Genomic DNA, 56,047 nt, shown 5'->3' on the forward strand with positions numbered 1-56,047 from the left:
CTGTTGGGCAAACCCGGAACCCCGCCCGGACCGACCGGGCCGGGCAGGCCGGGCACGCGCTGCTGCGCCGGCTGTTCGTTGGCGTCGGTGAGCTGGACCGTCCAGGCCCGCTGCTCGCCGGTGTCGACCTCGAAGTAGCCGGTACGGTCGTAGCCGCGCGCCAGGCAATCTTCGGTGCCGCGGATGGTGAATTCCTTGTCACGCGAGCACATGAAGGCCTGGCCCGACCACTCGCCGCCGCGGTCATAGTCGATGGCGTAGATGTAGTAATAGCGGGCGACCAGCGTGCCCCGCAGCAGGGTCTCGCAGGAGCGGGAGGAGATGTTCCACCAGCCCTCGGTGGTCCAGCCTTCGGCGTCCTTGTAGCCGAGCGCAATGCCGACCCGGCTCGAGGTGTTGTTGCAGAGGCGGAAATCGGCGGAGGCCGGGCTGGTCCAGAGGCACAGCAGGCCAACCACCAGCACCGGGACCAACCGGGCAAGCAGGCGGAACGGGGAGCGGGGAGATTCGGCGATCATTGTCGCGGAAGCTATATCAGATCGTTGACGATTTGGCGTAGGGCGGGGAACGCCCCAGGGCCGGGTTTGGGTCCGTTTGCGCCGCGATATGGCAAAATCTGTGACAGGACCCCACCTGATCCCGTAAGGGTGACCGCCATCGGGCTCGGAGCCCAAGTCAAGGATCAGGTCAGGGTCTAAGGAATCCAGTTATGGCAATCGACGACAAAACCAGAACGGAGCTCGAGGCAGCCGCCTTCCGGCGCCTGGTCGATCATCTGCGCAACCGGACCGATGTCCAGAACATCGACCTGATGAATCTGGCGGGCTTCTGCCGCAACTGCCTGTCCAACTGGCTCAAGGACGCCGCCGACGCCCAAGGCGTCGCCCTGAGCAAGGACGAGAGCCGGGAGGCCGTCTACGGCATGCCCTACGAGACCTGGAAGTCGAAATACCAGGGCGCGGCCACGCCCGAGCAACTCGAGGCGATGAAGAAGGTCCATCCCCACGGGCACTGACGGCCCCTGCGCATCACCTGAGTCGCACCACACAACAGCTTTCTTCGACCCGCCGCAGGAAGGTGTGGGCGCGCTGTGGACGAGCGCGATGCTGCCTTGAACGCAGGGAGTACCAACCCTAAGGGTCTATCAGCACGCGCGGTGAGGATGCCGGCGTCACCTCGTTTTGCCAGTTCCATTGGGAGTACCAAGATGGCCACCTCCGCCGCCGTCCGCGACGACGAGCCCGCGACGAAATTTGCCAAGGACCAGCTCAAGTCCATCATCGAGCGCATCGAGCGGCTGGAGGAAGAGAAGAAGGCGATCTCCGACGACATCCGCGACGTCTATGCCGAGAGCAAGGGCAACGGCTACGACGTCAAGGCGCTGCGCACCATCGTGCGCCTGCGCAAGCAGGACCCGAATGAGCGCGCCGAGGCCGAGACCATTCTCGAGACCTACATGCAGGCGCTGGGGATGCTCTGAGGGGCTGCCCGCCGCATCGCGAACCAACGCCTAGCCGGTTGGCTCTATCCGGGCTACAGCTCATCGCGTTGCACTTCGTTTGTGAACGGAGACATCGTGACTGCGCCGCCGCTGCCGCGTGAGGTGAAGGTTGCCTTCGACGCCTATCCGGCGCCGATCCGCCGGCGGCTGCTCCAGGTGCGCAGGCTCATCTTCGCGACGGCCAAAGCGCACGACGCCGTTGGCCGGCTCACCGAGACCTTGAAATGGGGCGAGCCGGCCTACCTCACCGAGGACACGGGAAGCGGCAGCACGATCAGGCTCGGGCGGGGGAAGAACTCCGAGGCGCATGCGGCGGTCCTGTTCAATTGCAAGACCACGCTGGTTGAAACCTTTCGCGAGCGGTTTCCGGATGAGTTCGAGTACCGGCAGAACAGGGAGCTGCTGCTCGAGGTGTCGGGTGCCTTGCCGAAACGGCCCCTGGCGATCTGCCTGTCGCTCGCGCTGACGTATCACCTCGATCGCAAGGCCAAACGATAGAGCGGGCTCAAACCTCGCCCTGTCCGCTGCCGCCAGTACAGGCTGTAGTTGCTGCGCGCCCCGGCATGGACCTGTCCTTGTGCGGCACCAAGGCTGCCGCGGTGGTTGGCACTTGCCGTGCAGCCAGCTTGGGCAAAATCCGCAGGTCTGCTAGACTGCTCGGAGAAGGGACCGAGCAATGGACGTGCCTGGACCAGAGCGCAGGCTCGCCGCGGTCCTCGCCGCTGACATGGTCGGCTTTAGTCGGCTCATGGAGGTCGACGAGGCCGGTACCCTCGCGCGCCTCAAGACCCATCGAATCGAGCTCATCGATCCGGCCATTGCCAAGAATCGCGGCCGCATCATCAAGACGACGGGCGATGGCTTGCTCGTCGAATTCCACAGCGTCGTCGACGCGGTGCTGTGTGCCGCCGAGGTTCAGCGCAGGATGGGGCGGCGCAATGCCGATGTCTCGCCGCCGCGATGGATACAGTTTCGGATCGGGATCAATCTCGGCGACGTGATCGTCGACCAGAACGATATTTTCGGTGACGGCGTCAATGTCGCTGCGCGCCTGGAGGCGCTGGCCGAACCGGGAGGGATCTGCATTTCGGGCGCGGTGCGCGACCAGCTCGGGCAGCGCCTCGACGGCGTTGAATTCGAGGATCTCGGCGAACAGAGCGTCAAGAACATCGTGCGTCCGATCCATGTCTTCCGGATTCGGCTGGATGAGTTGGGTACCTCGGCCGGTTCGGAGAGCGCCATAACGGCGAAGGTTGCTTCGAAGAAACCGTCCATCGCCGTGCTGCCGTTCGCAAACATGAGCGGCGATCCGGAGCAGGAGTTTTTTGCGGACGGAATGACCGAAGACATCATTACCGAGCTGTCGCGCTTCCACGACCTGCTCGTCATCTCCCGCAACTCGACCTTCGTTTACAAAGGCAAGGCGGTCAAAGTGCAGGAGGTCGGCCGCGAATTCGGCGTCGACTACGTGATCGAGGGCAGCGTGCGAAAGGTCGGCGGTCGCGTCCGGGTCACCGTGCAATTGATCGATGCCGAGACCGACCGGCACATCTGGGCCGAACGCTATGATGGCGGGCTCGAGGACATCTTCGCCATTCAGGACGAGATGACCCGAGCCATCGTCGCGACATTGCCCGGCCGCGTCGAGGCCGCCACCCATGACAGGGCCAAGCGCAAGCCGACCGACAATATGGCGGCCTATGAATGCGTGCTGGCGGCAAAGGTGCTGCACCACCGCTCCAATCGCGAGGACAATGCGCAGGCGCAGCTTCTGCTCGATCGGGCGCTGGCCCTCGACGCGAACTATGCGCACGCCCACGCCTGGAAGGCCTGCGTGCTGGGTCAGACCTGGGTTTACGGCTGGTGCGCGGATCGCGACGCCACGTTCCAGCAGGTCGCCGCGGAGCTGGAGATCGCGCTCGCGCTCGATGACAATGACAGCGACGTCCACCGCATCCTCGCGGCGCTCAATCTGAACCGCGAGGACCATGACAGGGCCGCCTACCATCAGGAGCGGGCGCTCGCGCTCAATCCGAACTACGACCTCGTCGTCGTGCAACAGGGCGAATTGCTGACCTGGCTGGGTCGGCCAGAGGAAGGTATCGACTGGATCAAGAAGGCGATGCGGCTCAACCCGTACCATCCGGAACGCTTCTGGAGCCATCTCGGCCGGGCCTATTATTGTGCCGAAAAATACGCCGAAGCTGCTGAATCCTTTTCACGGATATCCCGGCCCGATCACACCCATCATGCCTTCCTGGCGGCGATCTTCGCGCAGATGGGCAATGCGGTCGCCGCCGGCGCGCATGCGGCTGAAGTTCTCAAACGCGAGCCGGGATTTTCGGTGGCCACCTATCTCGTCACCCAGCACTACAGGCGCGAAGGCGACCGTCAGCGTCACGAGGCGGGGCTGCTCAAGGCGGGGTTGCCGGCCTGACTGGTCTTCTGCAAGCCGATAAGGCTTTTCAGCGCAGCGCGGCGGTGCGCATGACGAAGGACATCATCTCGAGCTTCGCGGTCGCGCTGCCCGAGAAGCTGTCGCAGGACAGGCCCTGCATCGGATCGTCGACAAAACTCATCGCGATCACGGCCTGCGGCTTGACGAAATAGGTGCGCATCGCCGCCATATCGAGTTCGCCCATCAGCGTGACCGACATCGCCCGGCTGGCGCTCGGCGACAGCATCACGATCTTGAGCCAGATGCTCTCGCCCTTCGCCGCGGAGAGCCGGGTCGCGGTCGCGATCCTGCCGTCGATGCTCTTGCCGACCACCGTGTTGATCTCGGTCGCCTGCGCAAGGTTGCGCGTTGCGGGACGGGCGGAGCGCGGGAGCGGCGCGGAGGCGGCGACGACGTTGGCGCGGTCGACCGGGGAGGCGGAGGCCGGTGCGTAGGCCAGCGCCTGATAGGCCGCGCTGGAGACGCTCGCGGTCGGCTGCAGGTCGGTGGTGGCGGCGAGCGCCTGGCGCGCCTTCAGCGCCGCGATCTGGGCCGGCGTCGCCTGCTGCGGCGTGGCCGGGACATCATCCCAGAAGCCGCGGGCATTGATGATGTCGGCGGGGGTCTCGAGCTTGCCGGTCGCCGGCTTGTCAGCCACCGGTGCGGGCTTCGGCTTGGGCGGCGCAACGAGCTGCGCATCGGCCGAGGCGAGCTGGAGCGTTGCGGCGATCTGCGGCTTGGCGCGAGGCGTCGGCACCGGTTCGGCGGGCTTGGCTGCGGCAGCGACGACGGTCGGTGCGGTCGGCTTTGCGCTCGGGGCAGGCGCGCCCTCGTCATCCTCGTCGCTGCCGGCGGCCGGGGCCGCGGACTTGCTCTTAAACAGGGCAGCGAAGAAGTTCGGCTTGCTGCCGGAATCGTCGCCGTTGCCGCGCCGCTCGATCTCGGCCTTGGCGAGCTCATAGCCCTTCAGCGGCACGCCGTCGGTCGGCAGATGCACCGTGCGGCCGTCCGGGAAGACGCGGGCGAGCTGGTCATGCGTCATGCGCGGCCAGTGCCGGATGCTGCCAGTGTCCAGATGCACGAAGGGTGAGCCGGAGGTCGGATAGAAGCCGACGCCGCCGCGCTGCAGGCGCAGGCCGGCGAACCGGATCTGCTCCAGCGGTACGCCCGGAATGTAGAAGTCCATCGCATGCCCCAGCATGTGCTGGCTGAAGCGCGCCACACCGGAGGAGCGGCGGCGGAGCATGGCGTTGGTGGCGGGGGAGCGGTAGGAGGAGATGATCTGGATCGGCTGCTTGCCGTCGACGTCGCGATAGACTTCCCAGAGGATGTCGAACAGGCGACGGTCCATCACCGTCTCGTCCTGGGTGCGCCAGTCGCGCAGGAAGTGGTTGAGCTGCTTCAGCGCGGCTTCGTCGTAGCGCCCGTCGCGCTTGAAGGTGACGGTGAGGTCTTCGCCGGAATGGGTGTGGTGGAAGGAGAGCGTCTTGGTTTCGTTCAGCGCGGCGGCGTCATGAACCGAACCGGCGGCAGCAAGCAGCAACACGGACGCGAGGCCGATCCGGGATCCGGCCTTCACGCCCGCATGGGACAACGACAGCACTGCGAATTGGCGTGCGAGACCAGTCAGCACGTATGAGCCCACCCAGTCGACGAGCGTTCAAATGGACTCTCCCGCCAACCCCGCTAGCGCGCGAAAGAGGATGAACGCTTTCTTAAAGCGAGAAGGTTAATTTGAGGTTGACCTTCCCGCCCCCAAACCAAGTCAGAATACGATCCTAAGCGGCTGAGTGTGGCGAAAAAACGCCCGCTTCCCGGGCCGAGGCGGAGAATAGTTAACGTTAAGCGACCCCATCCAGGGACGGGGTCGCTGATTTCATTGAATAATTTCTGGAAAAAAAACGGCGCCGAGCCGGGTTCAGCGGGTGAACACCCGCTGTTGCGGCGGCCGGCGGCCGACCGGAGCCGGCGGCGGAGTGGGGGCCCCGAACAGCCGCTCGAAGAAGTTCGGACCGGACGAGCCGAAGCCGCCGCCGTTGTTGGCCACCGCCACGCCCGAGGGCAGGGTCGTCGCCGGGCGCGAATAGCTCGGCTGGGAGTGCGCAACGACGTTCTCGAGGTCCTTGCCGCGGCTGTTCTTCAGGATGTTGATCATGGTCGCGTCGCGGCCATAGACGTCCTTGCGGAATTGCAGCTTGCCGGCATCGTCCACGAACGCAGTCTGGTAGGTGATGTTGACCGGGATCGGCGTCGGGAATTTCAGGTCGATCTCGCTCTTGCCGTACATGCTGCGCACGCGCTCCGGCGTGTACTTCTCGTTCGGCATCGCGATGTTGAGCAGCACGGAGGCGTACTGATCCGGGTTCTGCACGCGCATGCAGCCGTGACTGAACGCGCGATCTTCCCTCGCGAACAGGTTCTTGTCCGGGGTGTCGTGCTGATAGACCAGGAACTTGTTGGGGAAGTTGAAGCGGATGCGGCCGAGCGCGTTGGCTTCACCGGGCGGCTGCGAGATGTGCACCGAGCCGTCGCGGTTCTGTTCGAGCTTGAGGCCCATGCGCTGGAGCACGGTCGGGTCCTGCTGAAGCGCCGGCAGATATTCGTTGTAGACGATCGACGGCGGCACGTTCCAGGTCGGGTTGACCGTGATGTACTTCATGGTCTCGGTGAGCAGCGGCGTCGCATGCGTGCCCGGCTTGCCGGTGACGACACGGGTGGTCCAGACCTGCTGGCCGCGCTGCATCACCTTCAGCGTGTAGTCGGGAATGTTGAGAATGACATAAGCATCGCCCAGCGAGGGCACGCCGAGGTCGCGCGGCAGCCAGCGCCAGCGCTCCATGTTGACCAGCACGACGTCGATCTGCTTGTCGCGCTTCGGCGTGTTGATCGCCTTGACCGTCTTGTCGTCGAGGATGCCGGTTGCCTTCATCTCGGCGCTGCTCTGGAATTTGCGCACGGCTTCGGCGACGGTCGCGTCATAGCGGGTGTCGCTGGCGTTCTCGGCGAGGCCGAGCTTGGCGCGGAGCTGCGGCACGCGCGGATCTTCCACGACGATTTCAGCCTGCTTCTTGCTGGCCGGGGTGTATTTCAGCGCCGGGCCGTCGGCGATCTCGATCACGGGACCGCTGCCCTGACCGCGCAGCTCCGCGAGCTTGGCCTTCAGCTCCTTGTAGAGCTTCTGGGGCGGGTTGTAGCTGTCGAGCGCAGCCGACGCGTCGGCGGCGGTCGTGACCTTGGCGAGCACCTCGTTCGGATCGACCGGATGCTCGGGATAGAGGATGTCACCGCTGACCTGCGACCAGTGCATGCGGCCGCTCTGCGCCTGGCGCGCATAGTCGAACATGCTGGCGGTCAGCTTGAGCTCGGCATCGGCGAGTGCATCGGGCGTCGTCGCGGCGGCGAAATCCGGCACCGGATAGTCGGCCGGATTGAGACCGTCGGAAGCGGCGTCCTTCAGCCGCGCGATCACGCCCTTGGCAGCGGTGGTGAGGCTGCCGCCCTGGGTCCAGACCGGCGCGAAGTCGCGTGCCCCGTAAAACTTCTCGATGGCGGCGCGCTCGTTCTTGCGGTCGAAATGGCGCGAGGTCTTGGCGCCGATGATGTCCTTGAGCCTGTCGGCGACCGGCTGGTCGGCGGCGGGAACGTTGCTCGCGGCCTTCACCGGCTCGGCGGCCGGAGCCGCTGCAGCGGCAGGTGTCGCAGGCGCGGCCGGGGTCGACGTCGCAGTGTCGGCCTTGGCGGGTTCTGTCTTCGCAGGATCCGTCTTCGAAGGTTCTGTCTTTGAAGGTTCTGTCTTGGCCGTCTCGCTCTTCGGCGCCTCCGGGGCGGGCGTGGTGGCGACGTCGGAAGGTTTGGTCTCGACCTTGTCGGGCGCCGGTGCGGTTGCGGCCTTCACGGGCTCCTTCGCGGAGTCCTGAACCGTGGCGGTGGTGTCGAGCTTGATGTCGGATGCGGTCGGGGGCGGGACGTTGGCGGGCTCGGGGCGCGGGATCGCGGCTTCGATCGCGAGCTCCGCGGCGCTGCTGCGCGCCTGATCCTGCGCCAGGGCCGAACTGGCAGACACCGTGAGGAAGGTCGCTGCGACCGTCATCAAGACACGGTCAAAGCCTGCACGGTGGTTCAAACAGTCTCGCATTGTGTCACACCCCTCGGGTGAACTGCCCCTCGTGGAACAGCTTTGTTATCGTCTCAAAACTTCGGCTAAACCGCGCCGGGCTCTCGAAAGTTGCACGCCTGCACGCAACGATTCATACGCAGACGATATACAGGCCCCGATTTTGCAGCCAGCGCTACCCGGGACAACTCACGACAAACTGACTTCAAGGGAGCCTCTTGGCAACGGATTGTGCGCTTGCCCCACGCGCTTTTCCCTATGTCTGTCACTTCCAAGACACGGTTCACGTCGCGGCTGAATTTTGTCGTAATGCGAAGGGCTTGCGGCCACATCGCAGCATCGCACAAACCGCCGTTCACATGCGGCTCAGTGCGTCTCCTCGCCGCTTTTCCCGCCATGGCCGGGAACCCCCGCTTCGTCGAGTTTGCGGTAGAGCGTGGACCGGCCGATTTTGAGGCGGCGGGCCACCTCCGACATCTGGCCGCGATAATGCGAGATCGCGAATCGGATGATCTCGTTCTCCATGTCCTCGAGCGAGCGGACATCACCGGTCGCGGTCAGCATGGGGAGGGTTCCCGCAGCTGGGAGTGGCGCGATCGGTATTTCATTACCCGACACCACGGAGGGCGCTGCAATCGGCTCGAGCATCAGTGGCGCAGTCGGAATCTCCGCTTCCGGATGGGGCTGCGAGGCGAGCAGGGGGAAATCGCCAAGTCCGAGCTGGTCGCCGTCGCTCATCACCACCGCGCGGTAGACCGCGTTTTCGAGCTGGCGGATGTTGCCGGGCCAGTCGAGCTGGGCGAGGTGCGCCACCGCGTCACCGCTGATGCCGGTAATGGAGCGATTCTCCTCGGCGGCAAAGCGCGCCAGGAAATGCCGGAGCAGATGCGGAATGTCCTCGCGCCGGGCCCGCAGCGAAGGGATCGTCAGCGGCAGCACGTGCAGGCGATAGAACAGATCTTCCCGGAAGTGACCCTGCTTCACCCGCTCCAGCAGCTTGCGGTTGGTCGCGGAGATGATGCGCACGTCGACCTTCACGGGCTTGCGGCCGCCTACCGCCTCGACGGCGCCTTCCTGGAGCGCGCGCAGCAGCTTGACCTGCGCGGTCAGCGGCAGCTCGCTGACCTCGTCCAGGAACAGCGTGCCGCCATGGGCCTCGACGAACTTGCCCATGTGCCGCTCGGTGGCACCGGTGAAGGCGCCCTTCTCGTGACCGAACAGGATGGACTCGACGAGGTTGTCGGGGATCGCGCCGCAATTGACCGCAACAAAGGGTTTGGCCTTGCGCTCGCCGCTGCCATGGATGGCGCGCGCGAACATCTCCTTGCCGACGCCGGACTCGCCCTCGATCAGCACGGGAATCGAGGAGTTCGCCGCCTTCTGCGCGGCGCGCATCACGCCAGTCATCGCCTCGGCGCGGGTGATGATGTCGGAGAAGGTCAGCCGGCCTTCGCGGCTGTGACGGATGCGCTGCAGTTCGCCCTTGAGCGCAGAGGCGTTGAGCGCGTTGCGCAGCGAGACCTGAAGTCGCTCCACACCGACCGGCTTGACGACGAAATCGGCCGCGCCCGCGCGCATCGCGGAAATGACGTTGTCGATGCCGCCATGGGCGGTCTGCACGATGACGGGGACGCTGAGGCCGGCTTCGCGGATCTTTGCCAGGACGCCCATGCCATCGAGGCCGGGCATCACGAGATCGAGGATGACGGCGTCGATCGCCGGGGCGTCGGGACCGGTGAGGGCAGCGATCGCAGCGTCGCCGGAATCCACGACGATCGTTTCATAGCCGCATTTCTGCACCATGTTCTCGACCAGCCGGCGGGCTACTGCGTCGTCGTCGGCGATCAAAATACTGGCAGCCATGGTGTTCCCCGCACGCTACTACTATCTGTCTCGAATCGGGGCACTCTGGCCGAAGCCGATTAACGCACTCTTAAACCTTGATGCCCCCGCCCGCCGTCGCGACCGTTGAACACAGGTTTCCCACACAATGAATTCGCGCTCCAGGACTGCTCTCAAAACGTCTGCTCTCAAAACGTCTGCTCTCCGCAAGCCAGCCACCCAAAAGTCCGCCGCCAAGAAATCCGCCAAGGCAAAGCCCTCCAAACCTTCGCTCGCAAAGCCTGCGAGCAAGACCGGCAAGCTTCCGGAGTGGAACCTCGTCGATCTCTATTCCGCGATCGATGCACCGGAAGTGGCGCGGGATCTCGAAAAGATGGATGCCGATTGCGTCGCGTTCGAGACGGACTACAGAGGCAAGCTCGCCACAGGGACAGCAAACGAAGATGGCGGAAAATGGCTCGCGGAGGCAGTGCGACGCTATGAGGCGATCGACGATCTCGCCGGCCGTCTCGGCTCCTACGCCGGTCTCGTGCATGCCGGCGACAGCGTTGATCCCAAGATTTCAAAGTTTTACGGCGACGTGTCCGAGCGCCTGACGGCAGCGTCCACCCATCTTCTGTTCTTCGCGCTCGAGCTCAATCGTATCGATGACGATATTTTGAACCGCGCGATGCAGGTCGCCGAGCTCGCGCATTATCGTCCCTGGATCGAGGACCTGCGCAAGGAGAAGCCGTACCAGCTCGACGACAAGCTCGAGCAGCTTTTCCTGGAAAAGGCGCAGACCGGCTATTCCGCCTTCAACCGGCTGTTCGACCAGACCATCTCCAGCCTGCGCTTCAAGGTCGGCTCCAAGGAGCTGGCGATCGAGCCGACGCTCAATCTGTTGCAGGACCGCGACGGCTCAAAGCGCAAGAGCGCAGCCGAGGCGCTGGCGAAAACCTTCAAGGCCAATGAGCGCACCTTTGCGCTGATCACCAATACGCTCGCCAAGGACAAGGACATCTCCGACCGCTGGCGCGGGTTCAAGGATGTTGCGGATTCACGCCATCTGAACAACCGCGTCGAACGCGAGGTGGTGGATGCGCTGGTCGCCTCGGTGCGCGCGGCCTATCCCAAATTGTCGCATCGCTACTACGCGCTGAAGGCGAAGTGGTTCGGCAAGAAGCGACTGGCTTATTGGGACCGCAACGCGCCGCTGCCCTTTGCCGCAACCGACACCATCGCATGGCCCGATGCACGGAGCATGGTGCTGACGGCCTATCGCGGCTTCTCGCCAAAGATGGCCGATATCGCCGAGCGCTTCTTCACCGACCGCTGGATCGACGCACCGGTGCGTCCGGGCAAGGCGCCGGGCGCGTTCTCGCATCCGACCACGCCCTCGGCGCATCCTTACGTGCTGATGAACTACCAGGGCAAGCCGCGCGACGTCATGACGCTCGCCCATGAGCTCGGCCATGGCGTGCACCAGGTGCTGGCGGCCAAGAACGGCGCGCTGATGGCGCCGACGCCGCTGACGCTGGCGGAGACCGCGAGCGTGTTCGGCGAGATGCTGACCTTCCGGCGGTTGCTGGCGCAGACCAAGAGCGCAAAGCAGCGGCAGGCGCTGCTCGCCGGCAAGGTCGAGGACATGATCAACACCGTGGTCCGGCAGATCGCGTTCTACTCGTTCGAGCGCGCGGTCCACACCGAGCGCAAGAACGGCGAACTCACCGCGACGCGGCTCGGCGAGATCTGGCTGTCGGTGCAGGGCGAGAGCCTGGGGCCCGCGATCGAGATCAAGGCGGGCTACGAGAGCTACTGGATGTACATCCCGCACTTCATCCACTCGCCGTTCTACGTCTACGCCTATGCCTTCGGCGATTGTCTGGTGAACTCGCTCTATGCCGTCTACGAGAATGCGGCCGAGGGCTTTGCCGAACGCTATCTCGACATGCTCGCCGCCGGCGGCACCAAGCACTATTCCGAGCTGCTGCGGCCGTTCGGACTGGACGCCAAGGACCCGAAGTTCTGGGACGGCGGGCTCAGCGTCATCGCCGGGATGATCGACGAGCTCGAGGCGATGGGCTGAGGCACCGCGTGCTTCAGCCCGACTGGCTTGCGCCGCGGCCGAGACTGTTCGGCTCAGCCGCAGGTTGATTCACGTCGACGAAGCCGAGCATCGCGCCGAAACGGTCCGTCGCCGGGGTGTCGAAGCCGACCGCGCCCTTGTTCCAGCCGGCGCATTTCCCCGCGACGTTCGAGACCGGGCTCGAGATCCTGCTCGCGGGCATTGAACGTTCGGCCCAGCGGCGAGACTAACCCTGTAGATACTCGATATATATTGTTCAACTCTCGATTGTCGATTGACCTTTGCCGTTCGGGAGGCCCGCATGCCCGATCAGGGACAGGTTCCGCCACCTGGCGCGCGGAACGCCGCAGCCTTCGACGAGGAAACGCCCTGGTGCGAGAAGCATCAGCAGATCGTCCGCGACGAGATTGCGGCGATCAACACGCGCCGCGGGAAGACGCGGCAACTCGATCCCGAGAGCATGGAAGCCTGCCAGATGCTCGACGTCGTCGGGCTCGCCCTCTCCGGTGGCGGCATCCGTTCCTCGGCCACGTGTCTCGGCGTGCTCCAGGCGCTGAACCACCATGATCTGATCGGACGGATCGATTACCTCTCCACCGTATCGGGCGGCGGCTACATCGGCGCTTCGCTCAGCACGACCATGACCGTGACGGGGCGCTTCGTGTTCGGCCAGCGCCCGGCGGGGGGAACTCCGACCGCCAACGAGATCAGCGATACGCCGTCGGTCGGACATATCAGGAATTATTCCAACTACCTGATCCCGGCCGGCTTCCGCGATGTCCTGACCGGGATTGCGATCGTGGCGCGCGGCCTGATCGCCAATATCGGATTGACGCTGCCGGTCGTGCTGCTGCTCGCGGCCGTCACCATCTGGTCGACGCCGCTGAGGAGCTGCCTGACCGTCGCAAATATCTTCGGTGTCGACCTTACCGACGGCGCCTTGCCGCAGTGTGAACTGCACCATTTCGGCTGGATCGCGGACCGCTACGGCTTCACGGCCATCGGTGCGATCGTCGCGCTGGTGCTGCTTGCCTGCGGCGGCTTTGCCTATTGGATCTCCCGCGCGGAGCGGGGGATCGGCCCGACCATCTTCCTCACCTATGCCGCGGGCATCGCGTTCCTGCTCGGCATCGCGTGTGACTTCGCGCGTGTCCTTCAGATCACGCATTTCGCGCTGACGCTGGCAACCGCGATTATCGGTGTCGGCCTGTTCTTCGGCTGGGCGCTCAAGCAGTCACTCGCGAGCCCCGAAAAACGCCAGGAGTTTCGCTCGCACTGGCCGACCGCCGGCGCGACCTTCCTGATGCTGCTTGCCGCGATCGCGTTCTTCGAGTTTCAGCCGTTCATGCTGTCGCAGATGTTCGATGTCGTCGACAGCAGCGCGATCGGCGGGCCGGTCGGCAGCATCGCGGTCACCTGGATCAAGTCGCTCGCCGCGATTGCCGCGCCGATCGGCGTATTCGTGACTGCGTTCAGGCAGCAATTCGCCGAGCTCCTGAAGGGCAACAGCGTATCCTCGCAATGGGGCTCGACGGTGCTCGCGATCGTCGCCAAGGTCGCGTTGTGGATTGCCGGGTTGGCCCTGCCGCTGATTATCTGGGTTGCCTATCTCTATCTGTCCTACTGGGGCATCGCCAACGATCCGATCGAAAGATGCCAGGCGCCTCTGACCGTCCTTGCGCAGAGGGACTGCCTCGCCGCCACCAGATCGACTGTGCCCGCATCGGGCAACCTGTCGGGCAAGGTCCAGTTCGATGCCGCCGCCGGCACCTTCTCGGCCGAGATCGCGCCAACGGCCGCCACAACGACCGCGACGATGGACTGGTTGACGCCGATATCTCACGTTCCGGCCTGGCTCAGATTCGCCGCCAGCAACGTCGCAAGACAGTTCCATTGGTCGGATGCAGGCTCCGGATACGCGCACAGCCTGCCCGTGGTGATCCTGTATACGCTCGTCGGCATGCTGCTGTTTGCGATCTCCTGGTCGTTGACGCCGAACGCGAACTCGCTTCACCGGCTGTACCGCGATCGGCTGAGCAAGGCTTTCCTGTTCGATCCCGGCCGTTCCGCAGACGGCAATATCGCGCGCGCCGAGGCAAGCCTGGACCAGGGACGCGATTTCAAGCCGCTCGATCGCATGAAGTTGAGCGAGCTCTACGCGGTCGCGAATGACGACGCCATGCGGCCTGCCGCGCCGAGACTGATGGCGCCCTATCATCTCATCAACACGGCGCTCAACATCCAGGGGTCGGACTTCGCCAACAGGCGCGGTCGCAATGCCGACTTCTTCGTCTTCTCCCCGCTCTATGTCGGCAGCGAGGCGACGCGCTACGCCAAGACCCCGGCGGTCGAGCGCCTGGAGCAGACCCTCGACCTCGCCACCGCCATGGCGATCTCCGGCGCGGCGGCGTCGTCGAACATGGGCTCGAACTCGATCAAGGCGCTGACGCCGACGCTCGCGCTGCTGAACGTGCGGCTCGGCTACTGGCTGAGCAACCCGCGCTATGTCGAGTCCACCGTCCGGCCGCAGCGCCGCTCCACGCCGCTGTTCCTGTGGTCGGAAATCTCCGGCCGTCTCTACGAGAACAGCGACGGCGTCTATCTCACCGATGGCGGCCACATCGAAAATCTCGGCGTCTACGAGCTGTTGCGCCGGCGCTGCAAGGTGATCATCGCGGTCGACGCGGAAGCCGACGCGCAGATGAATTTCTCCTCGCTGATGAAACTCCAGCGCTATGCCCGCATCGACCTCGGCGTCCGGATCGATCTGCCCTGGACCCCGATCCGCGACCGCACGCGCGCCATCATGGCCGAGAATGCCGACGGGAAGGCCGCACCGTCAGCCCCCGAAAATCCGGTCGAGGCCCACAAGGACCACGTTCATGTGGCGATCGGCATCATCGACTATGGCGGCGATGACAGGGGCTATCTCGTCTATATCAAGTCCTCGCTCTCCAGCGACGAGAACGACTACATCCGCGACTATGCGCGGCGTAACGATACATTCCCCCACGAGACCACCGGCGATCAGTTCTTCTCGGAGGAGCAGTTCGAGGTCTACCGCGCCCTCGGGTTTCACATGACCCATGGCTTCCTGGCCGGCGACCATCCCGCGGTGGTCGGTCCCGGCACGGCACCGCGCACGGCCCGGTTCACCGAGGCCGGCGAGGAGGCGATCGACGCGGTCCGCGGGGCGCTCGGCCTTGCGGTGCCGCGGCGGCGGACCGCGAGCGTCACTGCCACGATGATCGATCAGGGCTGAGCTGCGCGAGCGGCGGTATCCCGGCAATCGGAATTCCAAATCGGCCGATTTGCGGGAAAACCCAGCATCCGTGCCGTTGCCCTGCCCGAAGGTTTGCGGTATCCCAGCCCAAGAATTCGACTTTCGACTGGGGACATTACATGGCTGACCATAGCGAAGTGGCGTACACCACCGCCGACGGCAACGACTACGTTGCCCACGAGCAGACCTATGAGGGCTTCATCAAGCTGGTGAAGTACGGCACGGCCTCGGTCGCGCTCATCGTGATCCTGATGGCGATCTTCCTGACCTGATCTATCGGCAGCTGCACGCGTCAGCGGCAGCGGCTGCCCACAAAATTTGCATCCAAGCCGGTCCCAAAACCGGTATCGAACGCTGCGGGAGTAACGCTTAGTTTGCGCGCGCGCTGTCCCGCGCCGCCGGAGGACCTATGAAGATCGCCGTTGCCAAGGAAATCGATCCGTTCGAGCCGCGGGTCGCCGCTTCGCCTGATACGGTGAAGAAGTTCAAGGCGCTTGGCGCCGAGATTGTCGTCGAGCCGGGTGCCGGCATCAAGTCGGGTCTACCTGATTCCGAGTTCACGGCGGCCGGCGCGACCGTCAGCGCGGATGCGCTGAAGGATGCCGACATCATCATCAAGGTGAAGCGCCCCGAGGCGTCGGAACTCGGGCAGTACAAGCGCGGCGCGCTCGTCATCGCCATCATGGATCCCTATGGCAACGAGGCCGCGCTGAAGACGATGGCCGATGCCGGCGTCGCCGCCTTCGCGATGGAATTGATGCCGCGCATCACCCGCGCGCAGGTGATGGACGTGCTGTCCTCGCAGGCGAACCTCGCCGGCTACCGCGCCGTGATCGAGGGTGCCGAAGCCTTCGGCCGGGCCTTCCCGATGATGATGACGGCGGCAGGCACGGTGCCCGCGGCCAAGGTGTTCGTGATGGGCGTCGGCGTCGCCGGCCTCCAGGCGATCGCGACCGCACGCCGTCTCGGCGCCGTGGTCACCGCGACCGACGTGCGCCCCGCGACGAAAGAGCAGGTGGAATCGCTCGGCGCGAAATTCCTCGCCGTCGAGGACGAGGAATTCAAGAACGCGCAGACCGCCGGCGGCTACGCCAAGGAAATGTCGAAAGAGTACCAGGCCAAGCAGGCCGCGCTCACCGCCGAGCACATCAAGAAGCAGGACATCGTGATCACGACGGCGCTGATTCCGGGCCGGCCGGCGCCGAAGCTGGTCAGTGCCGACATGGTCAAGTCGATGAAGCCGGGTTCCGTGCTGGTCGACCTCGCCGTCGAGCGCGGCGGCAACGTCGAGGGCGCCAAGGCCGGCGAGGTCGTCGACCTCGATGGCATCAAGATCGTCGGCTACACCAACGTCGCCGGCCGCGTCGCGGCCTCGGCTTCCAGCCTCTACGCGCGCAACCTGTTCTCCTTCATCGAGACCATGGTCGACAAGAAAGAGCAGAAGCTCGCCGTGAACTGGGACGACGAGCTCGTCAAGGCCACGGCGCTGACCAGGGACGGCGCCGTGATCCACCCGAACTTCCAGCCGAAGGCTTAAGGAGATCCGCCATGGAGCATGCTGCACAGGTCGTCGACCCCTTCATCTTCCGGCTGTCGATCTTCGTCCTCGCCGTCTTCGTCGGCTATTTCGTGGTGTGGTCGGTGACGCCCGCGCTGCACACGCCGCTGATGAGCGTCACCAACGCGATCTCCTCGGTGATCGTGGTCGGCGCGCTGCTCGCCGGCGGCGTCGCGAATGTCTCGAGCGGCTCGGGCTGGGCACGCGCCTTCGGCTTCGTCGCGCTGATCTTCGCCTGCGTGAACATTTTTGGCGGCTTCCTTGTCACCCAGCGCATGCTGGCGATGTACAAGAAGAAGTCGAAGTAAGCGGCCACCTCGGGCTGAAGGGATCAATGGGGACCTGAGATGAGCGCCAACCTCTCTGCATTTCTGTATCTCGTGGCGGGAGTGCTGTTCATCCTGTCGCTGCGCGGGTTGTCGAGCCCGGCTTCGTCGCGCCAGGGCAATCTGTTCGGCATGATCGGCATGGCGATCGCCGTCGCCACGACGCTTGCCAACCATCCGCCGGCGGACGGTCTCGCCTGGGTGCTCGTCATCGTCGGCATCGCGATCGGTGCCGCGATCGGCGCGGTGATCGCCCGCCGCGTGCCGATGACCTCGATGCCGGAACTGGTCGCCGCCTTCCACTCGCTGGTCGGCATGGCCGCGGTGCTGGTCGCCGCCGGCGCGTTCTACGCGCCTGAAGCCTTCGACATCGGCACCCCCGGCAACATCCATCCGCAGAGCCTGGTCGAGATGTCGCTCGGCGTCGCCATCGGCGCGCTGACCTTCACCGGCTCGGTGATCGCGTTCCTGAAGCTGTCCGCGCGCATGAGCGGCGCGCCGATCATCCTGCCGTTCCGCCACGGCATCAACATCGCGCTCGCATTGGCGCTGGTGTTCTTCATCGTCCGCCTCGTGCTGACCGGCGGCGCGTTCGACTTCTGGATGATCGTCATCCTGGCGCTGGCGCTCGGCGTGCTCATGATCATCCCGATCGGCGGCGCCGACATGCCGGTCGTGATCTCGATGCTGAACTCCTATTCGGGCTGGGCCGCGGCCGGCATCGGCTTCACGCTCGGCAATTCCGCGCTGATCATCACCGGCGCGCTGGTCGGCTCCTCGGGCGCGATCCTGTCCTACATCATGTGCCACGCGATGAACCGGTCGTTCATCTCGGTCATCCTCGGCGGCTTCGGCGGCGAGACCGCGGCCGCCGGCGGCGGCACGGGCGAGCAGAAGCCGGCCAAGCTGGGCTCGGCCGACGATGCCGCCTTCATCATGAAGAACGCCTCCAAGGTCATCATCGTGCCCGGCTACGGCATGGCGGTGGCGCAGGCCCAGCACGCGCTGCGCGAGATGGCGGACATGCTGAAGAAGGAAGGCGTCGAGGTGAAATACGCCATTCACCCGGTCGCTGGCCGCATGCCCGGCCACATGAACGTGCTGCTCGCCGAAGCCAACGTGCCCTATGACGAGGTGTTCGAGCTCGAGGACATCAACTCCGAGTTCGCGCAGGCCGACATCGCCTTCGTGATCGGCGCCAACGACGTCACCAACCCGGCGGCGGAAGAGGACAAGTCCTCGCCGATCTACGGCATGCCCGTTCTCCAGGTCTGGAAGGCCGGCACCGTGATGTTCATCAAGCGCTCGCTCGCCTCCGGCTATGCCGGCATCGACAATCCGCTGTTCTATCGCGACAACACCATGATGCTGCTCGGCGACGCCAAGAAGGTCACCGAGAACATCGTCAAGGCGATGTAAAAGGCGAGAAGGAAGCGGACCGTGGCCATCAACAGGGAATGGCACCGGTCCCATCGCATGCCACCGAAGGCGACACGCGCGCAACGTGTCGCATGGCACGCCGCCCATGCGGCGGCGTGCGGCTGCCGCGACATTCCGGCGAGCATCCGGCCTGATGTCATGAAATTGCTGCGGAGCCGTCGCAAGCCGTGAGCCGGAAACCGGCCGCGTATCATGACCATCTTCAAGTGGATCGCCATCCTGCTCGTGACCGTCTATTGCACCGGTCTCGTCGTGCTGTATGTCAGGCAGCGCGAGATGCTGTTTCCGATCCCGCCCGTCGGTCGCACCGCGCCGGATGCCGCAGGATTTCCCGAGGCGGAGGAGCATGTCCTGACGACGTCGGACGGCGAGAAGGTCATCGTCTGGCACGTGCCGGCGAAGCCGGGCCGTCCGGTGATCCTGTTTTTTCCGGGCAATGGTGATTTTCTCGCCGGCCGCGTCAGCCGCTTCAAGGCGATGACGGCCGACGGCACCGGTCTCGTCGCGCTGTCCTATCGCGGCTATGCCGGCTCGAGCGGCGCGCCGAGCGAGGAGGGCCTGCTGCGCGATGCCGCGGCCGCCTATGCTTTCACGACCGCGCGCTATGGGGCGGAACGGATCGTCGCCTGGGGCTTTTCGCTCGGGACAGGCGCGGCGGTTGCGCTCGCCTCGGAGCATCGTGTTGGAAAACTCATCCTGGAAGCTCCCTATGCGTCGACGGTCGACATTGCAGCGGCATCGTTCTGGTTCGTTCCGGTGCGGCTACTGATGCGCGATCCGTTTCATTCCGACGAGCGGATCACGCGCGTCACGGTGCCGCTGTTGGTGATGCATGGCACCGATGACCTTGTCATTTCGATCGTGTTCGGGGAACGTCTGTTCGCGCTCGCGCATGAACCGAAGCAGTTCGTTCGCTTCGCGGGCGGCGGACACGACAATCTCGATGCCTTTGGTGCGATCGAGGCGGCGAGGCGCTTCATTGGATCCTAACCGGCTTGTCACATGGCTCCGGAGCCTAGCCCTCGCCGCGATCCTCACGCTATTGCCACAGCACGCATGGGCCGCGACCGGGCTCGACGGTGCCGCGATGCGCTGGCCCTATGCGCTGCCCTTTGCCGGCCTCTTGCTGTCGATTGCGCTGGGGCCGCTGCTGTTTCCAAAATTCTGGCACCATCATTACGGCAAGGTCGCTGCAGCCTGGTCGCTGCTGGCACTCGCCTCGCTCGTCGGTTTCGGCGGCATCATGGCGACGCTGGCGGCGCTGGTCCATGCCATGCTCGCCGAATATCTCGGCTTCATCGTGCTGCTGTTCTCGCTCTATGTCGTGGCCGGTGGCATTCTCGTCACGGGCGACATCAAGGCGACGCCGGCGGCCAATGCCGGCATCCTCGCGCTCGGCACCTTGATGGCGAGCGTCGTCGGCACCACGGGTGCCGCGATGATCCTGATCCGTCCTTTGATCCGCGCCAACCGGCTGCGGCGCCACAACGCCCATGTCGTCATCTTCTTCATCATCCTGGTCGCCAATGTCGGCGGCGCGCTGAGCCCGCTCGGCGATCCCCCGCTGTTCGTCGGCTTCCTGCATGGCGTCGACTTCTTCTGGACCACGCGGACCATCTGGTTACAGACCACGATCGTTGCCGGGCTGCTGCTCGCGATCTTCGTCGTCATCGATGCCTGGCGCTTCCGCAGCGAGCCGCCTCCTGGCGATGCCGGCCCCGCCAGGCCGGTCCGCGTCCGCGGCCTTGTCAATTTGGTGCTGATCGCCGCCATCGTCGCGAGCCTGCTCGCCTCGGCGATGTGGAAGCCGGGCATTGCCTTCGACATCCTCGGCACCAGGTTGGAGCTGGAAGACATCGTGCGCAACGTGGCGCTGCTGGCCATTGCGGCGCTTTCGGTGTGGCTGACGCCCGACGAGCACAGGCAGGCCAATGGCTTCACCTGGGAGCCGATCCGCGAAGTGGCAAAGCTGTTCGCGGGCATCTTTGTCGCCATCATCCCGGTCATTGCGATGCTGTCGGCCGGCCATCACGGCGCGTTCGCGTGGCTGCTGTCGGCGGTGACGGCACCGGACGGCGCGCCGCGCGAGGTCGCCTATTTCTGGTTCACCGGATTGATGTCGGCGTTTCTCGACAACGCGCCGACCTATCTCTTGTTCTTCGAACTCGCCGGCGGCGACCCGCAGGTGCTGATGCATCAGCTCTCGGGCACGCTCGCCTCCATCTCCATGGGCGCCGTCTACATGGGAGCGCTCACCTATATCGGCAACGCGCCGAACTTCATGGTGAGCAGCATCGCCAGCGAGAACGGCATCGAGATGCCGAGCTTCTTCGGCTATCTCCTGCGCGCGGGCGGGGTCCTGATCCCGCTGTTTCTGCTGCTGACCGTGCTGCCGGTCGCACCGATCCTGCACTGGCATTGAATCTGCCGGCCGATTTGCTACTGCTCGCATGCACAATTGGAGCGGGTGGATGAGCGCGCATAGTCCGATGCCACGGTCGGCCTGGATCTTTCCGGCGCTGGCCGTGCTGTTGTTCGCGGCCGTCAGCGTGACGGACTACGTGTTCACGCTGTCGCTGGGCGGGCTCGTCTTCGCCATCGTGCTTCTGGTCATCCTGTTCGGCACGGTGTTTGCCGCCGTTCATCATGCCGAGGTGATCGCGGAGCGGGTCGGTGAGCCCTATGGCACGCTGGTGCTGACGCTCTCGGTGACCATCATCGAGGTGGCGCTGATCACCACGATCATGCTGGGCGAGAAGCCCGCGCCGGAGCTGGCGCGCGACACCGTGTTCGCCGTCGTCATGATCGTCTGCAACGGCCTCGTCGGCCTCTGCGTCTTCATCGGCGGCCTGCGCTACCGCGAGCAGGGCTTCCAGCTCTCGGGCGCGAACGTCTATCTCAGCGTGCTGTTTGCGCTTGCGACCATCACGCTGATCATGCCGAACTACACGACCACGACGCCGGGACCGGTGTTTTCGGCGGCCCAGCTCGGCTTCGTCGACGTGGTCACGCTCGCGCTCTACGGGGTGTTCCTCTACACCCAGACCGTCCTGCACAAGGATTACTTCGTCCACGAGAGCCCGAGTAACGAGGGTGGGGCGGTGCATCTGTCTGGCAGGGTGTTCCTGCTCAGCGTCGTGCTGCTTCTGATCTCGCTCCTGGCGGTGGTGCTGCTGGCGAAAAAGTTCTCGCTCGTCGTCGACGCAGTCGCGGCCAAGATCGGCGCGCCGCCGGCCTTCGCGGGCCTGCTCGTGGCGCTCCTGATCCTGCTCCCGGAGGGCGTGGCGGCGATTTCGGCGGCGCGCAAGAATGATCTCCAGAAGAGCATCAACCTCGCCCTCGGCTCGTCACTGGCAACCATCGGGCTGACGATTCCGGCGGTAGGGGTTGCTACCTATGCGCTCGACAAGGAGCTCGAACTCGGCCTCAATCCGCAGGGGAGCGTCCTTTTGCTCCTGACCTTCTTCCTGAGCATGCTGACCTTCGGCACAGGCAGGACCAACGTGCTGTTCGGACTGGTCCATATGGTGGTATTTGCCGTCTACGTGTTCATGGTTTTCGTGCCCTGAAGCGCGACCGCGCGTCAGGTTGGTGTTCAAGGGGGTCCCGATGCTTGCCGCCAAGTCCGAGGTTCAGGTCGACAACGAGGAGGTCCGGGTGACGGAATGGCGCCTTCCGCCGGGCGGTGCCACCGGGCACCACACCCACGGCATGGACTACGTCATTGTTCCCGTGGTGGCGGGGGAGATGACCATCGTGGCGCCCGGCGGCGAGCGGTCCAAGGCGCAGCTTGCGGCCGGGAAATCCTACTTTCGCAAGGCCGGTGTCCAACACGACGTGCTTAACGAAACCTCAACCGAGATCGTGTTCCTTGAGATCGAGCTGAAGCCGTAAGGCTTACCCTTTGCCATCGATCCGTCGCAGTTGATCCCTTACAATGCCCTAAAGTTCCCGCATCAGATCGCGCGGGGAGTGGCCGAGAAATGCTGAAATACCTCGCTAAAATCTCGATGGATATTTTCCCCTCGGTGCTCGCGACGATCATCGGGGCCTACATCGTTAACCACTACATCAACGCCAAGCCGGCGGCCGATACTCCCGCGGCCGTGGTCGCGCCCGCCCAGGCTGGCAGCGACGGCAAGCCCACGGACACCGCCAACCTTCCCGCGCCCGGCGTCAAGGCCAAGGGCGTCTCTGAGAAGAGCGCTTCCGAGAAGAGCGTGACGGACAAGGCGGCGGCCGAGAAGCCTGCCGACCATCAGCCGGCTGCTGAGACCAAGGCCGCGGACGTGGCTCCCGCCGAGACCAGCCCGCGCGGCCGCACGTCGGCGCGCGAGAAGGCGGTCGCCAAGTCTAATCCGGCGGCCTCTAATCCGGCGGCCACCGCTCCGGCTGCCGCGACTCCCGCCACCGCCCCGGTGGTGGAGGCCAATTCGGCGCCGGCCGCGACCCCCGACGCCAACGATCTCGCGCGCGCCGCCATCGAGCGTCTGCGCAAGTCGCCTGAGGGGAAGGCCGCCGAGGCCAGATCTTCCGAAACCAAGCCGGCCGAGAGGCCGGTGGAGCCTGCGGTGCGGGAAGCCGCCCGCACCCCGGAGGCCCCGCGTGTCATCTCGACGGAGTCGTCCACGGTCCGCCCGTTGCCGCCGCCGATCACGGTGTCCACGCCGTCATCCGAGGCCTATGGCAATGGCAGCTCGTCGCCGGCCAACCCGCCCTACACGGCCTCGGTCGACAACGACCCGAATCGGATGACGCCGCCGGCTGATATTCCGGTGCCGGTGATCGCGCCGCCGCTCGATCTGCGCGCCGACGCCGGTGCGCCCATGCGGCGGCCGAAGACCAATGTCGCCGACGAGATGCTGTCGGGCGTCAAGTCGATGTTCCACGCCGTTCTGCCGAAGAGCAGCACCCCCGACTAAGACGATATTTGAGCCGCGCCGTCAGCCGCCGACGCGGGCGAGGCCGCTGCGGGCGGCATCGTCGCGTGGGCGAAGGGCGACCGCCTTGTTGTAGGATGCCGCCGCCTTGGCCCTGTCGCCCAGCCGCTCATAGGCCTGTCCCCGCGTAGTCCAGACCTGGACATTGTGTGGATCGGCCTCGGAGGCCTCATCCAGATCGGCTGCGGCCTCCTTGACCTTGCCGAGCGCGAGATAGCTGGTGGCGCGGCCCAGCAACGGCTCGACCTTCTGCGGGTTGAGCCCGCTTGCAGCGCTGAAATCGGCGATCGCGAAATCGTGCTGGTTGTTGCCCTGATGGATCAGGGCACGGCCATAGAGCGCCTGTGCATTGTAGGGATCGAGCGCGACCGCGCGATTGAACTCGTCGAGCGCTGCGGCGGTCTCGCCTGACTTCGCCAGGGACTGGGCCTTTGCGGTGTGGGCCTGGGCTTCGGTGACGTTGCCGGCGCTGACCGCGCTCTCGGCGGTTGAGGCCGTCTTGGGCGCCTCCTGCGGCTTGTCCTTCTCCGGCGTCAGCGACCCCAGATCGAAGGAGCAGCCGCACAGTGCAATCCCCATCAACGCCAGTGCGATTGGCTGCTGCCAGATCCGGCATCGCCGCGCCAAGCCGCGCTCGGGGAAAGGGGAGGCCATCTACGGTTCGCTCGCGCTGGAGCATGATCCGGAAGCGTGCCGCCGCTTTCCCTCGCGACCAACGCGGAATGCGCTTGCGCGGAGATCATGCTCAAACAACAAACCAAAGCGCGATGACGCTTCAACCGACTTCATCGCGCTTTAGTGCCGCATCGGTAGTGCCCGTCCCAGAAAAGGCACCGCTCACAAAACAATAACGCGGGCCCGGGGCCCGCGTCATCGAAAACTGAAGTCCGGCTAGTTCGGCAAATCAGCGCGGTCCGCGCGGACCTGCACCCGGGCCGCCACGGCCACCACGCTCACCGCCGGGACCTGCGCCGAACACCGGCTTCGGCTTCATCGGCAGCAGGCCTTCACGCTGCAGCTTCTTGCGGGCCAGCTTGCGCGCGCGGCGCACGGCTTCGGCCTTTTCGCGGGCCTTCTTCTCGGAGGGCTTCTCGTAATGGCCGCGGAGCTTCATCTCGCGGAAAATCCCCTCACGCTGCATCTTCTTCTTCAGCGCCTTGAGGGCTTGATCGACATTGTTATCGCGAACGAGAACCTGCACGCGGCATCCTCTTCAGTGGATCGGATTTGAATTCTGGTAAGTCAAAGGGGATGGCAAAAAGCCCGGCGCCCTTAACCTTGAGCGCGCGGATGTACCAGACAAAACCCGCTCTGTCCACCGGCCAAGCGCGTTTTCGGGCCAAGTTCAGCCATTAAATGCGGCGAAAATACCTCTGTGCGGTCCCAATTTGGGTGGTTTGGCGCCAAAAGGCGGGCCGTTTTCCGGAGGTTGATCCGGACTGAAATCAGGGGAGACATTACATGGACATGAAGAAATGCGCTGCCGAGGCCATCGGTACGTTCTGGCTCACATTCGCAGGTTGCGGAAGCGCGGTGATCGCAGCCGGTTTTCCGCAGGTCGGCATCGGCCTGGTTGGCGTGTCCCTGGCCTTCGGGCTCAGCGTGGTGACCATGGCCTATGCGATCGGCCACATCTCGGGTTGCCATCTCAATCCGGCCGTGACGATCGGCCTTGCAGCCGGCGGCCGCTTTCCGGCCGGCCAGATCCTGCCCTACGTGATCGCGCAGGTGGCCGGCGCGATCGTGGCCGCCTGGCTGCTCTATGTCATCGCGAGCGGGGCGCCCGGATTCGATGTCACCAAGGGCTTCGCATCCAACGGCTATGATGCGCATTCGCCCGGCCAGTACAGCATGATGGTGTGCTTCCTGACCGAGGTGGTGATGACCATGATGTTCCTCTTCATCATCATGGGCGCCACCCATGGTCGTGCACCGGCGGGCTTCGCGCCGCTCGCGATCGGGCTTGCGCTCGTGATGATCCATCTCGTCAGCATTCCCGTCACCAACACCTCGGTGAACCCGGCGCGCAGCACCGGCCCCGCGCTGTTCGTCGGCGGCTGGGCGATGGCGCAGCTCTGGATGTTCTGGGTCGCACCACTGATCGGCGGCGCGCTGGGCGGTGTGATCTATCGCTGGCTCAGCGAGGAGCCCACCGGCGTCGTCGCGGGCGCGAAGACGGCCTAGCTGTTTCGAGCGAAGCGGAAACCGTTCGCGTCAAGAAAACGCGTCAAAGCAAAAAAGCGGGATCGCAGCCTTTGCGGCGGTCCCCTCACTTGTCCTTCGCCGGCCGGACTTCGGTGACGTGGCCCATCTTGCGGCCGGGGCGCGGCGTGCCCTTGCCGTAGATGTGCACCGTGGCCCCGGGGACGGTCAGCCAATTGTCGTAGTCTTTGATCTCGTCGCCGATCAGGTTGGTCATGGTGACGATTTCGCCATGGCGCACCGGCTTGCCGAGCGGCCAGCCGGCAATGGCGCGGATGTGCTGCTCGAACTGCGAGACGGATGCGCCATCCAGCGTCCAGTGCCCGGAATTGTGCACGCGCGGGGCGATCTCGTTGACCAGCACCTTCGGCCCGGTGCCATTGGCGAGCACGAACATCTCGACCGCGAGCACGCCGACATAGTCGAGCGCGCTCGCAATCTTGCCGGCGATGCTGCGCGCGTCCTCGGCGAGTGCGTCCGCGATCGGTGCGGGCGCGCGGGATACCTTCAGGATGTGATCGCGGTGCTCGTTCTCGGTGACGTCGAAGCATTCGACCTGGCCCGCGGCCGAGCGTGCGGCGATCACGGAGATCTCGCGCTCGAACGGCACGAAGGCTTCCAGGATCGCCTGCTTGGTGCCGAGACTGGTCCAGACCTTGGCGATGTCGTCGCCCTCGCGGATGATGGCCTGGCCCTTGCCGTCATAGCCGAAGCGGCGGGTCTTCAGCACGGCGGGAAGGCCGATTCTGAGAATCGCTTCGCGCAGCGAGGAGACGGAGGTGACGTCGGCATAGGCCGCAGTGCCGATGCCGAGCCGCGTGATGAAATCCTTCTCGGCGAGCCGGTCCTGGGTGGTCTCGAGGATCTTGCGGTTGGGCAGGACCGGGCGGCGGGCATCCAGCACCATTGCGGCCGCCGCCGGCACGTTCTCGAATTCGTAGGTGATGACGTCAACGTCGCCCGCGAACAGCTCGAGCGCCTCGACGTCCGCATATTCGGCGCAGGTCGCATTCAGCACCACGTCGAAAGCCGGCGAGTCCGGGTCCGGCGAAAACACCTGGCAACGCAGGCCGAGCCGCGCCGCCGCCATCGCCAGCATCCGCCCCAATTGTCCGCCGCCGAGGATTCCGATGGTGTCGCCGGGCTTCAGCTTCACCTGCCTGCTGTCAGTCACGCCTTGTCCTCCGGGCGCTCGGCAACCGCGTCGGTCTGCGCCTTGCGCCAGGCGGCGAGGCGGCCTGACAAGGCCGGGTCGGACAGCGCCAGCACGGAAGCTGCAAGCAGCGCCGCATTGATCGCGCCGGCCTTGCCGATGGCGAGGGTGCCGACCGGGATGCCCGCGGGCATCTGAACGATCGAATAGAGCGAATCGAGGCCCTTGAGCGTCTTCGATTCGACGGGCACGCCGAACACCGGCAGCTCGGTCAGCGCCGCCGCCATGCCGGGCAAATGGGCAGCGCCGCCGGCGCCGGCGATGATGACCTTGTATCCGGCCGCCTTGGCGCCCTTGGCGAAGGCAAACAGGCGGTCGGGGGTGCGGTGCGCCGAAACGATGCGGGTGTCGGCGGCGACGCCGAGCGCGGCAAGCGTATCGGCGGCATGCCGCATCGTGTCCCAATCCGACTGGCTTCCCATGATGATGGCGATCGGCGCGGTCATGACGTCAATTGTGCTCGGGAAAACAGAAACATAGGCCAGATTAACGGTTCCGGCCGGCGGCTCGCAAGGCGGTGGCAAGGAGAAGGGAATGCACTATCCTGTCTTGGTGAATCCCCGCAAGCCTTCATTGAGCAGGATGCCCATGAAGAAATCAAAAAGGGCGAGCGCTGCGAAGGCCAAAAAGGGCCGGAAGACCAGCGTCGGCCGTTCCAGACCTGCCTCCAGACGCCCGGCTGGGCCGGCGCAGCGCGTCGCGTCGGGCGGCGACAGCGCCACGGACTCCTCCAGGGCGACCATCCGTGGCTTGCGGAGCAAGCTCAAGGCGGCGGAGCGACGGGTCGCGGAACTCGAGGCGGCCGCCGACACCGATTTCCTGCTCGAGATTCCGAACCGGCGCGGTTTCGAGCGCGAGCTCACGCGCGCCATCGCCTACATGAAGCGCTACAGCGCCAGCGGCGCGCTGATCGTGCTCGACGTCGATCGGCTGAAGCCGATCAACGATTCCTTCGGACACGCCGCCGGCGACGAGGTGCTCAAGGCGATTGCCTCGACGCTGACGCGGCGGGTCCGCGCCTCGGACGTGGTCGGCCGGCTCGGCGGCGACGAGTTCGCGCTGCTGCTGTGGAATCTCAGCGAGACCGATGCCAAGGCCAAGGCCGCGCTCTTCGAGCAGGCGATCGACGAATTGTCCTTCACCTTTCGCGACCAGCACGTGACTGCCGGCGCTTCCGCCGGCGTCGCGCTGCTGGGGGCGCATTCCGATGCAGGCCGCGCCCTGGAGGAGGCCGATGCCGCCATGTATGTGCGCAAGGCGCACCGGCGCCATGAGCCGCAGATCGGGCTGGTCAGCAGCTAGAGCATGATCCGGAAAAGTGTGCAGCGGTTTTCCCTCGCGACAAACGCGGAACGCGTTTGCGCGGAGATCATGCTCAAACAATAATCCCTTACAGCGTGGCCAGATCGTCCGGCACGTTGCCGAATTTGCGCAGCAGCCGGGCGTCGCCGAATTCGCCGGTCATGGGATCGCCGCTGCGGCTGAAGGCGACCGCGCCGATATGGCCGGCCCCGCGCGCCAGCATCTCGGCACGCCGCAACGCGGCCGACGAGGTCTGGCATTCCTCCGCGGTACCCGCGACAGGCGAGCCGTCGGCATCGATCAGAAAGGGCATTGCAACGTAGTAGGTCACATCGGACATGGCGTTGCTCCAGCTGGAGCATGATCCGGACTCGTAGGGCCGCGTAGCACAAGGTGCGAACCGGCTTTCTGATAGGATCATGCTAAAAACCCAGCGCGATCGCGTCGCGCCTTGGAACTCAAGCGGCGCTGCTCTTGCTCCGCATCTTGCCGCGCGAGGTCTCCGGAATGCAGCCGGCTGATATCGCCGCCTGCAACTCCTCGAGCTCCGCCTCCAGATACTCGTTGGCCATGATCAGCGCCTTGATGGTGCTGCGCAGATTGCCGTCGCACATCGCGATCGCCTGATCGCAGGCCTGTTCATAATGGCTGTTGTCGAAAAGGGCGGTGGTCGACATCTGCGTTGTCCTCAGCTTGTCCTTGGGCAGGTCCGGGGGCGTTGGGGTGCCCGAATGTTCCTATTTTGTTCTTTTTGAGTCAAGCGGATTCAAAGCAGGTCCTGGCCAAGGGCCGGCGCCTGAATCAGGCGATGATGTCGGGCGTGATCTGGTCTTCGATGAACGCGATACGGTCGCGCAACAACAGTTTGCGCTTCTTCAACCGTTGTAACCGCAACAGGTCGGGGGCGGGCGATTGATGCAGTGCATCGATCGCCGCATCGAGATCTCGGTGTTCCTGCTGCAACCGGGCGAGCTCGGCTTCGAGTTCGCGCGCGTCTTCATGGGTCATGTCTGCGGTGGCCGAAAAACCGATAGGCTGAGATCAAGGCTGTGGATGCCCTGTGGAAATTATCGTCCTTGCGCGGCGTGACCGCAAGCGATCTGCGGCAATCGCCCACCGATCTCCCGCAACATATTTCTGCAAATCGCCGCGGCGCTGCGCAAGCGCATTGATATCATGGATTTTTCCTGCGCGGTTCCGTACTCACGCTTCGTTACATATGAATTTTCAAAAATGAAGGAGTGACGACGGATACCCATCGACAGAACGAATCGGTGATGTAGAGTTGCGCGTCCGGATCGAATCCTGAGGTTCAACCCTACCGAGGAGGTTTCGAATGACAATTCAGGCACATCTTGTTGAATTGGAACGGAAGCACAAACTTCTCGAGAACGAATTGCACGAAGCTCTCGTGCACCTTTCAACAGACGACCTGCAAATTGTTGAGTTGAAGCGACGGAAGTTGATGGTCAAGGACCAGATCGAGCGTCTGAAGCAGTCGGGCGACACGCTCCACTAGTAACCCCCGTAACAGTGTAGAGTTGATCTTACCCTTTCACGCAGGGATGAGGGCCTTTGCGCTCGTCCCTGCTGCAAGGTGCCGTGCAATCATGTTGCACGGAGCACAGGCTCCTGCGAGCCTACAATCCTGCGAGCTCGGCGACGTGATCTGCGATCGCGAGCGACGACGTCAGTCCCGGCGATTCAATACCGAACAGGTTGATCAGGCCTGCGACGCCGTGATCGCGCGGGCCCTGCATCAGAAAATCCTGCGTGGCCACCGCCGGCGGCACGATCTTCGGACGAATGCCTGAATAGCTCGGCATCAACGCGCCGTCCGGCAGCGTCGGCCAGTATCGGCGGATCGCCGGATAGAAGCGCTCGGCGCGTGACGGGTCGACCTCGTAATTGATCGTCTCGATCCACTCGACGTCGGGGCCGAAACGCGCCTGGCCTGCCATGTCCAGCGTCAGATGCACGCCGAGGCCGCCGGGCTCGGGCACCGGATAGATCAGGCGCGAGAACGGCGCCTTGGCGCTGCAGCTGAAGTAATTTCCCTTGGCGAGATAGGCCGGCGGAATCCGGTCGACGGGCATGCCGTCGATGTGGCGCGCCACGGTCGTTGCCGAAAGTCCGGCGGCGTTGACCAGGAGATCACATTGCAGCGTCGTCGGCGCTTCGCCGCCGGCCTCGATCTCGATCACGCCGCTGGCCGCCTTGGCGCGGATCAGCGGAGTGTGAAACGCGAAGGCCGTGCCGGCTTCCTCGGCCTCGCCACGCAGCGAGAGCATGTAGGCATGGCTGTCGATGATGCCGGTGGAAGGCGAGAGCAGCGCGGCGTCGCAGGCGAGCGCCGGCTCCAGCGCGCGTGCGGCTTCGCCCGAAAGCAGCTGCATGTCGAGCACGCCATTGGCCTCGGCATGCGCCTTGATCGATTGCAGCTTCTCGGTTTCCTTCGCATTGGTCGCGACGATCAGCTTGCCGCAATTCTTGTGCGGGATGCCGCGCTCGGAGCAGTAGCGATAGAGCGCGTGCTTGCCGCTGACGCACATGCGCGCCATCCAGCTGCCGGCGCGGTAGTAGATGCCGGCATGGATCACCTCGCTGTTGCGCGAGGAGGTGATGGTGCCGATGGCCTCGGCTTCCTCGAGCACGATGACCTCGCGCCCGGTCTGCGCGAGCCTTCGAGCCACCGCGAGCCCGACAACGCCGGCTCCAATGACGACGCAGTCGACCCTATCCATGGTTGAGCGAGCGGTATGCCAAAATCTTCGGCGGCATCAGGCCGGGGGACGACGGCGCGGGGCCGTTTGCCGTTAAGGAAGCATTTATCATGTCAGGGCAATTGCCGTATTTCACGTCACATTTTTCTGTTGCGCGTACAGGCGTTTACCCGATCCAAACCCGTGAAGCCAGACAATCCGACGTTGAAATCGCGGGTGGCTGATGGCTGACAAGAACTGGCACGAGGGCGGCACGCTTCCGATTGCTGTGCAGGCCGTCCTGTGCCTGGCCGGCACGGTCGCGCCTGCGCGTGCCTTTGCGCTGTCGGACAGCCTGGACCCGCCAAGCTATCTCGGCCAGCTTGATCCCAGTGTGATCTGGGAAGCCCTGATCGCAGGCATCGTCTTCTGTGCTTTCCTCGCCGCGATCGCGCTGTGGATCCATTCCTCGCTGCGCCGGACCAGGCGTTTGCAGCTGCGGCGCAATGCCTTCGTCTCCTCCGCCATGAACAATCTCAACCAGGGCGTGGTGATGACGGATGCGCTGCGGCGCGTCATCTTCTGCAACGACCGCTATCTGGAGATCTACGGTCTGACGCGGTCGGATATCCGGGCCGACATGAACGGCCACGAGCTGCTCGAGCTGCGACGCAAGCGCGGCGTGCTCGGCGCCGTGTCGGACCAGGAGTTCTACGAGAAGGCGGCAAGCCCCAACGGTTTGATCACCGAATTGCCGGACGGGCGGGCCATCCTGGTGAAATATTTCGTGCTGCCGAACGGCGGCTCGGTGGCGACACATCTCGACGTCAGCGAGCAGCGCAGGCTGTCGGGTCAGCTCGCCTCCACCAAGCAGTTCCTGGAAACGGTGCTGGACAACGTGCCGGCCTGCGTGGCCGCCAAGAACATCGAGGACGGCTGCTACATCTTCGCCAACAGCGCCTATGAACGCTTCTGGGGCTTCTCGCGCGACTATGTCGTCGGCAAGAATGCGCGCCAGCTGTTTGCGCCGGTCTCGGCGGCCCGCATCGAGGCGACCGACGGGGCGGCGCTCAATTCGCCGGACGGCCAGTTCCGCAACGAGTTCGAGGTCGAGCGTGGCGGGGAGCGGCGCATGGTCGCCTCGATCCGGATCGCGGTCCGCAATGAAAGCAACCGGCCCGGATTCCTGCTGCTGGTGTTCGAGGACATCACCGACCGCCGCTCGCTGTCGCAGGAGCTGGAGAGCACCAAGAAATTCCTCGAGCTCGTGGTCGACAACATCCCGGTGGCGCTGATCGTGGAGCAGGTCAAGGACGGCCGCTATCTGCTTGCCAACCGCAGCGCCGAGACGATCCTCAACCGCCGGCGCGAGGAGGCCACGGGCCTGACCGCGTCCGACATCTTCAATGCCAAGGAAGCCAAGCTGATCATCGCGCGCGACGAGGCCGCGATCAAGAAGCGCGGTATGATCACCGAGGAGCATCCGATCTCCACCAAGGACGGCCTGCGGCTGTTCCTGACCCGCCGCGCCACGGTGCTGAGCGATGCCGGCGAGCCGCAATATCTGATCAAGACCCACGAGGACGTCACCGACCGCCGGCAGACCGAGTCGCGCATGGCGCACATGGCCTATCACGACGGCCTCACCGATCTGCCCAACCGCGCCGCCTTCCTGCAGGCGCTGACCCAGATGATCGAGGCCTGCGAAGGCACCCGCGAGGAGTTCGCGGTCCTCTGCGTCGACCTCGACGGCCTCAAGGAGGTCAACGACGTCTTCGGTCATGCGCTCGGCGACAAGCTCTTGATCGAAGTGGCCCACCGGCTCCAGGATTCCGCGCGCGGCGGCGTGGTGGCGCGCCTGTCCGGCGACGAGTTCGGTCTCATCATCGACGGCAAGCAGCCGGAGGCGGGTCTGGCGCTGGCGCAGCAGATCGGCGATGCCGTCGCACAGGAATTCCAGATCGATGGCCGTGCGGTGCGCGCCGGTGTCACCACCGGCATGTCGATCTTCCCGCACAACGGCGCCGACGGCGCCTCGCTGCTCGCCAATGCCGGGGCGGCGCTGTTCCGCGCCAAGCAGAAGTCGCGCGGAACGATCAGCCTCTACCAGCCGGAGATGGACCAGCAGATCCGCGACCGCCGCGTGCTGCACCAGGACCTGTCGATGGCGATCAAGAACGGCGAGCTCTCGCTCGCCTTCCAGCCGCAGGGGGCCGCCGGTCACAGCGTCGTCGAGAGCGAGATCATCGGCTTCGAGGCGCTGGCGCGCTGGCAGCATCCGGTGCGCGGCCAGGTCTCGCCGGCCGAGTTCATCCCGATCGCGGAGGAGAGCGGCCTGATCGTCGAGATGGGCGAGTGGATCTTGCGCGAGGCCTGCCGCGAGGCGGCGTCGTGGCCAAAGCCGCTCCAGGTCGCGGTCAACCTGTCGCCGGCGCAGTTCATGCACGGCGACGTGGTCGGGCTGGTCCATTCGATCCTGATCGAGACCGGCCTTGCGCCCGGCCGGCTCGAGCTCGAAATCACCGAGGGCGTGCTGATCGAGGATTTTGACCGCGGCCTCGCCCTGCTGCGCCGGCTGAAGGCGCTTGGCGTGCGCATCTCGATGGACGATTTCGGCAGCGGCTATTCCTCGCTGAGCTATCTCCAGGCATTCCCGTTCGACAAGATCAAGATCGACCGCGCCTTCATCATCAATCTCGGCCGCAACCCGCAATCGGCGGCAATCGTCCGCGCGGTGATCGATCTCGGCCACGGCCTCGAAATGTCGATCATCGCCGAGGGCGTCGAGACCGTCGAGCAGCTCGCCTTCCTTGCCAAGGAAGGCTGCGACGGCGTGCAGGGCTATCTGCTCGGCAAGCCCCTCCCGATCGGGAAATACGCCGGCCTCGTCGGCCGCACTGAAGTCATGGAGCTTGCGCTCAAGACCGGCTAGCGCGTTTTCGAGCGAAATGCCGGTTCGCGTCAGGAAAGCACGTCGGAACAAGAATCCAGAGCCCCCGTTTCGATTCCATCGGAACGAAAATGGTTCTAGGGATGATGGGACGCTTTGCTCCCATTCGACGGCTTCATGGCGGATTACGACCTTGCGATCATCGGCGGCGGACTGAACGGTGTCAGCCTCGCCCGCGATGCGGCTGGCCGCGGCCTGCGGGTCATCCTGTTCGAGCAGGGCGATCTTGGCGGCGCGGCGTCGTCGGCGACACCGCGGCTGATCCATGGCGATCTGTCGCTGCTGGAACGCCGCGGGTTCTGGCGGGTGCGCCGAGCCCTCGCCGAGCGGCCGATCTGGCTCCGGATCGCGCCGCATCTGGTCCGGCCGATGCGCTTCGTGATCCCCGCGCATTCCAACGAGCGCCCGCCATGGCTGCTGCGTGCCGGCTTGTATGTGTATGACAGCCTCACGAACCGGGCCGGCCTGCCGGGATCGGCGACCCTCGACATCACGCATCATCCGGTCGGCAATGCGCTGAAGCGCCCGTTCGGCACGGCGTTCGAATATTGGGACTGCGTGGTCGATGATTCCCGCCTGGTGGTGCTCACGGCGCTCGATGCCGCCGAACGCGGCGCTGAGATCCGGACCGGGGCACGTTGCGTCCGTGCGGACCGGGGCGATATCTGGCGGCTCGCGGTGGTCGACCGAGGCCATCGGCACGTGATCACGGCCCGGGCGCTGGCCAATGCCACCGGCGGCTGGACGTCGATGGTCGCAGAGACCGTGCTGCGGCAGCCGCCGCCGGCGACATCGGCCATGCAGATGAGCCAGATCGTCGTGCCGCGGCTGTTCGAGTCCGACAACGTCTACGTCTTCCAGAACGCTGACGGACGTTTGATCTTCGCCCGGCCGTTCGAGCGCGACTTCACACTGATCGGCACGGTCACGCACGCCTTCACCGGCGATCCCGCGATCGTGGCGATGCCGGGGGCTGACGTCAGCTATCTCTGTGAAGCGGCGAGCCGCTATTTCCGCGAGCGCGTCGCGCCGACCGACGTGGTCCACACCGTCTCCGGCGTCAACCTGACGCTGGCGTCCGCACGCCGTCGCGACGGGACGCTGTTCCACGCGCGCCGGCGCAAGGCGCCCTTGATCACCATGTTCGGCGGCGACGTCACGACTTCGCGCCTGCGCGCGGAGCGGGCGATAACGAAGCTGACGCCGTTCTATCCGATGTCGCCGCGCTGGACCGCCGGCGCGGCGCTGCCCGGTGGTGATTTCGCCTGGGATCGTTTCGACACGGAAGTGGACCTCGCCCGCGACCGCTGGCGGTTTCTCTCGGAGCCGGAGGCCCAGCGCCTGGTCGCGGCCTATGGCTCGCGCCTGCCGGCGGTGCTCGGTGAGGCAAAAGCCCGCGACGAGCTCGGCCCGGCCTTCGGCCCCGAACTGACCGGCGCCGAGGTGCGCTACCTCATGAGGCACGAATGGGCGCGCTTTCCCGACGACATCCTGTGGCGCCGCTCCAAGCTCGGCCTGACCATGCCGGCGGTGGACCGCGACGCGCTGGCCGCCTTCATGGCGGGCACCAGCTAGACGGAGTCACGCTTGCCGGGCATCCCGCCGGGATCGCGAGCGCCATGACGGATGGCGTGGATGATGATCTCCTGGCTCCCAATCTCGTAGAAGACGAGAAATGGGTAGGGCGTTGTCGTCAGCCTTCGGATATCCGGATCATCAGTCCGCAGACCGATCTCCGGATGCGCTGGCAACAGACCGATCACGTCCTGAATGCGCTTTTGGACGCGTGCGGCTCCCCGAGGAGACGCTTCTGCAACGTAAGTCAGGATGGAATCGAGGTCGGCGAGCGCCGGAAGCGTGTAGCGAATAATCACAAGCCGTGCTTGGCCCAAGTCGCACGGACTTGAGCCTCAGTCGCGAATTCGCCCCGCGCGGCAGCCTTCCTGGATGCGGCAATTGCCGACCTCTCGTCATCCGAGAGGATGACGGGATCGGCTGCTTCTGCGCCGGCGAGCTGGAGTACGATCCGGGCAATGTCATCCTGCGCGTCGGCCGGCAGACTGCGCGCGATCTCCAGGGCCTGATCCAGCAACTTGGTCATGCCTACACCATACGTCTTTTGGTGTCCGTCATGAAGGCCAATTTGGGAGGATCCTCCCGAACCGGTTGAGCTAGGGCCAATCGGCCGCTAGCGTGCGGCGGAATCGGGGTTGGCAGGGACCATGACTGACGAGTTGCCCAGAACGGACGCCGCGGCCAATGCGGCCGGCGGCGATGCTCATCCGGCAGCGGGCCAGCCGCTGCTGCGCATCGAGGGCGTTGCCAAGACGTTCGGGACGTTCCGGGCCGTGGACGGCGTCTCGCTCGACATCAAGGCCGGCGAGTTCTTCGCGCTGCTTGGCCCCAGCGGCTGCGGCAAGACCACGCTGCTCCGCATGCTCGCCGGCTTCGAGGCGCCGGACGAGGGGCGCATCCTGCTCGGCGGCAAGGACATCGCGCAGGCGCTGCCGCATGAGCGCCCGATCAACATGATGTTCCAGAACTACGCGCTGTTTCCGCATCTGTCGGTACGCGACAACATCGCCTTCGGCCTGAAGCGCGCCGGCATGGCGCGCGCCGACATCGCCATGCGCGTGGCGGAGATGGTTGCGCTGGTGAAGCTCGAAGGCCTGGAGAAGCGCAAGCCCGACCAGCTCTCCGGCGGTCAGCGCCAGCGCGTGGCGCTGGCGCGGGCATTGGCGCGGCGGCCGCAGCTCCTGCTGCTCGACGAGCCGCTCGCAGCGCTGGACAAGAAGCTGCGCGAGAGTACGCAAGGAGAGCTGATGGAGCTCCAGCGCCGGCTTGGCATGACCTTCATCGTCGTCACCCACGACCAGGAGGAGGCGATGACGATGGCGAGCCGGATCGGCGTGATGAAGGCCGGCAAGCTCGCCCAGGTCGCGAGTCCCCGCGAGCTCTACGAGGCGCCGCGCTCGCGGTGGATCGCGGAGTTCGTCGGCGACATCAATCTGTTCGACGGCGAGTCAAAATTGCGTGACGGTCACCGCCTGATCATCGGTACGCGTGATGCGGGTACGCTGGTGGTGGCCGAGCCGCGCGAGCCGATCGGAGCGGGAAGATTTGCGGTCGCGATCCGCCCCGAAAAGATCAAGCTCTCGCGCCGCGCCCCGGTGTCTGAAGCCGGTCGTGAAACGGCGATCAACAGTCTGGACGGCGTGATCGCCGACATCTGCTATCTCGGCGGCACCACCACCTACAAGGTGAAGCTCGACGCCGGCGGAATGGTGCAGGCGTCGGTGGCCAACAGCGTGCGCCTCGACGTCCACGCCTACAGCCTGAACCAGCATGTCGTCGCCTGGTTCACGCCCGACGATTGCGTGGTGCTGCCGTCATGAGCGGGCGCCGCATCTTCGCGCGACCGGCGCGCTTCGCCGCGATCGCGCCCTATCTCTGGATGGTGCTGTTCTTCCTGGTGCCGTTCGCCTTCGTGCTGAAGATCAGCCTGTCGCAGACGGCGATCGCGCAGCCGCCTTACGTGCCGCTGTTCGACCTGACGGCGGGTTGGGAGGCGCTCAGGGCTGCCTTTGCCGCGCTGTCGCCCGACAATTTCAAGCTGCTCGGCTCCGACGACATCTACGTGTTCGCCTATGTGCGCAGCCTCACCGTCGCCGTCACGGCGACCGCGCTGCTGCTGCTGATCGGCTATCCCGTCGCCTATGGCATGGCGCGGCTGCCGACGCGCTGGCAGGCGGTGGCGATGGTGCTGGTGATCGTGCCGTTCTGGACCTCGTTCCTGATCCGCATCTATGCCTGGATCAACATCCTCCAGCATGATGGCCTGCTCAATCAGATCCTGCTCGCGCTGCACCTGGTCAGCCAGCCGGTGGTATGGCTCTCCACCGACACCGCGATGTATATCGGCATCGTCTATTCGTATCTGCCGTTCATGATCCTGCCGCTCTACGCCACGCTTGCGAAGATGGAGCCGGCGCTGGAGGAGGCTGCCTCCGATCTCGGCGCGCCGCCCTGGCAGGTGTTCTGGCTCGTCACCTTCCCGCTGTCGCTGCCCGGCGTCGGTGCCGGCGTGCTCTTGTGCTTCATCCCGATCGTCGGCGAATTCGTCATTCCGGACCTCCTGGCCGGGTCGAATTCGCTGATGATCGGCCAGACCCTGTGGCTCGAATTCTTCACCAACAAGGACTGGCCGGTCGCATCCGCTGCGGCGATCGTGCTGCTCATGGTGCTGCTGGTGCCGCTTCTGCTGTACGAACGGGTGCAGAAGCGGCAGCTGGAACAGGGGCGGTGACGCCATGCGCAAGGTCTCCCGCCTGTCCCGCTTCAACATCGCTTCGCTGGCGCTGGGGCTGGCCTTCCTTTACTTGCCGATCCTGATCCTCGTCATCTATTCCTTCAACGCCTCGCGGCTGGTGACGGTGTGGGGCGGCTGGTCGCTGCGCTGGTATCACGAGTTCTTCAATGACCGCGCCATGATCGAGGCGGCCTGGATGAGCCTGCGGGTCGCGGTCTCGTCCGCGACCATCGCGACGCTGCTCGGCACGCTCGCGGCTGTCGCCCTGTCGCGTGGTGAGCGCTTCCGCGGCCGCACGCTGTTCTCCGGCATGCTCTATGCGCCGCTGGTGATGCCGGAGGTGATCACCGGATTGTCGCTGCTGCTGTTGTTCGTGGCGCTGAACGCCGAGCGCGGCTTCTGGACCGTGACGATCGCCCACACCACGCTGACGATGTGCTTCGTCGCCGTGGTCGTGCAGTCCCGCCTCGGTTCGCTCGATCGTTCGCTGGAGGAGGCGGCGATGGACCTCGGCTGCGATCCCGTCCGCGCGTTCGTCGCCGTGACGCTGCCGCTGATCGCGCCCGCGATCGTCGCCGGCTGGATGCTGGCCTTCACGCTGTCGCTCGACGACCTCGTGATCGCGAGCTTCACCACCGGCCCGGGCTCGGCGCCACTGCCGATCCGGATCTATTCGGAGGTGCGGCTCGGCGTGAAGCCCGAGATCAACGCGATCTGCACGCTGGTGATCGCCCTGATCGCGGTCGTCATCGTCATCGCCTCGCTCGCCTCGAAACTGACGAGCTCGCAGGGCGAGAGCGCGGCGCCGTTGTAAGCCCTGCTGTCATTGCGAGGAGCTCTTGCGACGAAGCAATCCAGTCTGCTTCTGCAAAGGTAGTCTGGATTGCTTCGCGGAGCCTGTCATCGGGCCGCGCTTCGCGCGGACCCGTTGGCTCGCAATGACAGGATGAAGCCTTACGACTTCACCGCGCCTGCCGTGAGCCCGCCCACCATGTAGCGGCGGAAGGCATAGTAGATCGCGGCCGGCGGCAGCGCGTAGATGAAGCCGGTCGTCATCAACAACTCCCACGGCGAATCGTCGGCGGCGAGGAAGTTGCCGAGCGCGACGGGGAGGGTGATCTCGCGGTCGTTCGAGAGCAGCAGGAACGCGTAGAGATATTCGTTCCAGGCCAGCAGCACCGCATAGGTGCCGATCGCGACCAGCGACGGCATCATCAGCGGCAGATAGACCAGGCGGAAGATCTGTAGCGTGGTGGCGCCGTCCATGACGGCGGCTTCATCGAGCTCGACGGGGAGCTTGTCGGAGGCCTGCTTCAGCACCCAGATCGCATAAGGGCTGGCGATCGTCACCATGGCGAGGATCAGCGACCAGTGATTGTTGAGCAGGCCGTAATTGCCCATGGTGCGGTACATCGGCACGGCGAGGAACGCCGCTGGGATGAAATAGGTGAAGAGCGCGAGGTTCATCACGACGCGCCCGCCGGGCACGCGCAGCCGCGAGATCGAGAACGCCGCGGCGGTCGCGATGAACAGCGTCAGCACGCCGACGGAGACGGCGATCACCGTCGAATTCCAGAACTGGATGTAGAAGTCGCGCAGGAAGTAGTGCTGCTGCTTGAACACGATCTCGAAGTTGTGCAGCGTCGGATGGTCCGGCCACAGCTTGCCCGAGAACGCGTCCTCCTTCGGGGAGATCGCGAACAGGAACATGTGATAGATCGGGATCATCGTCCACAGGAAGACGGGAATGCCGATCAGCAGGAGCCGCGCTTCGGTCCCGACTTCGCGCAAGGTGGGGAGCTTCATCGCGACAACCGTTTCATCATGAAATACACGAGCGGCAGGACGAACGGCATCGCACAGACGATGGAGGCCATCGCAAGCGAGAGCTGGTCGAGCCGGAGATAGCGGATGCCCAGCGTCGCCAGCACGTGTGTCAGGTCCGCCGGGCCGCCGCCAGTGAGCAGATAGACGCTGTTGAAGTCGCCGAGCGTCCAGATCATCGAGAGCAGCGTGCAAGTGATGTAGAGCGTCTGCATCGACGGCCAGGTGATGTAGCGGAACTTCTGCCACCAGCTGGCGCCGTCGACCTCGGCGGCCTCGAACAGATCATGCGAGATCGCAAGGCGGCCGGTGATCAGGATCAGCGTCCAGAACGGCAGCGACTTCCAGATGTGCACGGCGATCGCCATGGTCAGCGCCACCGTCGGATCGTTCAGCCAGTTCGGGCCGTCGTCGCCGGTGAAGGAGAAGATGAAGTGGTTGATCATGCCCCATTCGGGATTGAGCATGAACCGCACCGACAGGATGGTCGGGATCGACGGCACCGCCCAGGGCAGGATGAAGATCACCGACAGCCATTTGATCCAGGTCCGCTGCTGCGCGAAGAAGCCGGACAGGAACAGCGCGATCAGCATCTTGATGTTGATGCCGATGACCAGGAAGATCAGCGTGTTGACCGCGGCGCGCGCGAAGATCGGGTCGTTGTAGAGGGCGACGTAGTTCGCCGGAGCGCGCGCCAGCCACAGTCCGTAGCCGACGGGATAGACGACGAAGGCGAGGAAGACGAGCAGATAGGGCGCGAGCAGGATGATGCCCCAGACCTGCGCCGGGGTCAGCCGCGACGACAGGGGTGGCCCGGGCATTGCCTGATCGCCAGAGAGCGTGATCGCCATTCTTTTCGGACTCTTCCTTTTCGGACACTTCAAAGAGAAGCCGGCCGCGAAACGCGGCCGGTGTTGTTCTTACACCTCTCCCCGCAAAGCGGGGAGAGGGAAGGATGATTTAACCCGCGACCTGCTTGATCCGGGCGATCAGTTCGTCGACGGCCTTGTCAACCGGAACCTTCTCGCTCACCACCCGGTTCATCGCCTTCGCCCACACGTTCTCGTTGTTGAGGATCGTGAACTTCCAGTTCTTGGTGAAGTCGAACGCGGCGGTGCCGCCCTTGAACTGCGCGTAGACCGCCTTGCGGTGCTTGTCGGCCTGCCAGAACGGGCTTTCCTGGCTTTCCTTCGTCACCGGGAACCAGCGGCCAAGCGCACCCTCGATGTAGGGACGGACGTTCTCTTCCTGGAGCAGGAAGCTGATGAACTGCTTGGCCTCCGGCTTGTTCTTGGCCGCGGTGAAGACCAGTCCGGTCTTGACGTCGGAGCGATAGCGGATGGTGGAGCCGTCCGGAGCCTTCGGGAAGGACGCCGTGACGATGTCCTGCTCATAGGCCTTCTTGCCGGCGTCGCGCTGCTCCTGGGTCAGGGCCTGGTTGGTCGAGTCCTCGAACCACTTCGCCGCGATCGAGATCGTGAAGTTGTGGGTCATCACGATGGTCTTGTTGTGGAAGGCGACGTTGTTGTCCGGATCCTTCCAGGTCGTCGAGGAGGGCGGCGTGCAGCCCTTGATGTAGGTGTCGGTGTAGTCCTTCATCGCCTTGATCAGGTTCTCGCGGACCTTGGGATCATCGACCAGCAGCTTGCCGTCGTCGTCGACCAGCTTGACGTGGTAGGCGTCCATGAAGGTGTAGAACGACTGGAAGGCGTCGGTGGATTCCACGCCCATCGGCTGGCCGACGGCATAGATGCGCTGGCCGGTCGCCTTGCGGATCGCCGGCTGCACCTTGTCGCACCAGAACGTCCAGTAGCCCGTCCAGTCGGTCGGAATGTCGGCGAGCTTGAAGCCGGCCTTCTCCAGCATGTCGTTCCAGATCTGGACGTGCATGCTCTGCTGCTTCAGCGGGAAGCCGTAATAGGCCTTCTTCTTGGTGACGTCGTTGTAGAGGATCGAGGCGTCCAGCGTGTTCTGCACGAACCGGCCCTTGATCGGCTCCATGACGTCCGTGAGGTCCTCGAGCTTGCCCTCATAGGCCCACTTGCCCTGCGCCTGCACGTCATAGGAATCGGAATAGGCGACATCGGGCACGGTGCCGGCATCGAGCGCGGCGACCGTCTTCGGAATCATGTCCTGGATCGCGTATTGCGACAATTCGACCTTGATGCCGGTCTTGGCTTCGAATTTCTTGATCGTATCGATCAGCGCGTCATCTTCGGACCGGTAGAAGCCCTTGCCCCACCAGACCGTGATCGTCTTCTGCTGCGCAAACGCGGGTGCAGTGGCCGCAAAAAGCCCAACCGCAGCGACCGCCAATGATACTGCGCCAATAACCTTGGATCTCACGTTTTTCTCCCTCAAACGGCCGGTGTTTTTAACCGGTCGTATAAAACACTAGCGCATGGCCGTCAGCCGATCTAGCGGCATCTTGTCAGACCTATGTCGTGGGTGAGGGGCTGGAGGAGATGCTCAACGCGTGCATCGATCCAATCGCCGCATCAATTCGCCCCGATTAATTCGCGACGATCATGCGGCGGCCGATGGAACGCCGTCAGTTCGACTTCTGGTTCTCTTTGGCATTCTCCGCCGTCGGCGATTCTGCCGGTGCGGAGCGCTTTCCGCTGCCGGTGATCCGCTCGATCGCCGAGCGCACGGCATCGCCGCCCTTGCGGTCCTTCAGCATGTCGAGCAGCGGCGCGGAGGCCGGCGAGCGGCGGATCAGGCTCTCGGGGTCGGGGAAGATCAGCGGATCGTCCCAGGGGCCCTGCACCACGAAGGGCAATTCGAAGCCCGAGGCGGTGTTGAGGCTCGCCACGCCCTTCATGTCGTATTCGCGCGTCGGCACTGACGCGGTGCCGGTCATCGTGATCTTGGCCGCCGGCCCCTCGACGCGGATGTCCTCGGCGGTCGCGACCCCGTCGGCGAACTTCACCGCGATGGTGAGATTGTTGTAGGGCGTCGAGCCGTTGCGGAAATTGCCGCCGCCTGACAGCGGCCGCCGCTCCAGCCGCTTCAGCAGCTGCTCGGCATTGAAGCCTGCGATCGCGCCGTCATGCCCGGTCACCGTGGCGGTGCCGTCGAGCGACTGCACGAGGCCGAACGGGCTCGAGCCGGAGGCGAGGAGCGAGACGTTGATGTTGCCGCGGCCGGACAGCTTGTTGATGCCGAACAGCTCGGAGGCGCAGGCCTGGAGATCGACATCGGTGAACTGGAATTGCGCCTTGACGTCGGCGACGGTGTCGGAGCGCGCGATGCCGAACGAGCCCTTGGCGATGCCGCCATAGACCTGCGCTTCTCCGACCGAGAGCGCCAGCGTGCCGTTGCGCAGGTTCGCTCCGACGGCGGTGCGGCCGAACTTCGAGGGGCCGACCGTCAGCTTGGCGGCCGACAGGCGCATATCGAGGTCGGTGGTCGAAAGCCCGTTGAGATCGAACAGCTGCCTGTTCCAGTCGCGCGCGCCGCTCGCGAGCAGTCGGAAGGTCGAGATATAGGGCGTGAAGTCGAGCGCGTCGGCGGCGAGCGTCGCCTGCAGCGTCTGCCGGCCGTTATTGGCGTAGGTCATCACGCCCTCGGCGGTATTGCCGTCGAGCTCGACATTGACGTTGGTGAGCGCGATCGAGGCGCCGACGACGTTGGCGCGCGCCTTCAGCGCGAAGCGGCCGAAGCCGCCGCTGCCGGGCTGCGGCTGTCCGGTCCAGCGCAGCGCGTTGCGCAAGGACGGGCTGTCGATGGTGAGCGTGCCTTCCATCATCGGGCTGGTGCGGTTGGCGACGCTGCCGTCGAAGGCGAGCTTGAGCGGGGCGCTGGCGATCCGCGCCTTCAGTCCCGAGCGTTCGCCGGAAAGGGCGGCGACGAAATCGGCGAAGCTGATGGAGCCGTCGACGCGCTCGCCGCGCCAGTCGAACTGCCCGGTCGCGGCGAAGGAGCGCGAGATCGAGGGCCAGGCCAGCGACAGGTCGATGTCCTCGAACTTCTCCGAGGCGTGCGCGGTGGCGTCCTGGAAATCGAGCACGCCGTCCTGGATCCTGATCTCGGAGAACGAGACCTGGTTGTCGGCGCCGGGCTTCATCGTGCGCGCGATGGTCTGGATGAAGGGCGTCCAGTTGCTCTCGCCATCCGCCTTCAGGCTGACATGGATGTGCGGCCGCAGCAGCGTCAGGTCGGAGATCTCGAACCGTTGCAGCAGGAGCGGCAGCAGCCGCAGATTGGCGGTGAGCACGTCGACATGGAGCGCGGGGTCGCTGGTGCCGCCGCCTTTCAGGCCGACATCGTGGAAGGAGATGTAGCTCGCCGGCAGCACCGAAATGTCGATGCTCCCCGCGACACTGAGCTCGAGCCCGGTAACGTCACGGATCTGTGCTTCCACCGCCTTGCGCAGCGCGTCACGGTTGATGAGCCAGGAGGTCGCGATCAGGGCGATCAGCGCGACACCGAGCAGCGCCGCGATCGGCGTCCCGAGGCGCTTCATTCCTTGGGCCATGGTCAATGGCATGTCCTGAACGGGTTGGTCGTTGGAGCCAGAAGGGCGGGCCGGGAAACCTGCGTGCCCACGCCCAACCCCCGCAACTTGATGGGTTTTCTTGTCGCTTTCAAGGCCGCGGGCGGTTCTGCCCACGGCGTGGGCAGCTTCTACCACTCGCCGGCGGAGCGGAGAACCCCGTATCATTGACGGCTTCGGAGGAATTCGCCTAATAATCGCCGCCAATAAGGCGCGACGGCCTGCAAGCCGAAGGTTCACTCGAAGGTTATTTGCATGAACAAGGTCTATCCCGACGCCAAATCGGCTCTCGAGGGCGTTCTCAAGGACGGCATGATGATCATGTCGGGCGGCTTCGGCCTCTGCGGCATCGCCGAGGAGTTGTCGGATGCGATCCGCGAGTCCGGCGTCAAGGGCCTGACGGTGGTCTCCAACAACGCCGGCGTCGACGGCATCGGGCTCAGCCGCCTGCTAGAAACCCGCCAGATCAAGAAGATGATCTCGTCCTATGTCGGCGAGAACAAGCTGTTCGCGCAGCAATTCCTCGCTGGCGAGCTGGAACTCGAATTCAATCCGCAGGGCACGCTCGCCGAGCGCATCCGCGCCGGCGGCGCCGGCATTCCGGCCTTCTACACCAAGACCGGCGTCGGCACGCTGATCGCCGAAGGCAAGGAAGTGAAGGAGTTCGACGGCGAGAAGTATCTGATGGAGCGCGGCCTGTTCGCCGACCTCGCCATCGTGCACGCCTGGAAGGGCGACACCGCCGGCAACCTCATCTACCGCAAGACCGCGCGCAACTTTAACCCGATGATGGCGACCGCCGCCAGGATCACGGTGGCCGAGGTCGAGCATCTGGTTCCGGCCGGTGAGCTCAATCCCGACCACATCCACACGCCCGGCATTTTCGTGAAGCGCATCGTCGAGGTCGGCACGGCCAAGAAGCGCATCGAATTCCGCAACACCCGCCCGCGGCCTGCGGCTTAAGCGCGACACAGGAGAACTGATATGGCCTGGACCCGTGAACAGATGGCCGCGCGCGCCGCGAAGGAATTGCGCGACGGCTACTACGTCAATCTCGGCATCGGCATCCCGACGCTGGTCTCGAACTACATCCCCGACGGCATGGACGTCAGCCTCCAGAGCGAGAACGGCATGCTCGGCATGGGCCCGTTCCCTTATGAAGACGAGGTGGACGCGGACCTCATCAACGCCGGCAAGCAGACGGTGAGCGAGCTGCCCTCGACGTCCTATTTCTCGAGCGCCGATTCCTTCGGCATGATCCGCGGCGGCCATATGGATCTGTCGATCCTCGGCGCCATGCAGGTGGCCCAGAACGGCGATCTCGCCAACTGGATGATCCCCGGCAAGATGGTCAAGGGCATGGGCGGCGCGATGGATCTCGTTGCCGGCGTCAAGCGCGTCGTCGTGGTGATGGAGCATTCCGCCAAGGACGGCCCGAAGCTGCTGAAGCAGTGCAACCTGCCGCTGACCGGTGAGCGCGTGGTCGACATGGTCGTCACCGATCTGGCCGTCTTCACCATCGACAAGCACGGCGACGGCGGCATGGCGCTGATCGAGCTCGCCGACGGCGTCTCGCTCGACGAGGTCAAGGCCAAGACCGAGGCCGAATTCCGCATCGCGCTGAAGAACACGTAAGCGAGGAACGCTGGGGCGCGCATCGCGACGGTCTGTGCGTCCTCACGATCCTGGCTGAGCGCTGCCATTCCTCGTGAAGGCGGACGATGGTGGCCGCTCGATCAATCACGAATATCTCTGAAGTCCCGGATCGCGCGATCAGGTCGGGCGATGAGGACTCGATTGGTCGAAGCGCCGGGAATGTGCGGACGATGCGGCCATGCCCTCAAGCGGGGCCGCTCGGTACCTCGGAGAACCGGGTCAGCCAGGCAACCGGGCCGATGCTGGCGGCGACGATCAGGAGGGCCGCGAGCGCGCCGTCCTCGAAATTGCCGCGGCTCGCGAACTGGTAGATCGACGTCGACAGTGTTTCGACGTTGAGCGGCCGCAACAGCAGCGTTGCCGGGAGCTCCTTCAGGCAGTCGACGAACATGATGATGATTGCGCCAAGCATCGCGGGCCGGAGCAACGGCAGATAGATCTGCCACAACACGACCGCCTGGCCAGCGCCGACCGTCCGCGCGCTCTCGTCATAGTCGCGCGGAATGCTGTCGAACCCGGCCTTGATCATGCCGACCGGCACGGCCAGAAAACGGATCGCATAGGCGATGACGACGGCCGTCCCAGAGCCGACCAGGATCAGCCCGGGGAGGGAGCTTCCGATCGAGGTGGCGACCGCGCTCATCGCGTTATCGACCGCCAGTACGGGAGTCAGAAGGCCGAGGGCAATCACGAGACCCGGCAGCGCATATCCGGTCTGCGCGATGCTCATCGCCAGATATCGCAGCGGATCCGGCCGAAAGCGGTGCGCGATCGTTGTGGCGAGCGCAAGCATCAGCGCCAGGAGCGTCGCGAGCGCCGCAAAGGCGAACGAATGGAAGGTGTGGCGCCACAGGAGCGGGTCGAAATTTGCAAGCAGTCCGCGACCGAGAGCCTGATGCGCCAGATAGGACAGCGGCACGGCGAAGCCCATCAGCACCGGCAGCACGCAGACCGCGAACGCGATCCACGCTCTTGCGCCTGAAAGCCGGGTCCGCTGCCTCACATGTGGGCTTTCGGCCGAGAATTCGGTGTTGGCGTTGCGGCGGCCGTAACGCTCCATCGCGATCAGGCCGGCGACGATCGCAAGCATCAGGCATGCGAGTTGCGCCGCACCTGCAAGGCTGCCGCGGTTGAGCCAGGTGGTGAAGATCGAGACCGTCAGCGTGCGGATGCCGAGATATTCGCTGGCGCCGATGTCGTTGAGCGTTTCCAGCGCGACCAGCGCAACGCCGACCGCGAGCGCCGGCCGCGCCATCGGCAGTGAGACGCGCCAGAAAACGGTCCATCGGCCGGCGCCCAGAGTCTTGGCCGCCTCGGCGAATTCGGCAGACTGAACCTGGAACGTCGCGCGGGCCGACAGATAGACGTAAGGGTAGAGCACGAGCCCGATCACGAAGATGGCGCCCGGCAGCGAGCGCAGGTTGGGGAGATGGCCCAGGGCATCGCGCACTGGCATCCAGACCGCCAGGGTGCGATGCACCAGGCCGAGCGGTTCGAACAGGTCGGCATAGACGTAAGCCGCAAGATAGGTCGGAATCGCCAGCGGCAGCGGCATCAGCCACAGGAGCATGCCCCGGCCGGGAAAGTCGTGGCGCGACATCACCCATGCTGTGCCGGCGCCGATCAGGAGTGTGAGCGCGCCGACCCCGACGAGCAGAAGGGCGGTATCCAGGAGGGCGGCCGGCAGCACGTAGTTGACCAGGTCGTGCCACACATCGGCCGCCGGCTGCAAAGCCAGCGAAACGATCGAGATCACGGGCGCCGCGACCAGGATCGCGGTTGCGATCGCGATGGCGGTTGCGGCGCGTCCGGCGTGAGCACGACCTCTTGAGCGAGGCCGTGCGCCCGTAGCTTCTGACAGTTTGAGAGACGAGGGCCGCCAGAGATCAGTTGTCAAAGCCGGCCTTGTCCACCAGCGAGGCCGCAGCCTTGCGGTTGGCGGCGATCTTTGCGATCGGCAACGGATCTGGGCCGAGTTTGCCGTAGCCTGCGATGGTCGAGTTGATGGCGACACCGGCGCGAACCGGATATTCGTAGTTCTGGTCGGCATACATCTGCTGCGCCTGCTCGCTCACGAGCCACTCGATCAGCTTGACGCCGTTGGCCTTGTTGGGCGCGTGCTTGGCGAGCAGCACGCCGGAGAGGTTGACGTGGGTGCCGCCGCCTTCGAAGGTCGGCAGGATGACGCGGGTCGCCTCCGCCCACGGTTTCTTCTCGGGATCGTTGTTCATCATCAGCGCCCAGTAATAGGTGTTGCCGATGCCGATGTCGCACTTGCCGGCGGCAACGTCACGCGCGGCTTCGCGATCGCCGCCCGACGGCTTCTGCGCGAGGTTGGCCTTTACGCCGCGCAGCCATTCCTCGGCCTTGGCCTCGCCGTACTTGGCCGTGTAGGCCGCGAACAGCGCGTTGTTGTAGATGTGCTGGCCCGAGCGAATGCAGATCTTGCCCTTCCACTTGGGATCGGCGAGCTCCTCATAGGTGATCTTGTCCTGCTTGACGCGATCCTTCGAGGCATAGATCACGCGCGCGCGCATGGAGATGCCGGCCCAGTGTCCGTCCGGATCGCGATACTGCGCCGGCACGACCTTGTCGACGGCCTCCGACTTGATCGGCTGGGTGACGCCGGCCTGCACGGCCTCGTCGATGCGGCCGATGTCCACCGTCAGCAGCACGTCGGCCGGACTGTTGGCGCCTTCCGCCTTCATGCGCTGCTCAAGACCGGAGCTTGCGGAGACGACATTGACCTTGATGCCCGTATCCTTGGTGAAGGCGTCGAACAGCGGCTGGATCAGCTTGGTCTCGCGATAGGTATAGACGTTGACCTCGCCATTGGCGGCTGCTTCCGACACGAAGGATAAGGTCAGGCTCAATACCGCCGCAGACACGGCGAGGACGCGAAGATGGATCATAAGGGCTGCTCCCAGGCGCGCGATCGAAGGCCCGATTGAGTAGCAGCAGGCGATGCGACAAGTCAGCGACGCGATGTCGCGCGGGACATGACTTAGAGGGATTCCAAACTTGCTTTTAGATTGATTCTAATTGGTGAGCCGAGACGATGGTGGGAAGACAATGCGCGCCGCTATGATCTTGCCGGCCACGTCTTACTCAGGCGCTGCGACAGACTGACCAGCCACGACGTCTTCTCGCGGACCAGGCGGAAGCCGAGATTGGCGGGCGGCACGCCTTGCGCGCAGCCGCCGGCGCGGGCGTCGCGGATGAAATCGGTGACATAGGCGCGATGGGCCCCTTCCGCGACGCGCACACCGCAATTCACGGTCGGGCGGATCGCATGGCCGGTCTCGTCGACCCGCGAGCGCACGAAGCAGGTCGAGGTCCACTCCCAGACATTGCCGGAGAGATCTTCGATGCCGTGCTCGTTCATGCCAAACCTGCCGAACGGATAGGCCGTCGTGTCGGTGAGGTCGCGCTCTGATTCCCGCTCGTAGCGGCTGATCCAGCGCTTCGAAGGATCGTTGGCGTCGACCGGCACACCGTCGTCCTTGAATCGGCTGCCGGCGGCAAAGGCCCATTCTTCGTCGCTCGGCAGGCGATAAGGCTTGCCGGTCTTGCGCGACAGCCAGCCCGCATAGGCTTCGGCGTCATACCAGCTCACCTGGACCGCAGGGCGATCAGGCGCGACCACGACGTCGCGGCCCAGGGCGCGGCAGGCGCCATCCTGCACGCAGAGCTGGAAGTCGGCGGAGGAGACCTGCTCTCGCATGATGTGAAGCGGTCTGTTGAACCGCAGGGTTCGCAGCGGCGCTTCGGCCTGCTGCCCGGCGTGCGTGAAATCGCCGGCCTCGCGATATACGAAGCTGCCGGCAGCGATCTCGACGATCGCCGGCTCCCCTTGCGCGCCGTGCGTCGTCAGCTCGGAGACCAGGGGCGCGACGGCCAGTGGTCCGGCAAGCCCGGCCACGCAGGCGAGCGCCAGCTTGAGCTTGAATGCGATCAGCATGGTGATCCCCCGAAAGAAAAAGGGGCCGGCGATTTGCCGGCCCCTTTGCTTGTCAGTTGGTCTTGCGGCCGGTCTCCAGGGCGCCTTGTGTCTGCGGCGGGATCTCCGCAGGGGCCTTCACCTGGGTCATCAGATCGTCGTTCCACTTGCCTTCGACCTTGAAGTGCGCGGTGGCGCCGAGATCTGCGGCCTCGATCAGGTTATGCGTGACATAGGCGTAGATGCCGGGTTGCAGGAACTTGTACAGCGCCGCTCCTGCCGAGCCGCCGCGGATGAACCAGGTCTCGAGCCCGACCTCGGGTGCATTGCCGAACTTGCCGGTCTCCCAGACATAATCGCCATGGCCGCCGATCAGGTGCGGACGGCTGTCGCGATTGGCCTGCGAGTGGACGATCAGCACGTTCTCGCCGACATTGGCGGTGAGTGCGCTCTTGCCGGTCAGCGCGCCGGCCTTGCCGTTGAACACGACATGGGTCGGCGTGAGCTTCTTCATCACCTCTTCAGTTTCGGTGAAGGCTTCGCCCGGGGACTCGTAGGACTTGAAATTGCCCTTCTCGTCGCGCGGCACGTACATGTCCTGCTCGCCGATGTAGTAGACCTTGTCGTATTTCAGCGCGTGGCCCTTGCCGTCGTTGAGGCCGTCACGCGGCAGCACCATCACGGCGCCGTTCATGCCGGAGACGACGTGCCAGGGGATCATCGGGCCGCCCGGCGCGCAGTGGTAGACGAACACGCCGGTCTTGGTCGCCTTCCAGCGCAGCACGACCTGCTCGCCGGGATTGATCAGGGTGAGCGCGCCGCCGCCGAGCGCGCCGGTCGCGGAATGGAAGTCGATATTGTGCGGCATGGTGTTGGTCGCGGGATTGACCAGCGTCGTTTCGACGTAGTCGCCCTCATGCACGACCATCAGCGGGCCCGGCATCGAGCCGTTGAAGGTCATCGCCTGGAAGGTCGTGCCCTTCTCGTCGATGACGACCTTCTTCTCCTCGATCGTGAGCTTGAACTCGATGATCTTGGGGCCCTGCTTGGTCGCCTGTTCGTGCGCATGCACGAAGGGAGGAGCAACCAGCTCCACCTTCTGACGCGGCAGCTTGAGATCATCGGCGGCGAGAGCGGGGGTCGCCAGCATCAGGGCGGTAGCGGCAGCGCTGATCAATGCGGCTCTGCGGGTGAACATCGGAAGCATCCTTCATCTGAAATGGTCTTGATGACGGGATGCAGTGTGCGCCTATCGCTGCAAGAGTGTTTGCGCTGCGACAAGCTTTTGCCTGATTTGCTTCCGCTGCAGTACATAGGTGGTTTACCGGAGCAGAATTGGTGACACGACGTTCACCGCGTCCGAGGACGTGATGCGGATGTCGAGGCCGAGCGACCAGCGGCCGGGCAGCGGTGCCGACATCCTGACCCGCCACTGATCGTTGCCGACGCGCTCGGCGTTTGCCGTCACCGGCGCCACGCCGTGCTCGGGATTGGTGAGCGTGACAGCCACCGCTTCGGCGCTCAGCGGCAACTCGTTCGCATCTTCGAGCTGGATCGCGATCTCGACCGGTCCGGCGCGGCCGGGCGACACCGTGACGTTCGCCATCGCCTTTTCGGCGTGGAGATGCGTGAAGAAGCTCTCGTCCGCCTCGGAGGTCGTTGCCGGCGAAACGGGCGTCGCATGCTCCGCGCGGCGAAAGGGCTCCGCAGTCTCCGTCCTTGCCGGCGCCTGCGCGCCGATGGCCTGGACGTCGAGCGTAACTTTCACCTCGCCGGCATGCTCGAACGAGAGCGTCACCGGGACCTGCTCGCCGACGCGCAGCGGTGCATCGAGGCCGATGAACATCAAATGTCCGCCGCCGGGTGCAAGCGTGACGGATTGTCCGGGGGCGATGACGAGACCGTCGTCCAGCGGGCGCATGGTCATGACGCCGGCGCTGATGGCCATCTCGTGAATCTCGGTCTTGAGCGCATGCGCGGTCGAGGCGGTCTTCAACCGCTCCGGCCTGCGCCCCCTGTTCTCGATCGTGAGATAGCCGCCGGCCACCTTGGCGCCGCCGGGCGTCGCCCGGCTCCAGGCCCTGGTGACGACGAGATCGCCGCTGGTGGTATCGGCGGCGAAAGCGGGCAGCCAGACCAGGCACGACAGGGCGACTGCGCCCGCGAAAGTTTGCTTGGATGGGATCATGACGAGGGCTTTCGCGACGACGCGGCTAGAAGATGTTGACGGCAAGCCAGACCGTCGTCCAGACCGCCAGCGCGAGCACGATGAAGACCGCGATCGCCGCCGCCACAGCCCGCACGGCGCCGCCCGGGGCCGGCGCCGCCGGTGCCGGCCGGAAGTCGTCGAAGCGCGGGATATGGCCGCGAACGTCGAGCAGGGAGAGAATCAGTTCGAGTGCGAGAAACCTCATGGCAGGACGCTCCAAATGGCCGCGCGATTGATCGCGACCATGACGCGGAACCCGCTGGACCGCTTTGCGCGAGCGCAAGGTTTCCGCTGCTGCCCCTGGCCGACTTTGCGCGAGCGCAAGGTCGCTCTCGCCGATCCGGGTTAGCTGAATGCACTCCGTGATTTGCCGCGATGCCTTTACGCGGCCGAAATTTACGAATGGGTAAGATATGAGAGTCGATCTCGCAGCGAGCTATGGCGAAGAACGTCTGCCGCGCTACACCAGCTACCCGACCGCGCCGCATTTTTCGGCTGCGATCGGCGCAAAGACCTACGCTGGGTGGCTCGCCCAGCTCCCGGCTGGAGCCAGCGCGTCACTCTACCTGCATGTGCCGTTCTGTCGCGAGATGTGCTGGTATTGCGGCTGCCATACCCAGATCGTCCGCCGCGACGAGTTGATCGCGGCCTATCAGCGGACGCTGCGCAGCGAGATCGCACTGGTCGCCGATACCATCGGCCGCCGCATCAAGGTCGAACACATCCATTTCGGCGGCGGCACACCGACGATCATGGCGCCGGAGGCGTTTGCCGAGTTGGTGGCGGAGATGCGCCACGCGTTCTTCGTGCTGCCGTCGGCCGAGATCGCCGTCGAGATCGATCCCCGGACATTGACCGCCGACATGGTCGAAGCCATGCGGCTCTCGGGCGTCAACCGCGCGAGCCTCGGGGTGCAGAGCTTTGATCCCGTCGTGCAGCGCGCGATCAACCGCGTTCAGAGCTTCGAGCAGACGGCGTCCGTCGTCGACATGCTGAGGCGCGCCGGCATCAACGGCATCAACTTCGACCTGATCTACGGGCTGCCGCACCAGACCGTCGCCTCGTGCCTGGATACGGTCCGGCGCAGCCTCTCGCTCGCGCCTGACCGCTTCTCGGTGTTCGGCTACGCTCATGTGCCCGAATTCAAGAAGCACCAGCGCATGATCAACGAGAGCGTCCTGCCCGATGGCCTTGCGCGTCACGACCAGGCCTGCGCGATCGCGAATGCGCTGAAGGAGGCCGGTTACGTGCAGATCGGGCTCGATCATTTCGCGCGACCCGACGATTCGATGGCGGTGGCCTTCAAGGAGCGGACGCTGCGACGTAATTTCCAGGGCTATACCACCGACCAGGGCGAGGTTCTGCTCGGTTTCGGCGCAAGTGCGATCGGGCATCTCCCGCAGGGCTATATCCAGAACGAGGTGCAGATCGGCGCTTATGCGCAGGGCATCACCGCCGGCCGTCTCGCGACCGCGAAGGGCTATGGTCTCACCGACGACGACCGGCTGCGCGCCGACATCATCGAGCGCATCATGTGCGAGTTCGGTGTCGATCTCGGCGACATCTGCGCGCGCCATGGCGCGGAGCCCGAGGCGATGCTGAAGTCGGCGTCGCGTCTGAAGCCGCTGATCTCGGATGGCGTCGTCAGGCTGGACGGCGACCGGCTCGCGGTCGCAAAGGACTCGCGCTTCCTGGTCCGCAGCGTCGCGGCCGCGTTCGACGCGCATCTGGATCCGGGAAAGCAGCTGCACAGCCGGGCTGTGTGAGCTCTCTCCTTCCGTCATTCCGGGGCGCGCCTCTTTGGCGCGAACCCGGAATCCATTTCACCGCATGACTTGCTGCCCGATGGATTCCGGGTTCGCGCTGCGCGCGCCCCGGAATGACAACTGTGCTTGCGCTCCAACAAAGAACCCCCGCCGCTCGCCGCTATCGTCGTTTCGGAACGGAGTTGTCCATGCCTTTCCGATCCGACGATCTGGTCGATGACATCATGCGTTCGGCGCCGCACACGATCCGCGTGTTTCTCGCCTTCAGGATGGCCTGTGTCGGCTGTCCGATCGCAACCTTCCACACGGTGGATGACGCCTGCCGCGAGCATGGCATCGATCGCGAGAAATTCCTCGCCGCGCTATGCGACTGCGTGCCGGCGTGAAGCGGTCCGGAATTCGCGCGGGTCGCGCGCGGATTCCCGGGTGAGGAGGCGCTTTCGCCGTAAGCGGAGCGCCTCTCACCCCGATCTTCAGGGAAAACGTCCTGGCGCTGCTCTCACGCCGCGCCGCTGTCGGGGCTCTGCTCCGCCAGCACGACGATCCTGTGCGGTTCGCGCAGGATGATGCGCTGACGGCCACTCTCGACGAGGCCCTGGCTCTCCCAGCCGCTCAGGATGCGGCTGACGGTGTGCAGCGTGGTGCCGGTCATCTGTGCGATGTCCTGGCGGCTGATCGGGAAGTCGATCTCGATGCCGTGGTCGAGTTTCTTGCCGGACTGCTTGGCGAGGCGGAGCAGGGCGTGTGCGACGCGCTGCTCGACCTGTTGGGTCGATATCTCCAGGATACGGGTGTGGCTTTCCTGAAGCCGCGTGCCGACGGTCTGGAGGGTGTTGGCGGCGAGCGCGGGGAACCGTTCGACCAGGCGCGGCCAGGCCGAAGTCGGCCAGATCAGCACCACGCTGTCGTCGACCGCGATCGCGGTCGCCGGATAGCGCGCCGCTCCGATCGCCATTGCGAGGCCGAAGGTCTCGCCGGGGGCGACATAGCGCACCACGATCTGCTCGCCGGTCGGCGTGGTCTTGGCCGCGCGGACATGGCCGTGCAGCAGCAGGAAGAAGGATTGCGCGTCTGCGCCCTGCTCGAAGATGGCGCTGTTCCTGGGATAGCGCGCCGAGCGGGCCTCGCGCAGGATCTCGTCGAGGGCGTCCGGGCTGACCCCGGCAAACAGCGGCAAATGCGCAACCAGCGATGTGTCGACCTTGGCCATTTTGCCTCCTTGGCGCTCGGGAGTGTGATGGCACCTGCAATCGTCGGGGTGTTTGCGATAGCGCAAAACCAGCCGGCCGGAGCGGCAGTATTTTTCCAGACATGGTCTGAAATTTACTGGAGTCCCCCCATGGCTGGTGCCCGATCCCGTAATCCGAAGGGCTGGCCGCTGTTTGCCAACAGCTTCCGGCCCTTCTTCCTGCTGGGCGCGATTCAGGCCGGGCTATCGATCCTGGCCTGGCTGCCGATGTTTTACGGTGAATTGTCGGTGAGCTCGGCGTTCGCGCCGCGCGACTGGCACGTCCACGAGATGCTTTATGGCTTCCTCCCGGCGGTGATCACGGGCTTCCTGTTCACGGCGATCCCGAACTGGACCGGGCGGCTGCCGATCCAGGGCACGTCGCTGGGCGCGCTGCTGGTGGTCTGGCTCGGCGGGCGCGTCGCAGTGACGCTGTCCGCAGACACCGGCTGGGCGTTGGCACTGGTCGTCGATGCCGCTTTCCTGGCGCTGGTCGTCGCCGCTGCGACGCGCGAGATCATCGCGGGCGGCAACTGGCGCAACCTGCCGGTGGTGATGCTGGTGCTGATGCTGCTCGCCGGCAATGTCGGCTTTCATCTCGAAGCGCATTACCAGGGCGCGGCCGATATCAGCATCCGCGTCGGCGTCAGTGTGGTCGTGCTGCTGATCGCGCTGATCGGCGGCCGCATCATTCCGAGCTTCACCCGTAACTGGCTGGTCAAGTTCAATCCCGGCCGCC

General features: G+C 65.0%; 54 protein-coding genes (1 of these 54 cut by a window edge). 28 read left to right on the plus strand and 26 right to left on the minus strand.

The annotated features are described in order from the left end of the window. A partial coding sequence (locus GPL20_RS29825) for a DUF1036 domain-containing protein (RefSeq protein WP_157334440.1) occupies positions 1–518 on the minus strand: 518 nt, incomplete at its 3' end. A 191-nt stretch (positions 519–709) separates the two neighbouring features. On the opposite strand from GPL20_RS29825, the gene GPL20_RS29830 reads away from it, so the two are divergent. The 4 genes from GPL20_RS29830 (at position 710) to GPL20_RS29845 (ending at position 3,938) form a co-directional block, all read left to right on the plus strand. Further along, positions 710–1,015, plus strand: coding sequence for a DUF1244 domain-containing protein (locus tag GPL20_RS29830; protein ID WP_157334442.1), 306 nt, complete (start codon positions 710–712; stop codon positions 1,013–1,015). A 192-nt stretch (positions 1,016–1,207) separates the two neighbouring features. Continuing rightward, on the plus strand, positions 1,208–1,480 hold the full coding sequence (locus GPL20_RS29835; protein ID WP_018641571.1) for a DUF2312 domain-containing protein: 273 nt from the start codon (positions 1,208–1,210) through the stop codon (positions 1,478–1,480). A gap of 96 nt (positions 1,481–1,576) precedes the next feature. After that, positions 1,577–1,999: a DUF1801 domain-containing protein gene (locus GPL20_RS29840; protein WP_254125409.1), complete on the plus strand. Its 423-nt coding sequence runs from the start codon at positions 1,577–1,579 to the stop codon at positions 1,997–1,999. A gap of 178 nt (positions 2,000–2,177) precedes the next feature. After that, positions 2,178–3,938, plus strand: coding sequence for an adenylate/guanylate cyclase domain-containing protein (locus GPL20_RS29845; RefSeq protein WP_157334444.1), 1,761 nt, complete (start codon positions 2,178–2,180; stop codon positions 3,936–3,938). Positions 3,939–3,966: 28 nt separating this feature from the next. On the opposite strand, the gene GPL20_RS29850 is transcribed toward GPL20_RS29845, so the two are convergent. The 3 genes from GPL20_RS29850 to GPL20_RS29860 form a co-directional block, all read right to left on the minus strand. Next, the gene (locus GPL20_RS29850; protein WP_254125407.1) at positions 3,967–5,571 is read right to left on the minus strand and encodes a peptidoglycan L,D-endopeptidase MepK; all 1,605 of its coding nucleotides are present in this window, start codon (positions 5,569–5,571) and stop codon (positions 3,967–3,969) included. 285 nt (positions 5,572–5,856) lie between these two features. Then, positions 5,857–8,073, minus strand: coding sequence for a L,D-transpeptidase scaffold domain-containing protein (locus GPL20_RS29855; RefSeq protein WP_157334446.1), 2,217 nt, complete (start codon positions 8,071–8,073; stop codon positions 5,857–5,859). Between the two features lie 345 nt (positions 8,074–8,418). Beyond that, positions 8,419–9,915 (minus strand): sigma-54-dependent transcriptional regulator, encoded by a 1,497-nt coding sequence (locus GPL20_RS29860; protein WP_157334448.1) that lies wholly within the window; start codon positions 9,913–9,915, stop codon positions 8,419–8,421. A gap of 127 nt (positions 9,916–10,042) precedes the next feature. On the opposite strand from GPL20_RS29860, the gene GPL20_RS29865 reads away from it, so the two are divergent. Continuing rightward, a complete protein-coding gene (locus tag GPL20_RS29865) occupies positions 10,043–11,962 on the plus strand; it encodes a M3 family oligoendopeptidase (RefSeq protein ID WP_157334450.1) in 1,920 nt (639 codons plus the stop codon). Between the two features lie 13 nt (positions 11,963–11,975). Here GPL20_RS29865 and GPL20_RS29870 read toward each other — a convergent pair whose 3' ends face one another. Beyond that, positions 11,976–12,164: a hypothetical protein gene (locus GPL20_RS29870; RefSeq protein WP_157334452.1), complete on the minus strand. Its 189-nt coding sequence runs from the start codon at positions 12,162–12,164 to the stop codon at positions 11,976–11,978. Between the two features lie 99 nt (positions 12,165–12,263). Between GPL20_RS29870 and GPL20_RS29875 the strand changes: the two genes are divergently transcribed. The 10 genes from GPL20_RS29875 to GPL20_RS29920 all read left to right on the plus strand — a co-directional run bounded on the left by GPL20_RS29875 (position 12,264) and on the right by GPL20_RS29920 (position 23,491). Further along, entirely contained in the window at positions 12,264–15,224 is a 2,961-nt protein-coding gene (locus GPL20_RS29875; RefSeq protein WP_157334454.1) for a cell division protein, read from the plus strand. Positions 15,225–15,364: 140 nt separating this feature from the next. Continuing rightward, positions 15,365–15,517: an aa3-type cytochrome c oxidase subunit IV gene (locus GPL20_RS29880; protein WP_008136857.1), complete on the plus strand. Its 153-nt coding sequence runs from the start codon at positions 15,365–15,367 to the stop codon at positions 15,515–15,517. 137 nt (positions 15,518–15,654) lie between these two features. After that, a complete protein-coding gene (locus tag GPL20_RS29885) occupies positions 15,655–16,782 on the plus strand; it encodes a Re/Si-specific NAD(P)(+) transhydrogenase subunit alpha (protein ID WP_157334456.1) in 1,128 nt (375 codons plus the stop codon). A gap of 11 nt (positions 16,783–16,793) precedes the next feature. Continuing rightward, complete coding sequence (locus tag GPL20_RS29890) at positions 16,794–17,111, plus strand: proton-translocating transhydrogenase family protein (RefSeq protein WP_018317801.1); 318 nt, start codon at positions 16,794–16,796, stop codon at positions 17,109–17,111. Between the two features lie 39 nt (positions 17,112–17,150). Next, on the plus strand, positions 17,151–18,548 hold the full coding sequence (locus tag GPL20_RS29895; protein WP_157334458.1) for an NAD(P)(+) transhydrogenase (Re/Si-specific) subunit beta: 1,398 nt from the start codon (positions 17,151–17,153) through the stop codon (positions 18,546–18,548). Between the two features lie 213 nt (positions 18,549–18,761). Then, the gene (locus GPL20_RS29900; protein ID WP_157334460.1) at positions 18,762–19,559 is read left to right on the plus strand and encodes an alpha/beta hydrolase; all 798 of its coding nucleotides are present in this window, start codon (positions 18,762–18,764) and stop codon (positions 19,557–19,559) included. After that, positions 19,513–20,991, plus strand: coding sequence for a sodium:proton antiporter (locus tag GPL20_RS29905; protein ID WP_157334463.1), 1,479 nt, complete (start codon positions 19,513–19,515; stop codon positions 20,989–20,991). Before GPL20_RS29900 ends, GPL20_RS29905 begins: the two co-directional genes overlap by 47 nt. A 49-nt stretch (positions 20,992–21,040) precedes the next feature. Further along, on the plus strand, positions 21,041–22,138 hold the full coding sequence (locus tag GPL20_RS29910; RefSeq protein WP_157334469.1) for a calcium:cation antiporter: 1,098 nt from the start codon (positions 21,041–21,043) through the stop codon (positions 22,136–22,138). Positions 22,139–22,178: 40 nt separating this feature from the next. Continuing rightward, positions 22,179–22,463: a cupin domain-containing protein gene (locus GPL20_RS29915; protein ID WP_091956448.1), complete on the plus strand. Its 285-nt coding sequence runs from the start codon at positions 22,179–22,181 to the stop codon at positions 22,461–22,463. An 89-nt stretch (positions 22,464–22,552) separates the two neighbouring features. Continuing rightward, positions 22,553–23,491 carry a hypothetical protein gene (locus tag GPL20_RS29920; RefSeq protein WP_157334471.1) on the plus strand — a complete coding sequence of 313 codons (939 nt, stop codon included), beginning with the start codon at positions 22,553–22,555 and terminating at the stop codon, positions 23,489–23,491. A gap of 21 nt (positions 23,492–23,512) precedes the next feature. Here GPL20_RS29920 and GPL20_RS29925 read toward each other — a convergent pair whose 3' ends face one another. After that, positions 23,513–24,163, minus strand: coding sequence for a tetratricopeptide repeat protein (locus GPL20_RS29925; RefSeq protein WP_157334473.1), 651 nt, complete (start codon positions 24,161–24,163; stop codon positions 23,513–23,515). Between the two features lie 250 nt (positions 24,164–24,413). Continuing rightward, on the minus strand, positions 24,414–24,710 hold the full coding sequence (rpsU, locus tag GPL20_RS29930; RefSeq protein ID WP_027545547.1) for a 30S ribosomal protein S21: 297 nt from the start codon (positions 24,708–24,710) through the stop codon (positions 24,414–24,416). Between the two features lie 260 nt (positions 24,711–24,970). Between rpsU and aqpZ the strand changes: the two genes are divergently transcribed. After that, complete coding sequence (gene aqpZ / locus GPL20_RS29935; RefSeq protein ID WP_157334475.1) at positions 24,971–25,693, plus strand: aquaporin Z; 723 nt, start codon at positions 24,971–24,973, stop codon at positions 25,691–25,693. 85 nt (positions 25,694–25,778) lie between these two features. Here the strand turns inward: aqpZ and GPL20_RS29940 are convergent, their stop codons facing one another. Then, complete coding sequence (locus tag GPL20_RS29940) at positions 25,779–26,885, minus strand: 5-(carboxyamino)imidazole ribonucleotide synthase (RefSeq protein WP_254126385.1); 1,107 nt, start codon at positions 26,883–26,885, stop codon at positions 25,779–25,781. Continuing rightward, the gene (gene purE, locus GPL20_RS29945; protein WP_157334625.1) at positions 26,882–27,370 is read right to left on the minus strand and encodes a 5-(carboxyamino)imidazole ribonucleotide mutase; all 489 of its coding nucleotides are present in this window, start codon (positions 27,368–27,370) and stop codon (positions 26,882–26,884) included. Before purE ends, GPL20_RS29940 begins: the two co-directional genes overlap by 4 nt. Positions 27,371–27,512: 142 nt before the next feature. Here purE and GPL20_RS29950 point away from each other — a divergent pair, with 142 nt between their 5' ends. Beyond that, positions 27,513–28,226, plus strand: a complete 714-nt coding sequence (locus GPL20_RS29950; RefSeq protein ID WP_167533284.1) for a GGDEF domain-containing protein — start codon at positions 27,513–27,515, stop codon at positions 28,224–28,226. A gap of 88 nt (positions 28,227–28,314) precedes the next feature. Here the strand turns inward: GPL20_RS29950 and GPL20_RS29955 are convergent, their stop codons facing one another. The 3 genes from GPL20_RS29955 to GPL20_RS29965 all read right to left on the minus strand — a co-directional run bounded on the left by GPL20_RS29955 (position 28,315) and on the right by GPL20_RS29965 (position 29,234). Then, a complete protein-coding gene (locus GPL20_RS29955) occupies positions 28,315–28,566 on the minus strand; it encodes a hypothetical protein (protein WP_157334487.1) in 252 nt (83 codons plus the stop codon). A 118-nt stretch (positions 28,567–28,684) separates the two neighbouring features. Next, positions 28,685–28,903, minus strand: coding sequence for a hypothetical protein (locus GPL20_RS29960; protein ID WP_157334489.1), 219 nt, complete (start codon positions 28,901–28,903; stop codon positions 28,685–28,687). Positions 28,904–29,027: 124 nt separating this feature from the next. Next, on the minus strand, positions 29,028–29,234 hold the full coding sequence (locus GPL20_RS29965; protein WP_157334493.1) for a YdcH family protein: 207 nt from the start codon (positions 29,232–29,234) through the stop codon (positions 29,028–29,030). Between the two features lie 328 nt (positions 29,235–29,562). Between GPL20_RS29965 and GPL20_RS29970 the strand changes: the two genes are divergently transcribed. After that, positions 29,563–29,745 carry a YdcH family protein gene (locus GPL20_RS29970; protein WP_008546178.1) on the plus strand — a complete coding sequence of 61 codons (183 nt, stop codon included), beginning with the start codon at positions 29,563–29,565 and terminating at the stop codon, positions 29,743–29,745. 121 nt (positions 29,746–29,866) lie between these two features. On the opposite strand, the gene GPL20_RS29975 is transcribed toward GPL20_RS29970, so the two are convergent. Next, positions 29,867–30,970 (minus strand): NAD(P)/FAD-dependent oxidoreductase, encoded by a 1,104-nt coding sequence (locus GPL20_RS29975; protein WP_157334494.1) that lies wholly within the window; start codon positions 30,968–30,970, stop codon positions 29,867–29,869. Between the two features lie 202 nt (positions 30,971–31,172). Here GPL20_RS29975 and GPL20_RS29980 point away from each other — a divergent pair, with 202 nt between their 5' ends. Together GPL20_RS29980 and GPL20_RS29985 are read left to right on the plus strand one after the other, a co-directional pair. Continuing rightward, complete coding sequence (locus GPL20_RS29980; protein ID WP_157334496.1) at positions 31,173–33,860, plus strand: sensor domain-containing protein; 2,688 nt, start codon at positions 31,173–31,175, stop codon at positions 33,858–33,860. Positions 33,861–33,995: 135 nt separating this feature from the next. Continuing rightward, complete coding sequence (locus GPL20_RS29985) at positions 33,996–35,453, plus strand: glycerol-3-phosphate dehydrogenase (RefSeq protein ID WP_157334498.1); 1,458 nt, start codon at positions 33,996–33,998, stop codon at positions 35,451–35,453. Here the strand turns inward: GPL20_RS29985 and GPL20_RS29990 are convergent. Beyond that, positions 35,450–35,752 (minus strand): type II toxin-antitoxin system RelE/ParE family toxin, encoded by a 303-nt coding sequence (locus tag GPL20_RS29990; protein ID WP_254126381.1) that lies wholly within the window; start codon positions 35,750–35,752, stop codon positions 35,450–35,452. The genes GPL20_RS29985 and GPL20_RS29990 overlap by 4 nt on opposite strands. Next, on the minus strand, positions 35,749–35,979 hold the full coding sequence (locus GPL20_RS29995; RefSeq protein WP_157334502.1) for a hypothetical protein: 231 nt from the start codon (positions 35,977–35,979) through the stop codon (positions 35,749–35,751). Before GPL20_RS29995 ends, GPL20_RS29990 begins: the two co-directional genes overlap by 4 nt. Before the next feature lie 121 nt (positions 35,980–36,100). Here GPL20_RS29995 and GPL20_RS30000 point away from each other — a divergent pair, with 121 nt between their 5' ends. From GPL20_RS30000 to GPL20_RS30010, 3 genes are read left to right on the plus strand one after another with little or no spacing between them, the layout of a single operon-like run. Continuing rightward, entirely contained in the window at positions 36,101–37,273 is a 1,173-nt protein-coding gene (locus tag GPL20_RS30000; protein ID WP_157334504.1) for an ABC transporter ATP-binding protein, read from the plus strand. Next, positions 37,270–38,184, plus strand: a complete 915-nt coding sequence (locus GPL20_RS30005; protein WP_157334506.1) for an ABC transporter permease — start codon at positions 37,270–37,272, stop codon at positions 38,182–38,184. The genes GPL20_RS30000 and GPL20_RS30005 overlap by 4 nt, the downstream gene beginning before the upstream one ends. A 4-nt stretch (positions 38,185–38,188) precedes the next feature. After that, positions 38,189–39,001 (plus strand): ABC transporter permease, encoded by an 813-nt coding sequence (locus tag GPL20_RS30010; protein ID WP_157334508.1) that lies wholly within the window; start codon positions 38,189–38,191, stop codon positions 38,999–39,001. A gap of 140 nt (positions 39,002–39,141) precedes the next feature. Here the strand turns inward: GPL20_RS30010 and GPL20_RS30015 are convergent, their stop codons facing one another. From GPL20_RS30015 to GPL20_RS30030, 4 genes are all read right to left on the minus strand, one after another. Then, the gene (locus GPL20_RS30015; protein ID WP_157334510.1) at positions 39,142–39,993 is read right to left on the minus strand and encodes a carbohydrate ABC transporter permease; all 852 of its coding nucleotides are present in this window, start codon (positions 39,991–39,993) and stop codon (positions 39,142–39,144) included. Beyond that, positions 39,990–40,862, minus strand: a complete 873-nt coding sequence (locus GPL20_RS30020) for a carbohydrate ABC transporter permease (RefSeq protein WP_157334512.1) — start codon at positions 40,860–40,862, stop codon at positions 39,990–39,992. Before GPL20_RS30020 ends, GPL20_RS30015 begins: the two co-directional genes overlap by 4 nt. A gap of 109 nt (positions 40,863–40,971) precedes the next feature. Next, on the minus strand, positions 40,972–42,357 hold the full coding sequence (locus tag GPL20_RS30025; RefSeq protein WP_254126377.1) for an ABC transporter substrate-binding protein: 1,386 nt from the start codon (positions 42,355–42,357) through the stop codon (positions 40,972–40,974). A 205-nt stretch (positions 42,358–42,562) separates the two neighbouring features. Continuing rightward, positions 42,563–44,491, minus strand: coding sequence for an AsmA family protein (locus tag GPL20_RS30030; RefSeq protein WP_167533289.1), 1,929 nt, complete (start codon positions 44,489–44,491; stop codon positions 42,563–42,565). Positions 44,492–44,764: 273 nt separating this feature from the next. Between GPL20_RS30030 and GPL20_RS30035 the strand changes: the two genes are divergently transcribed. Together GPL20_RS30035 and GPL20_RS30040 are read left to right on the plus strand one after the other, a co-directional pair. After that, positions 44,765–45,472: a CoA transferase subunit A gene (locus GPL20_RS30035; protein ID WP_157334518.1), complete on the plus strand. Its 708-nt coding sequence runs from the start codon at positions 44,765–44,767 to the stop codon at positions 45,470–45,472. 21 nt (positions 45,473–45,493) lie between these two features. After that, positions 45,494–46,144 carry a CoA transferase subunit B gene (locus tag GPL20_RS30040; protein ID WP_157334520.1) on the plus strand — a complete coding sequence of 217 codons (651 nt, stop codon included), beginning with the start codon at positions 45,494–45,496 and terminating at the stop codon, positions 46,142–46,144. 205 nt (positions 46,145–46,349) lie between these two features. On the opposite strand, the gene GPL20_RS30045 is transcribed toward GPL20_RS30040, so the two are convergent. The 6 genes from GPL20_RS30045 to GPL20_RS30070 form a co-directional block, all read right to left on the minus strand. Beyond that, positions 46,350–47,921 (minus strand): ABC transporter permease, encoded by a 1,572-nt coding sequence (locus GPL20_RS30045; protein ID WP_254126375.1) that lies wholly within the window; start codon positions 47,919–47,921, stop codon positions 46,350–46,352. 130 nt (positions 47,922–48,051) lie between these two features. Continuing rightward, positions 48,052–49,077: a Fe(3+) ABC transporter substrate-binding protein gene (locus tag GPL20_RS30050; RefSeq protein ID WP_157334522.1), complete on the minus strand. Its 1,026-nt coding sequence runs from the start codon at positions 49,075–49,077 to the stop codon at positions 48,052–48,054. Positions 49,078–49,247: 170 nt separating this feature from the next. Beyond that, positions 49,248–50,126 (minus strand): SUMF1/EgtB/PvdO family nonheme iron enzyme, encoded by an 879-nt coding sequence (locus GPL20_RS30055; protein ID WP_157334531.1) that lies wholly within the window; start codon positions 50,124–50,126, stop codon positions 49,248–49,250. A 52-nt stretch (positions 50,127–50,178) separates the two neighbouring features. Then, entirely contained in the window at positions 50,179–51,303 is a 1,125-nt protein-coding gene (gene nirK / locus GPL20_RS30060; protein ID WP_167533285.1) for a copper-containing nitrite reductase, read from the minus strand. Positions 51,304–51,426: 123 nt separating this feature from the next. Further along, complete coding sequence (locus GPL20_RS40330; RefSeq protein WP_157334535.1) at positions 51,427–52,293, minus strand: copper chaperone PCu(A)C domain-containing protein; 867 nt, start codon at positions 52,291–52,293, stop codon at positions 51,427–51,429. Between the two features lie 25 nt (positions 52,294–52,318). Further along, positions 52,319–52,519, minus strand: a complete 201-nt coding sequence (locus GPL20_RS30070; protein ID WP_157334538.1) for a hypothetical protein — start codon at positions 52,517–52,519, stop codon at positions 52,319–52,321. 208 nt (positions 52,520–52,727) lie between these two features. Between GPL20_RS30070 and hemN the strand changes: the two genes are divergently transcribed. Continuing rightward, positions 52,728–54,080, plus strand: a complete 1,353-nt coding sequence (gene hemN / locus GPL20_RS30075) for an oxygen-independent coproporphyrinogen III oxidase (protein ID WP_157334540.1) — start codon at positions 52,728–52,730, stop codon at positions 54,078–54,080. A 188-nt stretch (positions 54,081–54,268) separates the two neighbouring features. Next, positions 54,269–54,466, plus strand: coding sequence for a DUF1858 domain-containing protein (locus tag GPL20_RS30080; RefSeq protein WP_157334542.1), 198 nt, complete (start codon positions 54,269–54,271; stop codon positions 54,464–54,466). 113 nt (positions 54,467–54,579) lie between these two features. Here the strand turns inward: GPL20_RS30080 and GPL20_RS30085 are convergent, their stop codons facing one another. Continuing rightward, positions 54,580–55,290 (minus strand): Crp/Fnr family transcriptional regulator, encoded by a 711-nt coding sequence (locus GPL20_RS30085; protein WP_157334544.1) that lies wholly within the window; start codon positions 55,288–55,290, stop codon positions 54,580–54,582. Positions 55,291–55,419: 129 nt separating this feature from the next. Between GPL20_RS30085 and GPL20_RS30090 the strand changes: the two genes are divergently transcribed. Beyond that, positions 55,420–56,047: the 5' portion of an NnrS family protein gene (locus GPL20_RS30090; RefSeq protein ID WP_157334546.1), read on the plus strand. Its footprint extends 584 nt past the window's final position; only the first 628 of its 1,212 coding nucleotides appear in the window; its start codon is at positions 55,420–55,422; its stop codon lies off the right edge, out of view.

Origin of the sequence: Bradyrhizobium cajani, from assembly GCF_009759665.1 — a bacterium.
Lineage (GTDB): Bacteria > Pseudomonadota > Alphaproteobacteria > Rhizobiales > Xanthobacteraceae > Bradyrhizobium > Bradyrhizobium cajani.

Bases quoted from the DNA above. Each gene is read 5' to 3' on its own strand.
- GPL20_RS29925 (WP_157334473.1), bottom strand. From the start codon at position 24,163: ATGGCCTCCCCTTTCCCCGAGCGCGGCTTGGCGCGGCGATGCCGGATC.
- GPL20_RS29915 (WP_091956448.1), top strand. From the start codon at position 22,179: ATGCTTGCCGCCAAGTCCGAGGTTCAGGTCGACAACGAGGAGGTCCGG.
- hemN (WP_157334540.1), top strand. From the start codon at position 52,728: ATGAGAGTCGATCTCGCAGCGAGCTATGGCGAAGAACGTCTGCCGCGC.
- GPL20_RS29905 (WP_157334463.1), top strand. From the start codon at position 19,513: ATGCCTTTGGTGCGATCGAGGCGGCGAGGCGCTTCATTGGATCCTAAC.
- GPL20_RS29900 (WP_157334460.1), top strand. From the start codon at position 18,762: ATGACCATCTTCAAGTGGATCGCCATCCTGCTCGTGACCGTCTATTGC.
- GPL20_RS30030 (WP_167533289.1), bottom strand. From the start codon at position 44,491: ATGGCCCAAGGAATGAAGCGCCTCGGGACGCCGATCGCGGCGCTGCTC.
- GPL20_RS30010 (WP_157334508.1), top strand. From the start codon at position 38,189: ATGCGCAAGGTCTCCCGCCTGTCCCGCTTCAACATCGCTTCGCTGGCG.
- GPL20_RS29845 (WP_157334444.1), top strand. From the start codon at position 2,178: ATGGACGTGCCTGGACCAGAGCGCAGGCTCGCCGCGGTCCTCGCCGCT.
- GPL20_RS30015 (WP_157334510.1), bottom strand. From the start codon at position 39,993: ATGAAGCTCCCCACCTTGCGCGAAGTCGGGACCGAAGCGCGGCTCCTG.
- GPL20_RS29955 (WP_157334487.1), bottom strand. From the start codon at position 28,566: ATGTCCGATGTGACCTACTACGTTGCAATGCCCTTTCTGATCGATGCC.
- GPL20_RS30040 (WP_157334520.1), top strand. From the start codon at position 45,494: ATGGCCTGGACCCGTGAACAGATGGCCGCGCGCGCCGCGAAGGAATTG.
- GPL20_RS29985 (WP_157334498.1), top strand. From the start codon at position 33,996: ATGGCGGATTACGACCTTGCGATCATCGGCGGCGGACTGAACGGTGTC.
- GPL20_RS30005 (WP_157334506.1), top strand. From the start codon at position 37,270: ATGAGCGGGCGCCGCATCTTCGCGCGACCGGCGCGCTTCGCCGCGATC.
- purE (WP_157334625.1), bottom strand. From the start codon at position 27,370: ATGACCGCGCCGATCGCCATCATCATGGGAAGCCAGTCGGATTGGGAC.
- GPL20_RS29910 (WP_157334469.1), top strand. From the start codon at position 21,041: ATGAGCGCGCATAGTCCGATGCCACGGTCGGCCTGGATCTTTCCGGCG.
- GPL20_RS29960 (WP_157334489.1), bottom strand. From the start codon at position 28,903: ATGTCGACCACCGCCCTTTTCGACAACAGCCATTATGAACAGGCCTGC.
- GPL20_RS30085 (WP_157334544.1), bottom strand. From the start codon at position 55,290: ATGGCCAAGGTCGACACATCGCTGGTTGCGCATTTGCCGCTGTTTGCC.
- GPL20_RS30035 (WP_157334518.1), top strand. From the start codon at position 44,765: ATGAACAAGGTCTATCCCGACGCCAAATCGGCTCTCGAGGGCGTTCTC.
- GPL20_RS29860 (WP_157334448.1), bottom strand. From the start codon at position 9,915: ATGGCTGCCAGTATTTTGATCGCCGACGACGACGCAGTAGCCCGCCGG.
- GPL20_RS29865 (WP_157334450.1), top strand. From the start codon at position 10,043: ATGAATTCGCGCTCCAGGACTGCTCTCAAAACGTCTGCTCTCAAAACG.
- GPL20_RS40330 (WP_157334535.1), bottom strand. From the start codon at position 52,293: ATGATCCCATCCAAGCAAACTTTCGCGGGCGCAGTCGCCCTGTCGTGC.
- GPL20_RS29890 (WP_018317801.1), top strand. From the start codon at position 16,794: ATGGAGCATGCTGCACAGGTCGTCGACCCCTTCATCTTCCGGCTGTCG.
- GPL20_RS29975 (WP_157334494.1), bottom strand. From the start codon at position 30,970: ATGGATAGGGTCGACTGCGTCGTCATTGGAGCCGGCGTTGTCGGGCTC.
- GPL20_RS30080 (WP_157334542.1), top strand. From the start codon at position 54,269: ATGCCTTTCCGATCCGACGATCTGGTCGATGACATCATGCGTTCGGCG.
- GPL20_RS30055 (WP_157334531.1), bottom strand. From the start codon at position 50,126: ATGCTGATCGCATTCAAGCTCAAGCTGGCGCTCGCCTGCGTGGCCGGG.
- GPL20_RS29835 (WP_018641571.1), top strand. From the start codon at position 1,208: ATGGCCACCTCCGCCGCCGTCCGCGACGACGAGCCCGCGACGAAATTT.
- GPL20_RS29895 (WP_157334458.1), top strand. From the start codon at position 17,151: ATGAGCGCCAACCTCTCTGCATTTCTGTATCTCGTGGCGGGAGTGCTG.
- GPL20_RS30020 (WP_157334512.1), bottom strand. From the start codon at position 40,862: ATGGCGATCACGCTCTCTGGCGATCAGGCAATGCCCGGGCCACCCCTG.
- GPL20_RS29855 (WP_157334446.1), bottom strand. From the start codon at position 8,073: ATGCGAGACTGTTTGAACCACCGTGCAGGCTTTGACCGTGTCTTGATG.
- GPL20_RS29875 (WP_157334454.1), top strand. From the start codon at position 12,264: ATGCCCGATCAGGGACAGGTTCCGCCACCTGGCGCGCGGAACGCCGCA.
- GPL20_RS29970 (WP_008546178.1), top strand. From the start codon at position 29,563: ATGACAATTCAGGCACATCTTGTTGAATTGGAACGGAAGCACAAACTT.
- GPL20_RS29965 (WP_157334493.1), bottom strand. From the start codon at position 29,234: ATGACCCATGAAGACGCGCGCGAACTCGAAGCCGAGCTCGCCCGGTTG.
- GPL20_RS29995 (WP_157334502.1), bottom strand. From the start codon at position 35,979: ATGACCAAGTTGCTGGATCAGGCCCTGGAGATCGCGCGCAGTCTGCCG.
- GPL20_RS29880 (WP_008136857.1), top strand. From the start codon at position 15,365: ATGGCTGACCATAGCGAAGTGGCGTACACCACCGCCGACGGCAACGAC.
- GPL20_RS29885 (WP_157334456.1), top strand. From the start codon at position 15,655: ATGAAGATCGCCGTTGCCAAGGAAATCGATCCGTTCGAGCCGCGGGTC.
- GPL20_RS30050 (WP_157334522.1), bottom strand. From the start codon at position 49,077: ATGATCCATCTTCGCGTCCTCGCCGTGTCTGCGGCGGTATTGAGCCTG.
- nirK (WP_167533285.1), bottom strand. From the start codon at position 51,303: ATGTTCACCCGCAGAGCCGCATTGATCAGCGCTGCCGCTACCGCCCTG.
- GPL20_RS29980 (WP_157334496.1), top strand. From the start codon at position 31,173: ATGGCTGACAAGAACTGGCACGAGGGCGGCACGCTTCCGATTGCTGTG.
- GPL20_RS29870 (WP_157334452.1), bottom strand. From the start codon at position 12,164: ATGCCCGCGAGCAGGATCTCGAGCCCGGTCTCGAACGTCGCGGGGAAA.
- GPL20_RS30070 (WP_157334538.1), bottom strand. From the start codon at position 52,519: ATGAGGTTTCTCGCACTCGAACTGATTCTCTCCCTGCTCGACGTTCGC.
- GPL20_RS29920 (WP_157334471.1), top strand. From the start codon at position 22,553: ATGCTGAAATACCTCGCTAAAATCTCGATGGATATTTTCCCCTCGGTG.
- GPL20_RS29830 (WP_157334442.1), top strand. From the start codon at position 710: ATGGCAATCGACGACAAAACCAGAACGGAGCTCGAGGCAGCCGCCTTC.
- aqpZ (WP_157334475.1), top strand. From the start codon at position 24,971: ATGGACATGAAGAAATGCGCTGCCGAGGCCATCGGTACGTTCTGGCTC.
- GPL20_RS29950 (WP_167533284.1), top strand. From the start codon at position 27,513: ATGAAGAAATCAAAAAGGGCGAGCGCTGCGAAGGCCAAAAAGGGCCGG.
- GPL20_RS30000 (WP_157334504.1), top strand. From the start codon at position 36,101: ATGACTGACGAGTTGCCCAGAACGGACGCCGCGGCCAATGCGGCCGGC.